The following is a 53,948-nucleotide window of genomic DNA, read 5'->3' on the forward strand; positions in this document are numbered from 1 at the left end:
GCACCTGACCGCGATCACCGCCCTCAAGCAACTGCCGGCGGAGATCGAGGCCATTGCCGCCTCGCTGCGCATCAGCCGGTTCAAGGCCATGTGGCGGGTCAGCCTGCCCATGTGCCTGCCGGCGGTGCTGGACGTGGCCATCTATCTGTTCGTCAACGCCATGACCACGGTGTCGGCGGTGGTGTTCCTGTACGGTCCCGACACCATGCTGGCCTCGGTCGCCGTGCTTAACCTGGACGACAGCGGCGATATCGCCCCGGCGGCGGCCATGGCCATGTTGATCTTTTTCACCGCCCTCGGCGCCAAGCTGCTGCACCTGGCCGCCGGCCGGGGCCTGCTGCGCCTGACGCAAGGCTGGAGACACGCATGACCCAATCCCAACGTCCCTTCTGGCTGCAACAGGCCCTGGAGCGGGAAGCCCCCGCACCCGCCACCCCGCTGCGGCGGCACCTTGAGGCCGATGTGTGTATCGTCGGCGGCGGCTACACCGGCCTGTGGAGCGCCATTCGCCTCAAGCAGGCCGAGCCGGAACTCAACATAGTGGTGCTGGAGCGGGAGCTGTGCGGCAGCGGCGCCTCGGGTCGCAACGGCGGCTGCCTGCTGACCTGGTCCACCAAGTACCCGTCCCTGTGCCGCCGCTACGGCGAACGGGAAGCGGCCCGGCTGGTGCGGGCCTCGGAGCGGGCGGTGCTGGAGATTCGGGACTTCTGCGAGCAACACGGCATCGACGCCGAGCTGCGCATCGACGGCACCTGCTACACCGCCACCAACGGCGCCCAGAGCGGCACCATGGCCCGGCTGGCGGCGGGGCTGGAGCGGCAGGGCCTGAACAGCTGGTCGGCACTGAGCGAAGCCGAACTGCTGGCACTCACCGGCTCCGAGGCCCACCTGGAAGGCCACTTCTCGCCCCTGGCCGGCTCGGTGCAACCGGCCCTGCTGGTGCGCGGCCTGCGCCGGGTGGCGCTGGATCTGGGCGTGGCCGTGTACGAGCACAGCCCCATGACCCGGCTCAGCCGCAGCCGCCCGGCCCGGGTCGACACCGTCGCCGGCAGCGTCACCGCCGGCAAGGTGATACTGGCGCTCAACGCCTGGACTCCCGGCCTGTTCAGGGAGTTCGACCGGCACCTGGTGCTGGTGTCGTCGGACATGGCGATCACCAGCCCGGCCCCGGCCGAGCTCAAGCGCCTCGGCCTCAACCACGGCACCACCGTGGTCGACGGCCGCACCTTCGTGCACTACTACCGCAGCACCCCGGATGGCCGGCTGATGCTGGGCAAGGGCGGCAACCTGTTCGCCTATGGCAACCGGATCGTCGGGGCCTTCGACCGGCCGAGCCGTTATCGCTCCCAGCTGGCGGCGGCGCTGCGGCGCTTCTTTCCCGATCTCCGGGCCGACATCGCCGCCACCTGGACCGGGCCGTCGGACCGCTCCGCCACCGGCCTGCCCTTCTTCGGCCGGCTCGACGGCGACGGCGACATCTACTACGGCCTGGGCTATTCCGGCAACGGCGTGGTGCAGAGCCTGCTCGGCGCCAAAATCCTCACCAGCCTGGTCTTGCGCCGGGACGACGACTGGGCCCGCTGCGGCCTGGCGCAGGGTCCCCAGGGGCGCTTTCCACCGGAGCCGGTACGCTGGCTGGGCGCCATGACGGTACGCAACGCCATACGGCGCAAGGAGGCGGCCGAGGACAGGGGCGACGAGCCCTGGCCCTGGGACAAGTGGCTGGCCCGTTTCGCCGAGGCCGCCGGCAAGGCGGACAAGGGGGGATGAACGTAAAAAGGGATGCGGTCGCATCCCTTTTTTGGTTCGATGATAACGCCCATCGGCATTTTCCGCCGGCTCTTTCCCGGCGGCACCGCTTTACAGGATGATATCCTGCAGCTTCTTGTCCTTGCGCGACAGGATATGGGTCGAGCGGATACGGCGGATGGTGCGGGACTTGCCGCGGATCACCAGGGTTTCGGTGTGGGCGTAATGGCCGTCGCTGCTGATGCCTTCCAGCAGGTCGCCCTTGGTGATGCCGGTGGCGGCGAAGATGACGTTGTCGGTGCGGGCCATCTCTTCCAGCTTCAATATCTTGCCTACCTCGATGCCCATCTGCTTGCAGCGCTCGATCTCCTGCCGGCCCAGCTCCAGGCTCTCTTCGCTCGGGCCCTTCACTTCATAGCGCGGCACCAGCCGGGCCTGCATGTCGCCGTCCAGGGCGCGCACCACGGCGGCGGAAATCACCCCCTCGGGCGCCCCGCCCACGCCGTAGAGCATGTCCACTTCGCTTTCCGGAATGCAGGCCAGGATGGACGCGGCCACGTCGCCGTCGGGAATGGCGAACACCCGCACGCCCAAGCCCTGCATGGTCTTGATCGCCTTGTCGTGGCGCGGCTTGGCCAGGGTGATCACGGTAACGCGGGACAGGGGCTTGTTGAGGGCTTTCGCCACCGCCTTGATGTTCTGCTCGAGGGATTTGTCCAGATCGATGGCCCCCTTGGCGCCGGCGCCGACGATCAGCTTTTCCATGTACATGTCGGGGGCGCGCAGGAAGGCGCCCTTCTCGCCCACCGCCATCACCGCCAGGGCGTTGGACTGGCCCATGGCGGTCATGCGGGTGCCCTCGATGGGGTCCACCGCGATATCCACCTCGTCGCCGCCCAGGCCGACCTGCTCGCCGATATAGAGCATGGGCGCCTCGTCGATCTCGCCCTCGCCGATCACCACCTCGCCGCTGATCTCGATTTCGTTCAGCACATGACGCATGGCCGCCACCGCGGCCGCATCGGCGATGTTCTTGTCGCCCCGGCCCAACCACTTGTAGCCCGCCAGGGCGGCCGCTTCGGTCACCCGGGAAAATTCAATGGCCAATTCACGTCTCATGGAGTTTTCCTAAATAATTCAGATAGTCGCTATTTACCCAGTATCCGCTGGCGGAAGATGCGGTAGACGTCGGGGATCTGCTCCACCCCGGTCACGCATACGTCCAGATCGTGCAGCTTGCCGTCCTTGATGCCGTACACCCAGCCGTGCACCGACAGCGGCTGGCCGCGCTTCCAGGCGTTCTGCACTATGGTGGTGTGGCACAGGTTGGCCACCTGCTCCACCACGTTCAGCTCGCACATGTAGTCTTCCCGCACCTGCTGGTCTGCTATCGCTTCCAGCGCTTCCTGGTGTTTGTAGTAGATGTCCTTGATATTGCGCAGCCAGTTGTCGATGAGCCCCAGTTCCTTGTTCTGCATGGCGGCCAGGACGCCGCCGCAGCCGTAGTGGCCGCAGACGATGATGTGTTTCACCTTGAGCGCTTCGACGGCGTATTGTACCACCGACAGGCAGTTGAAGTCCGTATGCACCACCAGGTTGGCCACGTTGCGGTGCACGAACACGTCGCCGGGCAGCAGGCCGGTCAGCTGGTTGGCGGGCACCCGGCTGTCGGAGCAGCCGATCCACAGGTATTCGGGCGCCTGCTGCAAGGACAACTGCTCGAAGAAGGTGGGATCCTCGGCCTTGATCTTTTCGGCCCATTCCCGGTTGTTGTCGAACAGATGCTTCAGAATTTTCATGGGGGCTATCCTGCTTTCCAATGGTTGATATGCGTACGGAAAAAAGGCCCCGTCCGGGGCCTTTGATCACTGATTTCTTGTCGCTCAGGCATCCATGGCGGCCTTGAGTTTCTTCAACGCGGTTTTTTCCAGTTGGCGGATACGCTCGGCGGAGACCCCGTACTCGTCGGCCAGGCTCTGCAGCGTGGTCTTGTCGTCTTCATCCAGCCAGCGGGCCTGGATGATGCGGCGGCTGCGCTCGTCCAGGCTGTCCAGGGCAGCGCGCAGGCGGCGATTGGCGGTCTGCTCCCAGTTGGCTTCCTCCACCTGGCCGGCCACATCGGAACTCTTGTCTTCCAGGTAGTGCACCGGCGCAAAGCTGGAGTCCTTGTCGTCATCATCCGAGGCCAGGTCGAAGGCCTGATCCTGGGCGCTCATGCGGGATTCCATCTCCAGCACTTCGGCGGGGGACACCCCCAGATCCTGGGCGACGGTGTCCACTTCCTGCTGGTTGAACCAGCCCAGGCGCTTCTTGGACTTGCGCAGGTTGAAGAACAGCTTGCGCTGGGCCTTGGTGGTGGCCACCTTGACCACCCGCCAGTTGCGCAGCACGTATTCGTGGATCTCGGCCTTGATCCAGTGCACGGCGAAGGACACCAGCCGCACGCCCACGGTAGGATCGAAGCGCTTCACCGCCTTCATCAGGCCGATGTTGCCTTCCTGGATCAGGTCGGCCTGGGGCAGGCCGTAACCGGAATAACTCTTGGCGATGTGCACCACAAAGCGCAGATGAGACATGATCAACTGCCGGGCGGCGCTCAGATCGCCGTCGTTCTGCAGCCGTTCGGCCAGGGATTTTTCTTCTTCCGCGCTGAGCACGGGAATGGTGTTTACCGCCTGGATATAGGCCTCCAGGCTGCCCTGGGGGACCAGGGCAAAGTGGCGCTGAAAATCTGTCGTCATCAAACTCGTGTTCATTACATGACTCCGTATCAAACGGCTGCGGTTCGCACCCTGCAATGACCTTGATTGTCTGGTTCCGTACCCACCGGGCTGCGGAAAATTTATTTATCTTATACCAAATGTCAAGCCGGATCGCCCCTCGCTGCGCAAATGAGACCGCAATCGGGGGCAAAAGTTCAACCCGGCTCGATGGCCCTGATATGGCGGCGCACCGAAAAGCCCGAGGCCAGCAGGCTGAGCAGGGTCGCCGTGAGCAGCAGCCACAGGCTTTCCTGCACGCCCAGGCCCAGCAGGTGAAAATCGCTCTGGTAGAGCGCCGCCAGGGCGCTGACCTTGTGACTGAGCCAGAACACCATCACCAGGGTCAGCCACCAGGCCAGCAAACCGCCGATAATGCCATACCACAGGCCGACATACAGGAAGGGCCGCTGGATAAAGCCGTCGGTGGCGCCCACCAGCTTCATCACCTGGATCTCGTGGCGGCAGTTGAGGATGTTGAGCCGCAGGGTATTGCTCACCACCAGCAGTACCCCGGCCAACAGCAGCACCGCCATGCCCACCACCGCCTGACGCAGCAGATCCACGATGCCCGACAGCCGGGCCAGCCAGGCCATATCCAGCCGGGCCGAGGCCACCGCCGGTTCGGCATGCATGTCCGCCAGCAGCAGTTCGGCCGCATCCGGGGCTCGTCCGCTCTCGGACAGGTTGAGGATAAACACCGCCGGCAGCGGGTTGTCTTCAAGCAATGACAGCGCCTCGGCGAAGCCGGCGGCGCCGCTGAAGTCGGCCAGTCCCTGTTCGGGGCTGATATAGGTGACCCTGTCGATCTCCTCCAGCTGGGACAAGCGCTGCTGCAAGTCGGTCAGCTGAGCCTCGGTCACCCCCTGCTGCAGATAGAGGCTGATCTGGGCCTGGCTCTGCCAGGCCCGGCTGACCGATTCGGCGTTCTTCAGCAACACATAGAAGCTGGCCGGCAGCGCCAGGCTGACCCCCAGCACCGCTATGGTCATCAATGAACTCAGGGGAGTGCGCCACAGCTCGCCCAGGCTGGCGAACAGCTGACGCAGATGATCCACCCAGTACATGGCCAGGCGCCGGTGCCAGACCACTTTGTGTCCTTGCTTGCTCATGCGGGCTCCTCCACCTGCATACGGCCGGCATTGAGGGTCAGGGTGCGGTAGCGCAGGGCATTGATCAGGCCGGTGTCGTGGGTGGCGATCAGCACGCTCACCCCCACCCGGTTGAAGGCCTCGAACAGGCGCAGTATTTCCATCGACAGCTCCGGATCCAGGTTGCCGGTGGGCTCGTCCGCCAGCAGCAGCGAGGGCTTGTTGACGATGGCCCGGGCGATGCCCACCCGCTGTTGCTCGCCGCCGGAGAGCATGGGCGGAAAGTAGCGGTCCTTGCCGTGCAGGCCGACCTTGTCCAGGGCCGCCGACACCCGCCGGCGGATGTCCTGATGGCTGTAGCCCTCGATCACCAGCGGCAGGGCCACGTTGTCGAACACGGTGCGGCCGTTGATCAGGTGGTGATCCTGAAAAATCATGCCGATGCGCCGGCGCACATAGGGAATGTCGCCGCGGCGGATGCGGCTCACGTCCTGGCCGTTGAAGAACACCCGGCCGTCGGTGGGCCTTTCCATCACGCTGATCAGCTTGAGCAGGGTACTCTTGCCGGCCCCGGAGTGGCCGGTCAGGTACGCCATCTCACCCTTTTGCAGGTGAAAGCTGACCTTCTGCAGGGCCTGAAAGCCCCCGCTGTATACCTTGCTAACCTGCTCGAAGCGGATCATTTATTCTTCCCGGCTAAAGAGAGCGTCGATAAATTCTTTCGAGTTGAAGGGGCGCAGATCGTCGATCTTCTCGCCCACCCCGATATAGCGGATGGGAATGCCGAACTTGTCGGCCACCGCGAAGATGACCCCGCCCTTGGCGGTGCCGTCCAGCTTGCTCAGGGTGATGCCGGTGATGGGCACGGCCTCGTTGAAGATCTTGGCCTGGCTGAGGGCGTTCTGGCCGGTGCCGGCGTCCAGGGTCAGCATGATCTCGTGGGGAGCGGCGGCGTCCACCTTCTGCATCACCCGCACGATTTTCTTCAGTTCCTCCATCAGGTGCGCCTTGTTCTGCAGGCGACCGGCGGTGTCGGCGATCAGCACGTCTATCTTGCGCGCCTTGGCCGCCTGCACCGCGTCGAAGATCACCGAGGCCGCGTCGGCGCCGGTGTGCTGGGCGATCACCGGTATCCGGTTGCGCTCGCCCCACACCTGCAGCTGCTCCACCGCCGCGGCGCGAAAGGTGTCGCCGGCGGCCAGCATCACCGACTTGCCCTCGGCCTGGAACTGGCGCGCCAGCTTGCCGATGGTGGTGGTCTTGCCCACGCCGTTGACGCCCACCATCAGGATGACGAAGGGCTGGTGCCCGCCGTCGATCTCAAGCGGCTTGTCCACCTTGGCCAGGATCTCGCCCATTTCTTCCTTCAGCAGCTCGTACAGCGCCTCGCCGTCCTTCAACTGGCGACGGCTGGCCTGACGGGTCAGGTTGTCGATGATCGACATGGTGGTTTCCACCCCCAAATCGGCGGTGAGCAGCTGGGTTTCCAGCTCCTCGAACAGCTCGTCGTCGATCTTCTTGCCGCGGAACAGACCGAAAAAGCCGGAGCCCAGGTTCTGCCGGGTCTTGAGCAGGCCCTGCCTGAGGCGGGCAAAAAAGCCCTGTTTGGGCGCCTTGGCCGCTTCGGCCTCGGCGCGGGCGGCGTCCTCGGCCAGCCGGGCCTGCTCCGCCGCTTCCTCCTCGGCCGCCAGCCGGGCTTCTTCTTCCACCGCCTGGCGGGCTTCTTCCTCGGCGCGCGCCGCCGCTTCGGCGGCCAGGCGTGCCTCTTCCTCGGCCTGGGCCTCGGCCGCCAGGCGGGCCTCTTCCGCCGCCTGGGCCTCGGCCGCCAGGCGGGCCTCTTCCGCCGCCTGCGCCTCGGCCGCCAGCCGCGCCTCTTCCGCCGCCTGGGCCTCGGCCGCCAGCCGCGCCTCTTCCGCCGCCTGGGCCTCGGCCGCCAGCCGCGCCTCTTCCGCCGCCTGGGCCTCGGCCGCCAGCCGGGCCTCTTCCGCCGCCTGCGCCTCGGCCGCCAGCCGGGCTTCTTCCGCCGCCTGGGCCTCGGCCGCCAGCCGGGCTTCTTCCGCCGCCTGGGCTTCGGCTGCAAGGCGCTCCTCTTCCGCCTTGCGCTCATCCAGCGCCTCTTCCACTTCCGCCGCGGCACCGGCTTCGGCTTCCGAGGCCATGGCCTGCTGCGCCGCCGCTTTATTTTGCTCTTCTGAGTCCTGCTGTTCTTCTTGTTTCTTGCCAAAGCCCAGCCAGGAGAAAAAACCTTTTTTCGCCATCCTGCTCTTACTCACTTGTGTCGGGGGGAGATTAGTACTGGCCGAGGGTCGGCCCCTTCATTAAAATACCCGCCCCTTAGGGGTGCAAAACCGCCTTATACTAGCATTTTATTGAAAGACGGCGAAACGAGATGGCGAAAGCAAAAACAGGCGGCAAGGCCTCCTCGGGCCCGGGACATATCCGCCTGATCGGCGGCCAGTGGCGGGGACGCAAGCTGCCGGTGCTGGACAGTGAAGGGCTGAGGCCCACCACCGACAGAGTCAAGGAAACCCTGTTCAACTGGCTGATGTTCGATATCCGCGGCTGTCGCTGTCTCGATCTCTTCGCCGGCAGCGGCAGCCTGGGCTTCGAGGCCTTGTCCCGCGGCGGCGCCGAGGTGGTGCTGGTGGAAAAGGATCCCAGGGTGGCCCAGCAACTGCGGCGCAACCTGGCCAGCCTGCCCGGGGCCCGGGGGCAAGTATTCAATACCGATGCCCTCGCCTTCCTGCAATCGGCCGCCACCCCCTTCGATCTGGTGTTTCTGGATCCCCCCTTTCACCAGGATCTGCTGCCCGAAGTCTGCCGCCTGCTCGAGCAGGGCGGCTGGCTGGCCGACGGAGCCAGGCTCTATATCGAACGGGAGCAGGCCGCCGAGGCCCTGCTCCTGCCGGCCAACTGGCGGCGGCTGAAAGGCAAGCAGGCCGGTCAGGTCTGTTATCAACTCTATCAAAGGGAGCAAGTGCAAGAATGAAGGTACTGAATATTCTGATGCGGCTGGTGATGCTGGTGTTCTGGGCCGGCATCGCCTACGCCCTGCTCGGCCCCGGTTTCGAAGAGGCCGGCTCCATGCCGCTGATACTGGGTGGCGTGGTGCTGTTCATGCATCTGCTGCAGATGCTGATGCTCAGGCAGGTCGCCGGCGTCCTCCACCCGACAGCCAAGGACTATATCGAAGTGCTGGTGTTCGGCTCCTTCGCCATGCATCGCCACCGTGCCCGCCTGAAGGCACTGATGGAGCAGCAGCGCTGACGGGCGTTACCCCGGCTTTTCTTCGGCCTCGGGTTCCTGCCCGCACCGCCAGCAGATCTCGAAACTGGCGGCGTTGGGTTCCCCACAGTGCGGGCATCGCCAGGAGCCGCAGCTCCCCCGCCGGTATTGCTCCAGAATAAGCCGGGCCTCTTTCAGGTCTCCCGGGTGGATCAGCAGGGTCACTTCCACCGCGTTCACCGGCAGTTCCCCCAGGGCACCGGACAGGGCCTCCCCCTGCAGCAGCACCGCTATGCCGGCCACTTCCATCGCACCCTTCAGGGTGTGGGCTTCCAGGCTATTGGCGGCCTGATATACCGGTATCCACTCGCTCATGGTGCTCCTCTGGCCAGCACGAATAGAAAAAGGGGGTGACATCATGTCACCCCCTTTTGGGTTGTCGTATGGTTAATCCTTAAACCAAGTTGCTCCCTGCAATCCCTGACATTACCTTATCCTTAAGGTGTTCCTCTTCCCGATCCGTCGGTGTGTCCTAGTCATCCTGACCGCGGTTCATCCTGAGCCGCTCGACTGTCTCCGTCCTGGGAGGTGTCCCTTACCGCATCCTGCGGTGTTCCTTTCGCCTGCCTGGCAGCCCGTCTTCCTGACAGACTTCCTTGCTCCTTGCCCTTCTAACTATAGAGAAGTTTGAGAATCCCTCAAGGCACCAAACTCGCAAAAAAGTTCAACCCACCCATGAAAAAACGCATATCCAATTGATAATAAATTAAAAAATATAACTCCCACCGTGAAAAACCCCTATATAAAAACGTTTTCTCCGGCCCGTTATTGAGAGATCTCTTACAAGACCAGGAGTGAAAGTCGCAACACCTTGCCCTGGTTTAAAAACCGTGGCGTCCGCATAGCTCACCGCTTAGGATAAAACGGTCTAACAAAAGGAGCGATCATGAACAGACTGGAACTGCCATCGGCCCTGGTGGACTGCGATTGGCTGGCGGCCCACCTCTCCCACCCCGATCTGGTGGTGCTGGATGCCAGCTGGCACATGCCGGCCGCCAACCGCAGCGGCGAACAGGAATGGCGCCGGCAACGCCTCCCCGGCGCCCGCTTCTTCGACTTCGATAACCGTATCAAGGATCCTCACAGCTCCTTGCCCCACATGCTGCCGGACGAGGCACTGTTTTCCCAAGCGGCATCAGAGCTGGGCATCGATAACCACCACTGCCTCGTCGTCTATGACAGCAGCGGCATCTTTTCCGCCCCCCGGGTCTGGTGGATGTTCAGGGCCATGGGCCATGAGCGGGTGGCGGTACTGGATGGTGGCCTGCCCGCCTGGCTGGCCGCCGGCCTGCCCCTGGAGCAGGGGGAGCCGCTCCCGGTTGCTGCCGGTCACTTTGTCGCCCACCGGCAAAGTACCTGGATAGCGGACGCCGGCCAGGTCGAAACCGCTTTGCAGGATCAAGGCTATCGGGTACTGGACGCCCGCAGCCGCGAGCGCTTCAGCGGCGAGGCGCCGGACCCGCGCCCAGGGGTGCGCCCGGGCCACATGCCGGGCGCCTGCTGCCTGCCGTTCGGGGAGTTGCTGGAACAGGGCCACCTGCTGCCAGGCTCGGAGCTGGCGCGGAAACTGGCGCCCCTGCTGGCACCGGAGCAGCGGCTGATATGTAGCTGCGGTTCGGGCGTCACCGCCGCCATAGTGGCGCTGGCGGCCCATCTCGCCGGTCATGAGGAGATTGCCGTCTATGACGGTTCCTGGGCGGAATGGGGCGGTTCAAGTGCATTGCCGGTGATCCGGGACAAGCGCCAATAACAGAAAAGCCCGCCATGGAGGCGGGCTGTCGGGAGGGTGCAGGCTGTTACTTCCCGCCGTTGGGCCGGACCGCCACGCCCATCTTCAGGGCCAGCCAGATCACCAGCACCAGGGAAATCATCACCGACAGATAGTTGGAGCCCATCTCCGGGAACTGGGTGCGCAGGAAAGCGGAGTAGCCGAACACCCCCACCAGGAAACTCAGCAGGGTGCACAGCGGGGTATCGCCCTCCATGGGCACGCTCAGGTATTCCTGGTACAGCAGGTAGGCCGCCAGCACCAGCGAAATAATGGGGAAAATGGAAAACGCCAGTTGGCTGACGCTCAGGGTGGCCAGGGTGGCGTTGCCACAGATGCCGACCAGCAGAGCCAACAAGATGGGTTTACGGCGAATTTGCTTACTTCCTGACATGTTCTTCCTTCCTATGTAGGGCCTAGAGCCTCTTTGCCTTGTTATATGCATCCGCGCCCTTGGCAATGATGCGCAGCTGCAGGATCATGCGTTCGGCCAGGGCCTCCCGCTCTTCATCGTTCATGTCCAGCGCCTCGGCCCCGCCGCTGAAGACGATGGTCACCATCGCCTGGGCCTGGGCCTCCGCATGGCGGCGGCTGGTGCGCTGCCGCTCCTCCAGGTAGTCGGTCAGCTCGGCGGTAAAATGCTGGATCTCCCGCGCCACCGCCTGGCGAAACGCCGCCGAGGTGCCGGAGCGTTCCCGCAACAGTAACCGGAACACATCCGGGCTGCTATCGATAAATTCCATGAAGGTCTTTACCGAAATCTGGATCACGCTGCCGCCGTCCGCGATGCGCTGCCGCGCCTGGCGCATCAGCTGGCGCAGGGTCAGGCCGCCTTCGTCGACCAGGGTCAGCCCCAGTTCCTCCATGTCCTTGAAGTGGCGGTAGAAGGAGGTCGGTGCCAGCCCCGCCTCCCGGGCCACCTCGCGCAGGCTCAGGCTGGAAAAGCTGCGTTCGGCGCTCAACTGGCGAAAGGCTGCCTCGATCAGCGACCGTCGGGTCTTTTCTTTTTGTTCTGCGCGAATACCCACGGCACACCAGGGTCTAACTCTTGTAATGGCCGGATCATACCTTTTTGTGTGAACCCGGTCAGCCCCGGTTGGTCAATTTATGATTGACGCTGCCCCGCCTTCACCATGAAAATGGTGTACAGATGTTCGCTCAATGGATGCCAAGATGCGTAAACCCCCTCTGCTATGGACCAATGCCATCCTCTTCGCCGGCACCGGGCTGGCGGCCATGGTACTGGTCCCCTGGTACGGCCTGACTCAGGGCTACGACGGCTGGCAATGGCTGGCCATGCTGCTGCTGTTCAGCTACAGCTGCCTGTCGATCACCGCCGGCTACCACCGCCTGTGGGCCCACAAGGCCTACGACGCCCACCCGTTGTTGCAGTGGCTGTTCGCCCTGGGCGGCGCCCTGTCGCTGCAGAATTCCGCCTTCCGCTGGTGCGCCGATCACCGCCGTCACCATCGTCATGTGGACGACCTGGACAAGGATCCCTACTCCGCCAAACGCGGCCTGTGGTTTTCCCACATGGGCTGGATGCTGCGCGACTACCACCCGGAAGACGACAGCAATATCCCCGACCTCAAGCGCAACCCCATACTGCAATTCCAGCACCGGCATTACCTGGCGCTGACCCTGGCCATGAACGTCGGCCTGCCGGTACTGCTCGGCCTCTGGCACGGGGATCTCTGGGGCATGCTGCTGATGGCCGGTGTGCTGCGCCTCTTCCTCGGCCACCATGTCACCTTCTTCATCAACTCCCTGGCCCACTACTGGGGCCGCCAGCCCTACACCAGCAAGAACACGGCGCGGGACAACGACATCCTGGCGGTGCTGACCTTCGGCGAGGGCTACCACAACTTCCACCATCTGTTCGAGTACGACTATCGCAACGGCATCCGCTGGTGGCACTACGATCCCACCAAGTGGCTGATCCGCACCCTGAGCTGGTTGGGACTGGCGAAACGGCTGCGCACCTGCCCCCAGGAGAAGATAGAGCAGGCCAGGCTGGAGCGCCGGCTGGAAGTGGCCCGCCAGAAGATACTGCGCCGGCAACAGAGCGCCGATACCGAGCAGTGGCTGGCCCTGCTGCACAGCGAATACGAACGTCTGCTGGCCCAGCTCAAGGATTACTACCAGGCCCGCAAGTCCTTGCTGGAGCTGAAGAAAAAGGCAGCACGCTGCAAGTACGAGGAGCTGCGGCTCAAGCTGAGCTGCGACGAGCTGAAGGCCGCCTTCACCACCCAGAAACGCAACTGGCTGAAGCTGACCACCCAGTTTGCCTAAAGCATGAGGCGGGATCTTCCCGCCTTATTTTTTGCTGCAAATTCCAACACCACCACCGTTATTCCCTGCCCAGCCAGCTTCTCTTTGACAAAAACGCTGCAAAACACCATAGTCTTCGCCATTTTTAACCAATATCGACTGTAGCGTTAGCTTTACAGTCCGCAGGAGCAGCAAGACGTGGAAACAAGGGCACAGTTCAGCAGCAAGCTGGGATTCGTCATGGCCGCCGCCGGCTCGGCCATCGGCGTGGGTAATATCTGGGGCTTCCCCACCCAGGCGGCCAGCAACGGCGGCGGCGCCTTCCTGCTGGTCTACCTGCTGTTCATCTTCCTGCTCGGCTATCCCATGCTGGTGGCGGAGATCACCATAGGCCGCCATGGCCAGGCCAGCCCTTTCCGCGCCCTGCAGCAACTCACCGGCAACCCGGCGGGCAAGGCCGTCGCCGGCCTGGTGGGACTGGCGGCGGTGGTGACCGTGAGCCTGATCTTCACCTTCTACGCCATCGTGTCCGGCTGGTTTGTCGCCTATGCGCTGGAGCCCCTCGCCAGGATGGCCGGCGCCGCCGAGGGAGCGGACTGGCTGACCGGCTTTTCCAGCTCCCGCAACCTGGTGTTCACCCTGCTGTTCGCCCTGCTCAGTCTCTACGTGGTCAGCCGCGGCCTGGAAAAGGGCATAGAACAGTGGTCGCGCCGGCTGATGCCGCTGCTGCTGGTGATGCTGGTGCTGCTAACCGGCTACATGCTGCTGCAACCGGGCGCCGGGGTCGGTCTCAAGGCCTACCTGGTACCGGACTTTTCCCGGGTATTCCACGGTGAGGTACTGATCGGCGCCCTGGGTCAGAGCTTTTTCTCCCTGTCGCTGGGCGCGGCGGTGATGATGCTGTATGGCTCCTACCTGAGCCGCCAGGCCAGCATACCGGCCCTCGCCGCCCAGGTGACCCTGCTGGACACCGGCGTGGCTTTTCTCGCGGGCCTGCTGATCCTGCCCGCCATGTATGTGGCCCAACACAACGGTGTGACCATCTTCGGGGCGGACGGCAGCCTGCTCAGCTCCGACACCCTGGTGTTCTCGGTACTGCCGGCGTTGTTCGAGACCATGGGCCAGGCCCGGTACCCGGTGGCCTTCGCCTTCTTCGTGCTGATGATAGTGGCGGCGCTGACCTCCGCCATTTCCATGCTGGAGGCGCCGGTGTCCCTGGCCATGGAGTCCACCGGCCTGTCCCGGCTCAAGGCCACCTGGCTGATGACCGCCCTGTGTACCTTGATAAGCGCGGTGATAGTGTTTAACTTTGGCAGCCTGTTTGGACTGGTGATCACCCTCACCACCCAGTACGCCCAGCCCCTGGTCAGCCTGGGCATCACCCTCTACGCGGGCTGGGTGTGGCAGCGCAGCCAGGTACTGGCCGAGCTGAAGGCCGGCAGCCCCGAACTGGAGCAGGGCCTGTTCTGGAAGATCTGGCCCTGGTACGTGCGGCTGGTCTGCCCGGTGCTGGTGCTGGTGGTGATCATCCAGTCGGTGGGCGGCTGAGGCCGCCCGTGGACGAACTATCCGGAGTGGATTGGTCAGATGAAATCGGCTGAGCTGTTGTATCGCGTGCAATTTGTCAACGCGGGCAAACACTATGAAATCTATGTGCGGGAAGTGACCCAGGGCAGCCTGTTCGGCTTCGTGGAGCTGGCGGACTTCGTGTGGGACACCCGCACCTCGCTGCTGGTGGACCCGGCGGAAGACAAACTGAAAAGCGAGTTTGCCGAGGTGAACCGCACCTATATCCCGCTGCACCAGATACTGCGTATCGACGCGGTGGAGAAACGCGGCGCCGCCCGGCTCACCGAGCTGGGCGACAAGGTCACGCCCTTTCCCACCCCCATCTACACGCCCAAGCCGGGCAACTAAAAGCACCAGGGCCGCAATGCGGCCCTGGTCTTTAGTGGGTCACTTCACCGGTGCCGTTCAGGCCGGCCGCCAGGCGGGTGCCCTGCTCTTCATCCGCCAGGGCCAGCAGGAAGGCATATTCCCGGGCCAGCTCCCGATAGGATTCGAAGCGTCCTGACTTGCCGCCGTGGCCGCTGTCCATGTCGCAGTGCAGCAGCAGCAGGTTGTCGTCCACCTTCATCTCCCTGAGCTTGGCCACCCACTTGGCCGGCTCCCAGTACTGTACCTGGGAGTCGTGCAGGCCGGTGGTCACCAGCATATGGGGGTAGGCCTGGGGCTTGACCTGATCGTAGGGGCTGTAGGACTTCATGTAGTGGTAATAGTCGGGCTCCGCCGGGTTGCCCCACTCGCCGTACTCGCCGGTGGTCAGCGGGATGGATTCATCCAGCATGGTGGTCACCACGTCCACGAAGGGCACGGCGGCCACCACCCCCTTGAACAGATCCGGCTCCATGTTGACCACGGCACCCACCAGCAGGCCGCCAGCGCTGCCGCCGGAAGCGAACACCCGGCTCTTGTCGCCATAGCCCTGCATCACCAGGTCACGGGTCACGTCGATAAAGTCGTGGAAGGTATTCTGCTTGCTGAGCAATCGGCCCTGCTCATACCAGTCGCGGCCCAGCTCTTCGCCGCCGCGCACATGGGCGATGGCGTAAACGAAGCCCCGGTCGAGCAGGCTCAGGCGGGAGCTGCTGAAATCCGGGTCCAGGCTGGCACCGTAGGAGCCGTAGGCATACACCAGCAGCGGATTGCTGCCGTCGCGCTTGAACTTGTCGGCCCGGTACACCAGGGACACCGGCACCCGGGCGCCGTCCCGCGCGGTCACCCACAGCCGCTCGCTGCGGTAATCGTCGGCGTTGAACTGCTCGCCCACATACTGCTGCTTCAACTCACGCCGCTCCAGGGTATCCATGTTGACTTCATAGGTGGTGACCGGGCGGGTCATGGAGGAATAGCCGTAGCGCAGCCAGGGCGTATCGGCCTCGGCGTTGGCGCTCAGCCAGGTCACATAGGCGGGATCGTCGAAGCGGATCTCATGCTCGCGCCCGTCCTGGCGGTGGATCTGGCGCAGGTGCACCAGCCCCTCGCGGCGCTCTTCCAGCACCAGCCAGTCGCGGAACAGGGCAAAGCCCTCGAGCAGCACCTCGTCCCGGGCCGGGATCAGCGGCTGCCACTGGTCGCTGGCCCCCGCCTCCTTCGCCAGGTAAAGGCCGAAGTTGGCACCGTCCTTGTTGGAGCGGAGGTAGAACTGGCCCTGATAGTGATCGAGGTCGTACTCATGGCCGTGCTCCCGGGGCAGGAACACCCGGGCCGGCGTGTCCGGCGCGTTCGCCGGCACCAGGCTGATCTCGCTGGCGTCGGTGTTCCAGGCGCCGATCACGATGTAATCCTCGGAACGGCTCTTGTAGATGCTGGTATAGAAGCTGCTGTCTTTCTCTTCGTACACCAGCACATCTTCGCTTTGGTCGGTGCCCAGGGTATGGCGGTAAACCTGGTAGGGCAGCAGGGTGCTTTCATCCTGCTTCACGTAGAACAGGGTCTTGCCGTCGTTGGCCCACACCAGGTTGCCGGAGGTGTGTTCCAGCACTTCATCATAGAGTTCGCCGGTCTCCAGCGACTTGAAGCGGATCTGATACTGGCGGCGGGACACGAAGTCTTCGGAAAAGGCCAGGATCCGCTGGTCCGGGCTGACCGCCAGCTGCCCCATGCCATAGTAGTTGTGCTCCCCGGCCCGTTCATTGCCGTTCAGCAGTACCTCCACCCGTTCGGGCTGGCCGTCGGGGTAGCGTTCGACAATACCGTATTCCTGGCCCTGCTGGTAACGGGTCTGGTACCAGTAGCCCTTTTTCAGGTAGGGCACACTGTTGTCGTCCTGGCGGATGCGGGCCACCATTTCCTGGAACAGACTTTCCTGCAGTTCGTTCAGCGGGGTAAGCACCTGCTCGCTGTAGCGGTTTTCCTGCTCCAGATAGGACAGTACCTCGGGATCATCCCGTTCGTCGTCCCGCAGCCAGTGGTAGTTGTCCACCCGGACGTCATCGTGGTTGAGCAGGAGGTGAGGAATCTTCTTGGCAACCGGCGGTTTTATTTCCAAATCAGTACCTTTGGCATAGGGTTTGGCACAAGCCACCCATGCTAACATCAAGCAAAGCCTAACCCTATTGCGCACACGCCGCTCCTTCATCTCACTGCACAAAAAACAGACAGATATTAACCGCGGAAGAGGAAGTTAACCAAGGGATTTGGTGAAAATTGCGAAGAAACACGGGCTAAAAGCCCGAATGGAGCCGGATTATCCGGCCCCCGGGAGGAAAGTAACTACTTACGTAGCCAACTGCCGTCGGCCAACTGAACATATTGACCGCCGGGAGTCCGTTCGATATTCAACTGCCCGGCCCGGCTCTGCACCACGGCCAGGCTGGTGCCGGTACGCCGGGCGATGTCCTGGTAGTTTTCCAGCCGCTTGCGATTGATATCGTTCACTATGGCATTGACCTGGGCATTGCTCTGCACCGCGCCCACCAGGCCATTCTGCTGCTCGCCGATCAACCCCTGCTGCTTGGCCTGCTGCAGATCCAACGCCCACACCGACCAGCTCAGGGTTGCCGCCAACATAAAAGCCAACCACCGCATCTCGACCCCCTCAGAACAGCTCTTTCTCTTGTTCAAACAATGCTTCCAGCTCCCGGTCGACCCGGATCCGGATTTCGTGATCCACCTTGACATTCAGGTTGACGGTAATGGGCTTGTCCGGCACCACCACCTCCACCCGGGGTGTACAGGCGGTCAGCAATAACAGGCTGATCACTGCCGCAGCTTTCATCATCTACTCACTCCCCCTGTAACCGTACCGGCAACCGCTCGCTGAGGTCGCGGGCAAAGCGCAGGCTTGCCAGCAACTGTAACAGGTTTTCCTCATGGTGATAATTCAAGTTCACCGGGTGCATCCGCCCCATCACCGGCGCCTGCCCCTGCAGCCGGCTCTCGATCACCGCCTTGCCGTCGGACGCCATGGAGATCTCGGCTTCCAGCCGATCGTAGCGCAGGTCGCTGAGCAGGCCCAGGGTCAGCCCCAGAGACAGGTTGCTCGCCCCCGACGCCAGCAACTCGTCACTGGCCTGGTAGGAAACCCAGCCGTTTTCGCTATGGGCCCGGCCACCGGTCACGCTGAGCCCCCGCGCGAAGGAAAAGGGCAGCCGGCCGTGCAGCTTGCCATTGCCGGTAAGGCCGCTGACCGCGGTGTAACCGAGGATCTGCTCCAACGAGATGTCGCTGAAGTGCAGCTCCCCCCTGGGGGTGGCGGTCAAGGCCATGGGCGAGAGCGCCACCTGGCCGCCGAATGCCCGGGCGGTCAGCCCGGACAGCCAGGGTACGCCCTGCCGCAGCTGCACGGCGCCACTGAGGTCGGTGATGGGCACCCCCACATCCAGCGCCGCCACCGTCAGGCCATTGCTCCCGACCGTATGCAGCTGGCCCTGCCGCCACTGCAGGTTGAGCCCGGCCGCCACCTGCTCGGCCAGCATGTCCCGGTAACTGAGCCGCCCTTCCCGCAGCGCCAGCCCGATGCTGACCGGACGGGAGGGCGCCAGCAAGTCCGGGGCGGCCAGCGATAAGACCAGGTTGCCGGACGCGGCTTCCAATCCCGCCGGCAACGCCAGCCAGCCGGACAGCCATTGCCATAATCCGGTGACGGGCAGGGACTGCTCCGGCACCCTCAGCGCCAGCCCCTGGTCATAGCGCCAATCGCCCCTCAGCCGCAATACCGGACTCAGCTCCAGTGCCAGGCTGCCCCGCCGGCGATCGCCGGCCGAGGTTGCCAGCGTCAGGGCGGCGTCGGGCAGGACCTGCCGCCCCCAGCGTCCCTGCCGCCAGCTCAGCCGTGCCTGCCAGGGACCATCCAGGTACTGGGCCCCCACCGGCCTCAGCTCAAGCTGGCCGAGCTCCAGCTCCTGCCAGCTCAGGCGCGGTATCTGCAAGCGGGAACCGGGTTGCAGCTGCCAGCCCGCTTCGCCTTCGACGGCGGCCAGTTGCAGCCGCCAGTCGCCACTCAGCGGCAGCGGCAAGGCGCCCCCGGCACTCAGCGTCAGTTCCTGCCCGGGTTGCCAGCCGCCGCTCAGGGTCAGGCGCTGGCCCAGCCCGGGGACCAGCACGGCGCCGGGGATCTCGCCCTGCCAGCGCCAGCCCTGCCGCTCCGGCAGCAGCGACAGACTGGCCACGCCGGATTCGGTCTGCCAGAGGATATCCAGGTGCTGTTGCCGATGGCGCAGCTCGGCCGCGCCGGTCGCCACTCCCCGCGGCAGGTAGAGGGTGAGGTCTTCGACCCGGAAATCGATGGGCGGCAGGGTGAGCAGCAGGGAGAGGGCATCGCTCTCGCCTTCGGCACTGCCGCCCCCGCTGCGCGAGCAGGTCAGATCCAGGCTGAGCCGCGCCAACCGGCCCTGCAGCCGTCCCTGCTCCAGCTCCAGCGTCAGTCCCTCGGCTTGCTCGCGCGGGCAGGCCGGCACCTGGGCCCGGGCCAGGCTGGCCCGGGCACTCAGGCCCTCGGGCAGCCACTGGGCCGACAGGGTGCCGGACACCAGCAGCAGGCAGCAAGCCAGCAGTCGTCGCATCCCTCTCGCCTTTAACAGATTCAATCGTTACTCTAATCAAATCAGCTTGCGCGACCCCGCACAACCATTAAGCTGAAGCCAACAGGGGGTAAGCGTCATGGATAAAATCGTTCTCTGGGGCATCATCGCCATCGCCGCCCTGGTGGTGGGCCGGCAACTCTATACCCACTTTCATAACAGCGGCCAGCCCCAGCACAGCCTGAGGGTGGCGGTGGCCCACAAGTACACCAGGGAGTACATGGGCCGTACCAGCAAGGAAAATACCGAGTTGCCGCCGCCCCGGGTAAATTACTATGTCCGCTTCCGCCCCCTGGCGGGCGGGGATGAGCGGGAATTCAGGGTCAGCGAGCATCTCTACGAACAACTGACCAGGGAAAACACCGGCACCCTGGTGTTCCAGGGCAGCCGCTTTATCGCCTTCGAACCGGACGAGATCATCCTGGGTAACGATTGAACACCGCCGTACTCCCCTGCTCGTCGAAGCTCAGCACCTCGTAGGGGGTGCCGGGCATGTCCATGCCCGGCGCGCTCTGGGGCATGCCGGGGATGGTCAGGCCGCGCACCGCCGGCTTTTGCTCCAGCAGTTGCTGCACGTCCGCCGCCGGCACATGGCCCTCGATCACATAGCCGTCGATAAAACCGGTGTGGCAGGACGCCAGCCCGGGTTTGAGCCCCGCCCTGGCCTTGACCGGTGCCAGGTCGTCGGTGTTGACCACCTCGATATCGAAACCGGCCTCCTCCATGTGTTCGATCCAGTGCTGGCAGCAGCCGCAGGACTCGGACTTGTACACCGTCATCGGCGCCGCCAGTACGGGACCGGCCAACAGGGTCATCAGGCCATAACACCATTTGTTCATCGCAGTCACCTCGGTAATTGAATGTGATCAGACCGTATTCTGGCCTCAAGGTTAACAGCCGGGCGCACGGCCCGCTTGATCTTCCTCAGTATTCAGGACGGCGGCAAAGCGGTATGCTGGGACCATTACGCCATCTTATTGTCTTTTTTGGAGTTATTATGTCCTACCTGGCCGTCAAACATGCCCATATGATGTTTGCCCTGATCAGTATCACCCTGTTCATGCTGCGCGCCTGGCTGGCGGTACCTTCCCCCGCCCGCATCAACAACAAGGTGCTGAAGATACTGCCCCATGTCAACGACACCCTGCTGCTGCTGCTGGGCATCTGGCTGGCGGTGCAGATCAAGCAGGTGCCCTTCGGCAACAGCCCCTGGCTCACCGCCAAGCTGATCGGCCTGGTGCTCTATATCGTGGTCGGCACCATCGCCATCAAGCGCGGCAAGACCCGGGGCCAGCGCCTGGGCGCCACCCTGGCGGCCATCGCCATCTTCGCCTATATCTACGGCGCCGCCGTCAGCAAGTCCCCACTCTCCTGGCTGGCGCTGTAGGCACTGAAGCCAGTCAGACTACCGATACCCCTTCGGATGACTTTGTTGTCACTCCCGCGAAGGCGGGAGTCCAGTGCAATATGTCATGGTTCTCCGCCTTCGCGGAGATGACGGCTGTTGAACCTCCGTATCGAAGGGAGAATGGCCAGCTAAAAACAGGCTGCCGGGCTTTGTCAACAGACAGAGGCCGCTATTCCGGCCTCGGCCATCACCGGTTCAGGGCAAGCGCACCGGAAATACCGGAAACTCGCCCAACTGCAGCCAGCGCCACTCGTTCTCCTGGTAGAGGGCGTTGGCGGAACGCGGGTCCAGCATCAGCGCGGCCAGGGGCGCCAGCGGCTGGCTCATGGGCACCAGCAGATCCCCCGGTTGCAGGCTGACCTTGCGCTCTTCTACCCTCACCCTGGCCTGCACCTTCTCCCGTACCCCCGGCCTGGCCTTGGGCTGCGGCAACAATTGCTCGATCACCAGTCGTTCCGCCACCAGTTCCCGCGGCGCCCGCACCGTTTCAAAGGCGATATGATGGCGCGCCAGCCAGTCCGCCATGCGTTGGCGTTCCCGGGTCACCGCATAGGCATCGGCCAGCCGCACCGGCTCCCGGGTGACGATGGCGTCGTGGTTGCGGAAACGGTGCTGTTGCTTGTGGCCGTCGGCGAAGCGCACCAGGGGCAGGGTCACCTCCGGCTCGTCCCGGTTCACATCGAAGCTCACCCCCATCCACAGGGTGCGACCGTCCTCGGTGCCGGACTGCCACTGCTGCCGGGCCCGGCGCGACAGGCTCACCAGCTGTTCACTCTCGTCCGCCACCAGCTCCAGCATGGTCAGCATGCTCAGGTGCTGCTTGCGCACCCGCTCGGCGATGTTGCGCGGCGTGGGATAGCTGCCGTCCTTATTGTCCAGCCGGTTTTCCACCAGGATGGAGATGCGCCCCTGCATGGCCGCATAGTTGCGCAGGTTGGTGATGCCCAGGCCGCCGCGGGCCACCGACTGGTTGATGTCGGTGATCTCGCCCCGGTAGCGCACCGCCGCCAGGTCCGCGTCGGATACCCGCTCGATCAGGGCCGGCAGCAGCCGGTGCTCGGTGTAGTCGCGCAGCGGCCCGTCGATATTGGGGTTGTTGCCCATGTCGAACTGGGCTTCCACATCGGTCATCCAGCCCTGCTCCCTGGTGAGCACCCGCTTCCAGATTCCGGACTCGTGGGCGTCGTACACCACATCCGGGTCGAAGGTATGCAGGGCATCCACCAGCAATCGTGTCTCCCCGGCGTTGAGCGCCACGTAATCGATATTGGTGTTGTCGTCGTTGGCATTATGCCGGGTAGAGAGATCCCGCCCGTCCGGATTGGCCATGGCCACCAGCACCAGGTTAAGCCTGCTCAACAGCACCGGATGCTCTCCGGCCACCAGCTCCCGTGCCAGTTGCTGGATGGCCTCGGCGCTGGAGGGCTCGTTGCCGTGCTGGGAGCCGAAGATCATCACCGTCGGCTTGCCCGCTTCGGCAGCGTACTCCCGCAGGAAGGCGGGCGACTCGGACATCAGCAGCGCCTCTATCGGCCGGCCGCCGGCCGAGGTGCCGAGCGACACCAGCCGCGCCTCGGGCGACAGCGCATCCAGCTCGGCAAGGTAGCGGCCGATGTCGCGACTGTCGGGCAGGGTCAGAAATTTCCCGTTTTCAAAGGGGGTCGGCGGCACGGGCTGGGCCCAGGCCAGGCTGGTGCACAGCAGCAGCAGACTCAATAAAATCTTCATGGCGCTCCGGATAAGATGTCGGTATTTCAAATACTTATAGTCATATGCGCGGAAAAAAGGCAACCGCTATTTAGCGTCAGGATCAGACCGTAAATGGTCGTTTGTAGAAAAACGGCGACAGTTGCCTGCGGAAAGGTTGCGACAGAACTTGTCACATCCTGTACCTAGGATAGAATCATCCCATGCAAGAGGGCATAACCATGAGTAAGAAACTGCTGAGACAATTGACCCTGGCGCGCTGTGTTCCTTATCGTCCGTACAAGCTGACCGCTCGCCAGCTGCAAGAAAAACTGGAAGAAGAAGGCATCCAGGTCAGCCTGCGCACGGTACAGCGGGATCTGGAAGAAATGTCCGGTATGGGCCTGTTCGATCTCACCTCCGATGATCGCAGCAAGCCCCATGGCTGGTGCTTCGAACGTAATGGTTTGAACGATTTCGCCAACTTCATGCCACTGGGTCTGGCCATGGCGCTGAAAACCTGGAACGACCAGGCCGCCGACCTGTTGCCGGCCAGCGTGCTGGCCGAACTCAACCCCATCATCGACAAGGCCACCCAGGTTATCAAGGACAGTCAGAGCGAGCTGGCCAGTCGCTGGATGGAAAACGTGGTGCAGTTGCCCAAGCCGTTCCCGGGCAGCCCGGAAATGCGCCGCGCCACCACCATCCGCGATGCCCTGTGGCGTGGCCGTAAGTTCAGCGCCGAAATAAAGCGGGTGATCAAGGGCCGCACCGTCTGGCTGCGTTATGAACAGGTCAACCCGCTCGGCATCGTCAGCCGCAAGGACGGCCCCATGCTGCTGTGCACGGTGTCGGACATGGATCCCAAGATTTACGGCATTCCCTTCGAACACATCAAAGAAGTGGAACTGACCAGTCGTCCTGTTACCCAACCGCGGGAATTCAGCGTCAACAAGCTGATCCGCGAGAAAGGCTACGAAGAAGAAGCGGAAACCATCCACTTCGTCGGGCGAATTTCCAATCCCAGCCGGGCCATAATGGAAGATTCCATTCCGGGCAATAACCCCAGGTTGACCCGTTACGACAAGCAGAGCATGATGGTCGAAACCGACGTGAAAGATTCGCCCGAGTTTCGCCGCTGGTTGACCGATATGGCGGGAAAAGTCGAAGTACTGGCGCCGGAATCACTGAAAAATCGCTGATTCCTCATCAATATATCGTCCCCGGGGGCTGACTGGTTCAGCCCCTTTGTTTTTTTCACGGAGTAGCGGATGAGCGACCTTTTTTTTGAGCCGGCCGAACCGGATTGCGACGCCATTCATATCAGCGTCATCGGCGTCGGCGGCTGCGGCGGCAATACCGTCAACCTGCTGGCCGAGGCCGCCCTGCCCCAGCACGTGCACATAGTGGCCATGAACACCGACGCCAAGGCCCTGCAGCAGAGCCGGGTAGCGACCCTGCAACTGGGCAAGATCCTGACCCGGGGCCTGGGTGCCGGCGCCGAGGCCGAGGTGGGCCGCCGTGCCGCCGAAGAGAGCCTGGCCGAAATCCGCAGCCAGCTGAAAGGGGCGGATCTGTGTTTTATTACCGCCGGCATGGGCGGCGGCACCGGCACCGGCGCCGCACCCGTGGTGGCCCAGGTGGCCCGCGAGCTGGGCATCATGACGGTGGCCATCGTGACCCGCCCCTTCGGTTTCGAAGGCAAGAAACGCGCCCAGGCGGCGGATCGGGGCCTGCTGGCCCTGGCCGAACAGACCGACGCCCTGCTGGTGCTGCCCAACGACTACCTGCTCAAGGTGCTGGGCTCGCGTACCCCGCTGCTGGCCGCCTTCAGCGAAAGCAGCAAGGTGATCCAGAACGCGGTCAGGGGCCTGGCGGACATCATCGGCCAGACCGGCCTTATCAACATCGACTTCGCCGACGTGCGCACCATCATGCGCCAGCAGGGCAAGGCGGTGATGGGCATCGGCCTGGGGACGGGTGACAACAAGGTGGAAGACGCCACCCTGCAGGCCCTGAACAACCCGCTGCTGGAAAAGGTGGAGCTGGAGCGGGCCCGGGGCGTGCTGCTCAACGTGGTGGCTTCCCCGGACATCGGCCTGGACGATTTCCAGAAGATCGGCGACCGGGTGGCGGAGTGCGTGGGGGAAGACGCCACAGTGGTGTCCGGCATCAGCCTGGATCCCGGCCTCACCGACAGCATCCAGGTCACCATGATCGCCACCGGCATACAAGCTCCCAAGGAGACCATAGCGCCGTCCAAACCCCAGGAGCGGCCCCAGCCGGTGCAGGCGGAATCCGCCCCCCAGGGCCTGGACATACCGGCCTTTCTGCGCCAGCGGCAGCAATAACAGGGGTGATATGAGCCCCTCGCCCGCCAGGGAGATGAAGCCAACGGGTCCTGGCAGGGAGCCCTTAAAACAAAACCCCGTTGTGGGCAACGGGGTTTGTCTTACCGAGCGGCGGCGTACGCCGGATCAGCCGTCCAGGGTGGCAAACAGGCCTTGCTCCAGGCTGCCGCGGGAGACACAGACCGGCTTGATGGAAGGAGCCGGAATACGCTCACCCGAGGCTTCGACAAAGAACAGCTCGGTGTTGCCCTTGACGCTGACGGTGGCCACGCTGTTGTTGCCACTCTGGGTGATGATCAGGTTGACCTGCAGGTTGGGGTTGCCCAGCGCCACTTTGGATCCCATGGTGCCGCAATCCAGCCACGCCAGCCCATCGGCCGATTGTTCGGCGCTGGCGGTCATCAGGCCGGCCCCGCGCTGGCTGTTTTCAATGGTCAGCCCCTGATCGCTGAACCACTTCTCGGCGCGGGCCCATACCAGATCCACCGGGGTCACCATCTCCAGGGTATTGTTGGTTGCCTTGGCAACCGGGGGATAATAACGGTACTGCTCTCCCCCCTTCTCATAACTCTCACTGGCACACCCCACCACCAACAGCGCCATGGCGCCCGCCACTATCTTTTTCATCTTGTTTCTCTCGTCCGTTCACCTGGCCATCGGCCAACCGGCGAGCATTATCGCCGTTGCGACGAACTCTGTCAGCAAAGATGAATCACTCCCGATCTTTCCGAGCGGCAACAGGGGATGGCGCTCACGGCGTCGCTCGAAATGGCAGCCTGCACGCGCCCGGAACCGCCCCGGTGCGGCGGCTGCCGAACATCGAGCAACGGCTCCCGGGCATCTGCCGTCGTGACCCGGCCGGAAAAATTTCGGGCAAGAAAAAGGGCAAGCCATCAGGCTTGCCCGCAATGAAGAATACCAGTTGATTATCCGGGTCACCAACCCGGATAACTGAACTTCGAAAGCAATCTAGGGTCTCGGGCGATATTAAATCGCCAACAGCACCAAAAACCCAGCATCGATTACTCAATGTTTGATATCGCTCGCGTTATTGGCGCCCGCAATGGTCAAAGCGTGAAGGCCCTCACACCGCCAGATCCACCCACACCAGGCGGTGATCCGAGCTGGCGCTCCGCTCCGGCTGCCCCGCCTGGTTCCAGAACAGATCGGCCTGGGCATGAGCCGGCGGCAACCAATAGACCCCGCTGGCGAGGGCCCGCACCCCGTGCCCGGGCAGCACATAATCGAGCCGCAGCCCCTGACTGTGGGTCCAGTGCCGGGGCGAGCCCCGGCGTCCCCCCACCCCTTTAAGGGCGAAACCGCCCCGGGAGCCGGGCCGCAGCCGGCCCAGGGCCACGCTGCGGTTGAGCGCGGGATCGGCCAGCAAAGCCTGGATGGCCCCCCGAAAGCCGTCGCCGTCCAGGGGATCGGCATTCAGATCCCCCAGGATCACGAAGTCGGCGCCGTCGACCAGGCCGCCGCGCCGCCCGGCGTCATCCACCAGGTAGTGCCCCCGCCCCGGGCGGATGTAGTCGTGCCACAGCCGCAGTTCGTCGTGATTGCGGCAGCTGTTGCGCCGCTCGGGACCTTCGTCGATGGGCGGCGCCGGGTGGCAGGCCAGCAGGTGCAGCAGCCGGCCGCCGGGCAGTTCGACCGGCATGTCCAGGTGGTTCTTGGACGACAGCGGCAGCACCCCGAGTGCCGCCGGCGAATAGTAGGACCCGGTTTCGGTTTGCGGCAGCCGGGCGCCGGGCATGTCCCGCCACAGGAAGCGGCGGAAGCTGCGCGCCAGCTCCGGCCGCAGCGGATAGCGGGACAACAGGGCGAAACCGTACTGGCCGTGGAAGGCGCCGAAACCCAGGCCGTCCTCGGGCAGTCGGGGCTCGCCCTCGCCGTGCAGGGGCACCGGCGCCAGCAGGCCGGTGTTGGTGGGCGCCAGATAGGCATAGGGATAGTCGATGCCCCGCTCGCCCGCCGCCAGGTAACGCTTGCAGAACAGCCTAAGGTGGGCATCACTCCGGCCCTCGCCGTCGTGATCGAACTCGTTCAGCAGCACCATATCCGGCCGGATCTGCTGCAGGATGCGGACGATATTGTACAGCTGGGTGCTGCCCGCCCCGGCGATTTCGGCGGCCAGCTGCCCCGGCACCCGGCGATCCAGGGCTACATTGAAGCTGGCGATACGTATTTTTAGCGTGGGTGTCATGAGGGCGACTTGCCTTTATCGCTCAAACTGTCATCATCTCGGCTTTAACAGCTGTTTTTCAGGGAGGAAAACAATGTTTAGCATTTTGGTCGTCACGTCGACGGCGTTGTTCGGTTTGTTGTACCTGCTCCGTCGCCGCCAGGAAAGCTTTTGCATCACCATCAAAGGCATTCATCTTAATGTAAAACGCGGCCGCCCGCCCCAGGCATTGCTGAGCCATTGCCAGCAGCTGGTGCAGGATGCCCGCACCCTCAAAGGCACCATCCGCGGCGTAAAAAGAGGCGGCGGCGTGGTCTTGAGCTGCTCCCGCAGCATTCCCGCCTCCTACCGGCAGGATATCCGCCTGTTCTGGCAAAACCGCCCGCAACCCGAATAGCCTGGGTCATAAAGTGACCATGAGGGACGGCCTGCGCCCTCACGCCGCAGCCCGGCAGTGGAATTTGCCCCTCTCCCCCTTGACCTGAGCATCATTTCCCGCTTTGCTGGAAACTATCGTTCAGTATGAGGCAAAACCATGAAATTGTACCCCCTGTTGCTCTGCGGACTGCTGGCCGCCTGTGCCGGCCAGCAAACCACCGAACAAACCCCTGCGCCGCCATCGACCACCGGCAACAACCAACAGCAGGAACAGGACGTCGTGCCCAAGGGCGAATTCACCCAGATCGATGTCAGCCGCTCCCAGCAGGCGATGGATGCCATTACCGGCGGCAATGCCGACACCATCAACGAGATACTGCAAAGCCCCAACGACTATGCCCCACCGGTGCTGTACCTGATCTCCGCCATCATGTTCGACAACGACTATCAGGACCAGGCCACCTTCTGGTTTTATGCCGCCCAGCTGCGGGCACGCAGCGATGCCAACAAGTCCGGCGACAACACCACCCATGGCGCCGTGACCCAGCTGAACCAGCGCTTCGGCACCAGTATCATCCCCCATGCGTTGAATAATCCGGATCGGCTGGAAGCCATAGTGGCACAGGTCCTGGAGTGGGACAGCCAGCAAAGCCGCAACTACGATCCCCGCTGGATAGCCCTGCAGGGCCAGGATGTGGTGACCGAAACCAAGGTGAATTTTGCCCCCCGTGACAAATGGGAGGAGATAAACGCCCTGACGCGCACCCAATATCGTCAGGGGTTGAGCCAGGCCATGACCGAGCTGCGCCAACGGCAACGCCAGTCGCAATAACGGGCACCCGCTCCGCTCCCCGCATCCCGGTTTTCACCGGGATGTTTTATTTGGGCGCTTCGCCCTGTTCCTGGCCGTCACCCATGACGCGGGCCGCCGCTTGTCATAGACAACCTAGGCAAAGGCTTAAATAACAAACACATCCCAACATATTTTGCAGCATCACCACCGCACAGGAGAACTTATCCATGAACACCCCTCCCCACCGTCCGGTCAAGGTCTGGGACTGGTCCGTCCGGGTCTTCCACTGGAGCCTGCCGGTGCTCTTGTACCTGTTGTGGCACTCCGCCGGCGAAGACCTGGATCGGCACATGCTGTTTGCCCGGCTGATGCTGGGACTCTTGCTGTATCGCATCATCTGGGGCGTTATCGGTACTCCCTACGCCCGTTTCAATCATTTTGTCTATCATCCCGGACACATCCTGGCCTACCTGCGTGCCGCCCTTGGCCCGGAGAAACCCCTCTACCTCAGCCACAACCCCCTGGGCGGCATCATGGTGCTGGCCATGCTGGGCACCCTGCTGTTCCAGGCCACCACCGGCCTGTTCACCACCGACGACATCTTTTACAACGGCCCCCTGTACGACAGCGTTTCCCGCGAGATATCGGACCGGATGACCCGGTGGCACAAGTCCTGGTTCTATGACGGGCTGCTGCTGTTGGTCGGCCTGCACCTGCTGGCCATCGGGCTGTACAAACTGCGGGGAGAGGGTCTGGTGAAGGCGATGATCACCGGCCGCAAGGCGGCGGACGCAGGCCAGGTGTCCGACCTGCGGGAACCCCATCCCCAGGCCTTCCCCTGGCTCCGGTTCGTGCCGGCGGTGGCCCTGGCCTATGGCCTGGTGTGGCTGATTTTCAACGGTCTTTAACCAAGAAGGAGCCTTCCGGCTCCTTTTTATCCTTACTTGCGGTAGTCGTCGTGGCAGCTCTTGCAGCTCTGCATCACCTTGGCCACCGCCGGACGGGCCTGCCCGGCATCGAAACCGGGCTGGCCGGACACCTCGACCAACTCCTGCAGGGCGGTGCCGAAGGTCTGCCCCTTGGCCCTGAAGCCGTCCATGTCATCCCAGGCCTTGGGCAGCAGGTTGCTGCCGGCCACGCCCCTGGTTTCGGGAAAATAGGTTTCCCCCAGCAGGCCGGCCACATTGCCCATGTTCAGGGCGCGCTGATGCAGCACCTCGGCATCGAAATCGATATCCCCCTTGGTCATGGCGCCGATCACCCCCACCTGGGCGCGCATCACCTGGTAGATGGACTGGCGGTACTCCACCGCGTCTTCCGGCTTGAACAGCCTGGACTCGGCGGCGACGGCGGTGGCGAACAGCCCGGTGGCGGCGACAATCAGCGTTTTCTTCAACATTGCGGTGCTCCTTGGAGTGGTTATTGTGACGGGCAACAGCCCGTTCTTGGCTTCGCGTTCAACGATACGGCACGGGGCTGTTCGAATCCACTTCTCGGGTGGCGGGCCAGCCCGGAACGCCCCGGTAATAGTACTGGAATGGCTCCCATTTCTTTCAGCGGAGGGGAACATTTCGCTCTTGTCGCACCTGGAAGAAGCACTGACAGAGGGCGCATCGCCAGCGCGCAATATCATTAGACCACTACCCAAAGCCTGGTAACCGCAGCCTCCCTACGCCGGAAACCCCCTCAATTTCTTTACAAGGCGAATAAAAAAAGGAAAGGCGCCACTGCTCACGGGCCCCGCCGGGTCATGCCATACTATGCCCCTACCCATGAAAACCCCGCCGACATCGGCCCGCCTGCGCCAGGGGATCATTCAGCAACAAAGCCGCCGGCAGACTTGATTGTTTCGACCCTAACCTTTAGTCTTGTTTTTATTGAATGTTCAATCAGCAAAAAAGACCCGGTGGCCCGGCCGCCCTGTGGCCTGATTGAGCATGGTGTAGAGCGTCCTTTCAGACTTTAACTATCGCAACCGGTACCGGCCCCGCGATACTTAAGGCCTGACTTGCGTCTCACATTGTTGCTCGGAGCACGAACGAGGAGGATGGCCGGTACCGCTAAGCCGACCCTCCGCTTCATGGACGAAGCGGCGGAGTGTACAGGGATGTGTTTATAGCGTGTCGGCGTGCGGTACCGGCCAGCCTCCGGATATTCCGACTCTGCCAGCAATGGTGCGCAAGCGGACTGCTCCTTGTGTGGTTCAACCAAAGGAGAAGTACCAGTGTCTGTTATCAATAGGGAAATGCACGGAGGGGTTGAGGCATGACCGCTCTGTTGTCTGCAGGTATCCTGTTCACCTTCGCCGCCATCGCGCTGATCCTGTTCAAGTGGGGCAATATCCGCTGCATCGGCGTCACCCCGGTGCGCACCTTCACCTTTATCGCCATCCTGTTCACCTCGGGGCTGGACGTGGGGCTGATCATGTTCCCGCTCACCGAGTTCGCCGGCTACGCGGATCTCGCCGCCAGCCCGGAATACGGCTTTGCCAACCCGCTGGCCATCGAGTTCGGTTTCTGGGGCTTTCTGATCTGGGGTTTCTACTTCCTCACCTGCTTCTATTTCTGCGTGATCGAGCCCCGGGTCGGCTTTTTCGAGCTGCCGCCGGTCAAGTTCATCAACAACCTGGTGATCATCGGCACCTGCGCCTTCACCGCCTTCCTGTTGCTGAGCAACCTGCCCTGGTACCTGCCCGGCCTGGGCGACGGCGAGACCATAGTGGCCGGCTTCTACCTGATCGTGCTGCTGGTGATCGCCGCCTCGGTCTACTCCAGCACCAGCCTGCGCTACGTGAAGATCCTGAGCCTGGGCACCAGCTGGCTGTTCATCGGCCTGATCGCCCTGATGTGGGGCGGCGCCTTTATCGGCAACGGCGGCATCGGCGAGTTCGCCGGCACCCTGGCGCTGGTGGGCGATTACTTCGGCAACATCCACCGCTTCGTGCTGCCCATCAACGACTACCACGAGTTCTACCTGTTCTGGTGGTTCTCCTGGAGCATCATGATCGGTCAGTTCACCGCCCGTTTCGTCGGCGGCCTGCGCACCTGGCAGTTGCTGGCGGCCATGCTGGCGTTTCCGTCCGTCGCCATCGCCACCTGGTTCGGCGTGCTCTACTACTTCCACGACCACGGCCTGAGCACGGAGGGCTTCTACAACTGGGCCATGGTGGTGGTGGGCATCACCATGGTGGTGAACTCGCTGGATTCATTGATCCGGCTGTACACCGACAATCTCAACCTCAGCGTGGCCCGGCTGGGCAAGACGCGCTATTTCCTCGGCAACCTGGTGGCCCTGTGCGCCCTGACCCTGCTGTTCCGGCTCGACTTCCTGCAGATCCAGTGGGTCGGCGCCCTGGTCATCGGCCTGTTCTTCGCCTGCGGTGGCTACATCGTCCTCAAGCAGCGCGACACCGTGCTGGCCATCGCCGGCTCGCCCAAGGCCAACCGCATCGACTACCGCAAGATAGAGCTGGCCAGCTGAAGCAAAAACGGCACCCGCGGGTGGCGTTGCAGACTGCTGGCAAACCTTCGGATTTTTCTGTCGTCACTCCGTGAAGGCGGAAGCCTGGTGCAAACTGTCATGGACCTCCGCCTTCGCGGAGGTGACGAGCATCAAACCACGACGCAAACAGAGAAATATCCGGATAAACATGGATTTGTTTTCAGGCCGCCTCCGTATCCGGCGGGCCCACCCACATAAAGGGGTTGTGCGCCACCTCCCACAGGTGGCCGTCCGGATCGGCGAAGTAGCCGGAATAACCACCCCAGAACACCGCCTGCCCGGGCTTGATCAGGGTGGCGCCGGCGGCCACCGCCTCGGCCAGCAGGGCATCCACCGCCGCCGGCGAAGAGACGTTGTGGGCCAGGCTGAAACCGGCGAAACCACTGCCCTCCGCGGGCACGCCCGCGTCCTCGGCCAGGGCCTCGCGGCCGTAGAGCCCCAGCCAGCTGCCGTTGAGATTGAAAAAGGCCACCGTGGGCGGCGAGTCCAGCTGCGGCAGGCCGAGCGCCCGGTAAAAGGCCACGGCGCGGGCCAGGTCGCGCACGCCCAGGGTGATCATGCTGATCCTTGGTTGCATAGTGGTTTACCTCCCGGTTATCAGTGTAGCCAAGGCGTCCGAGACCGACAGCAGCCAGAGCAGACCGCCAAGGTTGGTGGCCACCGCCAGCCAGAACCTCAGCCGGAAGGAGCGCTTGCGCGACTTGTGCCTGAGCCGCTGCTGGGCCAGCAGGGCCCCGGGCCAGCCGCCCGCCAGCGCCAGCAGCTGCAGGGTGCTTTCCCGCACCCGCCACTGCTGCTGGCGGGCCGCCGACTTGTCCCAGGCATAGACCCCGTAGGTCACCAGGCTCAGGCCCAGGTAGAGCAACGGCAGCCAGCCGGGCAGCAGCCCCAGCCAGGTCAGCACACTGAGCAGCCCGAAAAACAGCAGCACGAACAGGGTCGCATGGCCGATATGCATGAAGTCAGCCCTCACTGCGGCCGATGACCGCCACCGGCCGGCCCCCATGGCCGGCCTCTAAGTCGATAACGATGCGCACCCTGTCCAACCGCGCCATGTCGCCCCTCGGCCATTGGATCTCTTGATAACACCAAGCCTCTTATTTAGCGCCATAATCGACCGGTGTACAGCCCCGCCGCCGGCCAGGGCCGGCCAGGGCCGGTCAGGTAGCGGTGGCGCAACGGCAAAAGGGTCTTTAGAATGGCCGCCTGCTACAGAGGAGAGCCCACGGATTGGACGCCGCCCGCCATCATCAGCCCGATCACCGCCAGCGCCTTGCCGCCTGGCTGGGCCTGCTGGCGACCCTGCTGCTCTACCTGGCGCCCCTGGCTTCCCAGGCCCTGGCCCGGCACCACAACCTCCATGGCGGCCACCAAGGACACTCCCCTGCCCCGACCCAGCCCACGGCAGCGCACCATGGCGCCCACCAGGGGCACCACCCCGCCCCGACCCAGCCCGCGGCGCCGCACCATGGCGGCCATGGCATGGCCCACGAACTGTGCGGCTACTGCACCCTGTTGGGCCAGTTGCCCTGGCTGGGGCCGGAACGGCACGCCGCCGTGGCGGCGGCCCATCCGGGCCGGGCACAGCCCCCGCTGCCGCCCCCGGCCATCCTCCCTGCTCTTCCCCATCCCCCCTTCCAGGCGCGGGCGCCGCCCGGCTGAGCCGGTCACCATCACCATTGCCGGCCCGCCGGGGCCAGCCCGACAGCCAACACCGCGAGCCGGCCGCCGATGCGTGCCCGGCTCGCGCCCGCGTGCGCCCGAGAAGCAGGCGCGCGCCCAAACAGGAAGACATGATGTCGACAACAACACTCAAAACCACCAAAGGCGCCCTGATCGCCTTGCTCACCCGCCTGCACTTTTACATCGGCCTGCTGGTGGGGCCCTTTATCCTGGTGGCCGCCCTCACCGGGACCCTCTATGTGCTCAGCCCCCAGCTGGAGGCGCGGCTTTACGCCGATCAGCTGACCGCAGAAGCCACCGGCACCCCGCACTCCCTGGCCGAGCAGATCGCCGCCGCCCGGGCCCTGGCCGGGGAGGACGACCGGCTGTTTGCCGTGCGCCCCGCGCCGCAAGCCGGGAGCACCACCCGGGTGATGTTCAGCCGGCCCGGCCTCGGCGAGTCCGAAAGCCACGCCGTGTTTGTCGACCCCGTCACCCTCGCCATCAAGGGCGAGCTCACGGTGTACGGCACCAGCGGCATACTGCCGTTTCGCATCACCCTCGACTACCTGCACCGCAACCTGATGCTGGGGGAGTTTGGCCGCCACTACAGTGAGCTGGCGGCGTCCTGGCTGTGGGTGGCCGCCCTCGGCGGCATGGCGCTCTGGCTGCTGGGCGCCCGCCCAAGCAAGGCGGCCGCAAGCCGCGGCTCCACCATGCGGCTGCGCCGGCTGCACGGCCTGACCGGGCTGTGGATCCTCCTCGGCCTGCTGTTCTTCTCCGCCACCGGCCTGACCTGGTCGAAGTGGGCCGGAGACCGTATCGGCACCCTGCGCACCACCATGGGCTGGGTGACGCCGTCGGTGTCGACGCAGCTGAACACCGCCACCCTGGCCGCGCCCGCCGACGCCCACGCCGGACACCATCACGGCCATGGCCCGGCACCCGCCGCCGGCGCGACCGGGCTGGCCGATCCGGCCCTGTTCGATCGGATACTGGCCACGGCCCGGGCGGCGGGCATCGACGCCGACCTCATCGAGATCCGCCCCGCCGGCAGCGCCGATACCGCCTGGCTGGTGCGCGAAGTGGACCGCGCCTGGCCCACCCAGGTCGACACCCTCGCCATCGATCCCGCCTCGCTGCAGGTGACCAGCCGTGCCGACTTCGCCGAGTTTCCGCTGGTGGCCAAGCTGATCCGCTGGGGCATCGATGCCCACATGGGCATACTGTTCGGCCTGGCCAACCAGCTGCTGCTGGCCGCCTTCGGCGTGGCGCTGTCGTGCATGATAGTGCTGGGCTACCTGATGTGGTGGCGGCGGCGCCCGGCGCCCGGCAGCCTGCAACCCCTGCTGCAAGCCTGGCAACGGCTGGGCCCGGCCGCCCGCGCCGCCAGCCTGGCGCTGGCCGCCACCCTGGGCTGGTGCCTGCCGGTGCTGGGCGCCAGCCTGCTGCTGTTCCTGCTGATCGACCTGCTGCGCTGGCGGCGCGCCCGCCAGGATGCATTCCTGCCGGCCGGCACCGCCGACTGAGCGCCTGGTTGGCGGCATAGTCACGGCATAGCGACGGCGGGCTCCTGGTAGGGCCCGCCGATAAACTGCACCAGGCAGAAACCGTTGCCGAAGGGGTCGCTCAGGGTGACCAGCCGGCCCCAGGAAAAGTGCCGGAGGGGACTTTCCTGACGGGCGCCGGCCGCCCTGGCCCGGCGGACCGCCCGCTCGATGTCGTCCACCACGAAGTCCAGGTGCACCGGAGTCCAGTGCCGCCGGTAGCGGCGGCGCTCGCCCCCGGCCGGGCTGCCGGCCGGCTGCTCAAGCAGGTAGAGGCGGACCCCGGCCCCGTCCAGCTCGGCCACCTGATCCCCGAACAGCCGGCGCGACAACCGCAGCGGCAAGGCCGCCTGGTAGAAGGCGATGGCCAGCTCCAGATCCGCCACGTCGATATTCACCAACACCTTCATGCCCCGTCCCTCATCGGTAGATGGCGCCTTCCTCGGCGTTCCGGCCGGGATCCGGATCCGGCCGGCACGCGACCGCCTCGAGGGCACCGATATAGTCCGCCGGCAGCGCCGCCTCCCGGGCCCCCACCAGCACATGGTGCAGATACCAGCAGTAGGGGCGCAGGCCGGGATCACGGCGGGTGGCGTAGTAGGTAAAGGCGCGCAACCGCCGGCCGCCGGCGTCCTCGACCCACACCCATTTGTCGCCGTACCCTTGCCCCCGCCCTTCCACCTCGTCCAGCCGCGCCTTGCCCCCAGGCGGGAGCGCGAACACCACGCCGTGGACCCCGTCCGCCGGGTTTCCGGTTTCGACGGCGTCGCACTTGCCCGAGCCGTCCCGCCCCACCTTGTGGAAGCAGAGCCGGTGCCCGGCGAGCCGGAAGCGGCCCAGCGGGCGGGCGCCCGGCACCCTGGCGCGCAGCCGCGCCAGCGACATGTTGGAGCCGTAGGCGAAGTAGTGCATGCTGCCTCCTCAGCCGGCCAGCCCGATCGCCGCCTCCCGCTGCCGCTGTTGCTGCTGGAGCCGCCACATATGGGCGTAGCTGCCGCCCTGGGCCAGCAAGGCGGCGTGGGTGCCCTGCTCGATGATGCGGCCGTCCTGCATCACCAGGATATGGTCGGCGTCCACTATGGTGGACAGCCGGTGGGCGATGACCAGGCTGCTCTGGCCGCGGGACACTTCGCGGATGGCCTGCAGAATGCTTTGCTCGGCGCGGCTGTCGAGCGACGAGGTGGCCTCGTCGAACACCAGTATCGGCGGCCGCTTGAGGATGGTGCGGGCGATGGCCACCCGCTGCTTTTCGCCGCCGCTGAGCTTGAGCCCGCGCTCGCCCACCAGGGTGTTGCCCCCTTCCGGCAGTTTGGCGATAAAGCCGTCCAGGTGCGCCAGGCGGATGGCCTCGTTCACCTCTTCCTCGCCGGCGTCGATACGGCCGTAGCGGACGTTGTCGTAGATGGAGGCGTTGAACAGCACCGTGTCCTGCGGCACTATGCCGATGGCCCGGCGCAGCGAGGCCTGGCTGACGGTGCGGATGTCCTGGCCGTCGATCAGGATGGCGCCCCGGTCCACGTCATAGAAGCGGAACAGCAGCTTGACCAGGGTCGACTTGCCCGAGCCGCTGGCCCCCACCACCGCCAGCTTTTGCCGGGGCCGCAGGGTAAAGCTCACCCCGTCCAGTATCTGCCGGTCCGGCCGGTAACCGAAGCCCACCCCGCGGAATTCGATCTCGCCCCGCGACACCCGCAGTTCGGGCGCGCCCGGCGCGTCCTGGATGCCGGGCTCCCGGCGCAGCAGCGCGAACATGCGCTCGATATTGGCGAGCGACCCCTTCATCTCCCGGTAGACGAAGCCCAGAAAGTTGAGCGGCATAAACAGCTGCATCATAAAGGCGTTGATCAGCACGAAGTCGCCCAGGGTCATGCTGCCCTGCACCACATGGTGGCCGGCCAACACCATCATGGCGGTCATCGCCAGGGCGATGATCAGCGCCTGGCCGCCGTTGAGCGCGAACAGGGTCAGCCGGTTCTTGCGCCGGGCCTCTTCCCACTCGGCCAGATCCCGGTCGTAACGCTCGGCCTCGAAGCCCTCGTTGTTGAAGTATTTGACCGTTTCGAAGTTGAGCAGGCTGTCCACCGCCCGGGAGTGGGTTTGCGAGTCAGCCTTGTTGGCGGCGCGCACATAGCCGGTGCGCCAGTCGGTGGCCAGCACCGACCAGGCCACGTACAGCACCACCGCCACCAGGGTGATGAGCGCAAACCAGGCCGGGTAGTTGAGCAGCAACAGCCCCACCACCAGGCCGATTTCCAGCAGGGTGGGCACGATGTTGAACACCATGAAGCGCAGCAGAAAGCCCACCCCGGTCACGCCCCGCTCTATGTCCCGCGACAGGCCGCCGGTGCTGCGGTTGAGGTGAAAGTCCAGCTCCAGCCGGTGCAGGTGGTTGAACACCCCGAGGCCGATGCGGCGCATGGCCCGCTCGGTGACCCGGCCGAACAGGGCGTCGCGGATTTCACCGAACAGCACGTTGGCGAGGCGCGCAGCGCCGTAGGCCAGCAGCAGCCCGAGCGGCAGCACCAGCACCGGGTTGGCGGCGGCGTCCATGGCGTCCACCGCGTATTTGAGCAGAAAGGGCAGGCCCACGCTGGCCAGCTTGGCCGCCACCAGGCAGCCCAGGGCCAGGGCGATGCGGCCCTTGTAGTCCAGCAGGTAGGGCAGCAGGGTGTTGAGGGTGCGGATATTGAACGGGGTTTCGTCCATATCCGGATGCCAGGAGCCGTGTCGCATGATGCCGCCTGTGAAGAGGGAACGGGAATACGTTCATCATAGCCCCTGCACGCCCCGCGGATAACCACCCGGGCCCGCTACTCCGCCGACGGCGGCCCGCCCCGGCCGAAGCGCTCCCGGTATACCGAGGGCGGCAGGCCGACCCGGGCGCGAAAGGCCACCCGAAAGCTCTCCGCCGAGCGGTAGCCGCACAGCTCGGCGATGCGCTCGCTGCCGAGCCCGGTGCTTTCCAGCAGTTCCCGCGCCCGGGCCAGGCGCTCGTGCTGCAGCCAGGCCTTGGGCGCCATGCCGGTGGCCTCGGTAAAGCGGCGCAGAAAGGTGCGCTCGCTCATGGCCGCCCGTTCGGCCAGCTGGCGCACCGCCAGCGGCTGCTCCAGCCGCTCCCGCGCCCACTGCATGACCCGCGACAGGTCGTTGCGCGGGGTGCGGCTGACCGGGGCCGGAATAAACTGGGCCTGGCCGCCGGTGCGCTGGGGCGGCGTGACCAGCCGCCGGGCCACGCTGTTGGCCACCTGGGTGCCGAAGTCCCGCGCCACCAGGTGCAGGCAGGCATCGATGCCCGCCGCGCTGCCGGCCGAGGTGATCAGTTGGCCGGCATCCACGTAGAGCACCTCCGGATCCACCTCGATCAGCGGAAAACGCGCCGCCAGCTCCTGCGCGTAGCGCCAGTGGGTGGTGGCGCGGCGCCCGTCGAGCAGGCCGGCGGCGGCCAGCACGAACACCCCGGAGCAGATGGAAAGAATGCGCGCGCCCCGCCCGTGGGCGAGCCGCAGCGCCTGCACCAGCCCGGCCGGGGGCGGCTCGCTGCGGCTGCGCCAGCCCGGCACTATGATGGTGCGGGCCTCGGCCAGCGATGGCAGGTCCGCCTCCGCCAGCACCCGGATGCCGCCCATGGCCCGCAGCGGGCCCGGCTCCACCGCCACGATGCGGTGCTCGTACCAGGGAAAATCGAACTCCGGGCGCGGCAGCCCGAAGATTTCGACGGCGATGCCGAACTCGAAGGTGCAGAGGCCGTCGTAGGCCAGAATGGCCACCAGGCCGGGGGTTGCATGCATTGGCGGAAAACTACCGGTAGCTGTCTTGTTCGCCACTGTAGCACTCCCGCCGCGCGGGTTACAGTGGCCCGGTATTCACCCCCACAAGGAGCACACTATGCCAAGCCTGGTCAGCACCATTGCCGCCGCCCCCGCCGCCGAGGCCCTGCGCCACTTTAGCCAACGCCTGAGCTTCGAGACCGACTGTTCGGACGTGCACGCCAGCCTGCAGGCGGGCGAGGCCGACTTCATCCTGGTGGACGTGCGCGGCCCCGCCGCCTTCGCCTTGGGCCATGTGCCGGGCGCCGTCAACATTCCCCACCGGCAGCTGAGCGCCGACACCCTGGCGGCCTACCCCCACGACAGCCTGTTCGTGGTGTATTGCGCCGGGCCCCACTGCAACGGCGCCAACCGGGCCGCCGTGCGGCTGGCGAGCCTGGGTTACCCGGTGAAGGAGATGATCGGCGGCCTGCTCGGCTGGCGGGACGAAGGCTTCGCCCTGACCAAACCCGGCCAGGGCGACACCGACCCGGGCTGCGCCTGTTAAACGCCGGACGCGACGCAGCACCGGTAAGTGGCCGCTGCCGCCCCGGCCTGGCGCATCAGGCCGCCGGCGGTAAGGGCCAGGGCCGGGCGCATGGGCACGCCGGCGTCGCCCAGACGCCGGGCCACCCAGGTGTTGCAGGTATAAAAGAGGTGGTAGCGCTCGCCGGACTCGAAAAAACCGCCGTTGCCGTAGAGCCCCGCCCCCGCATACCGCGGACGGCCCTCGCCGTTGCGCGCGAAGGAGGCCGCCACCCGGTCCAGCAGCCGCTCCAGCCCGGCCGGCGACACCCGCAGTTCGACCCGCTCCAGCTCGGTAAAATACCGCTCTACCGGCCCGGACAGGGGCACCAGATGCACCACGCTGGCCGTGGGCCAGAGCAGGGCCCGCAGCGCCAGGCCGGAGCCCGCGCCCTCGGTCTGGTAAAAGACCCGGTCGCCCCAGCCCACCTCGTACAACAAGGCCCCGGGGAAATACTCCTCCAGCCCCGGCAGCCGCCGCTCCAGCCCCGCCGCCGGCACCACCAGCCCGACATGCAGGCCATGGTTGACCAGGTAAAGGGGCACACCCTGTTCCAGCGACGCCGGCAACGGCCGCCCCCCGCCGGCCGCACCGCAACCGGCGCAGAGCAGGCAAAGCAACAAGGCAAACCAGGGGTGCATACAAGACTCCCTTAAGGTGGGCTGTTATTGAGTATTGCAGATATACGGATGCCAAACGGGCCCCGAAGGGCCCGCTTGGAGGGATGGTTAACGCCGCATTCACCGGCTTGTTCCGATGCAGTTGTTTGTTAGGCATAAACTCTCACTTCACTACAGCCATGCCAGGATTAATATTATTGTAGATTTTCATTTTTTCACCTGATTCTAGTTCTACTTCAGCTTCTAAGTTAAAGCTTTTCCATGCATCAATTTTAATTTGAAAATTTTCATCTCTATTTGTTGTAACTACAGGTCCTGATCCGAACTGGTCCCGTGGAAGCGCCCATTTAACTGATATTGCACGTTCAGGAAGTTTGCTTTCATCTATTTGAAGCATTATTTTATAGTCTGGCTGTAAAATTCCTTTATCTGCTAACCAAGCCTTTAGGCCACTTTGATCTTGAGTGGCTTGATAAATCAATACATCATCCTGTGGAACGGCGACCGCTAAATCGTCTTTACTCTGTGTCCAGTCATCAGGGCGGGAGCACACTTTGCTGTAAATTTAACCAAAGAATAATTGAGCCCGATAATCGTCGTTCCAACTGGCTCGCTTCAGCTTGTTGCGCTGACTCGGTGAACCACATTCGCTCTGCTTGAGGATGTTCATCACGAACCGCCGGAACAGCGCCATGTTTTCGACTGCGTCACCAGTGGCAATCCGGGAGGCATCTTCATTGAACACCACATCCAGAACGTAATGCTGACTGTTTTCTATCCGCCAATGCTGACGGATGTAGTGCCCCAACAGCTTATGCTTGGGCGACATGGAGCTGACATAGTAAGAGGTATCCACCGTCCCTTTGCCATCGATGGTGCGGTGCCGTTCCACGGCGATGATACTGCGGATAGTCGGCCATTTTTCTGCTAGCTCTGCAGGTAGTTTTGCTTTTAATTGAAAGACATAGCGCTCTTCCTTGCGACCATGACCGGTTTCCTTGTGCTCAACGACCACTTTCTCTTTGCGGGCGTCGAAGACCGTCTGGAACTGAGACTGGACGGCTTTGCGTAGCGTGGGCTGATTGTGTTTAACCTGCACCACGACATGGGCTTTTTTGTCCTGGATTTTTTCCAGGGTCTCCCGCTGACAGTGCAGCGCATCCAGGGTCACCACGGCGCCGTTGAGGTTGAGCATATCCAGCATGTCCCGAACCGTCGCGATTTCTCCCTTCTTGGACGGGGTGGCTTTTTGACTCAACACCAGGCCGTTTTCGGTATCGTAAGCCGTGACCAGCTGCACCGCCTGAGCGGCGTTGTTGCGGTAGGAGCCGCGCAACACCTTGCCGTCGAAGGCAATAATGGGCTTGCCGTGATGGGTGCGATGTTCATTGACCCAGTTCAGCAAGGCCTCCAGCAAGGATTCAATCACTATGCAGCGGAGAATGCGTGCAATGGTATGCCGACGCGGAATGCCATGAGTAAAGGGGCGGTACCGACGCAACCAGTCGGCTTTGGCATCGCCATAGGTTTCAATGTCTTGCCAACCTTCAGCACCGGCCATGATGGCGCTGATAACCAGGAACATGACGTCCACCAGGTCATGCTTTTGGTTGATATCTGAACGGGTTTCTTCAACAAGGGTAAGGTGTTCTATCAGGGTCATGGTCAGGCTCCTTCGGCAAGAGGTGCTGATTAGATCACAGACGATCCACCCGTTCAAATTTCATTAACAAAGTATGATCCCGCCCTGGTCCAGTCATAGAATAATGGTTTTTTCTGTTTTAACGCTGGCAAATCATCACCAAGTGATTCGGCATAAACGCTATTTATTAAATTTAACTCTAAAGTTAGCCCTCCCTTTTCTTTATCTAATACAGCATGTGTCCCAGTTGCCATAGCGAAAATTATTATTGCATTAAGTAAATAGTAGAAACCCTTACTAAACACCCCAATGCTTCCATCAGTAAACTCTTTGCTGTGAAATACAACTCCAGTAAAAATTAAGCTAAATAATAACAACGAAAGAGGCAATGATAAATCGAACATTGAAAACGCCGCTCCAGAAGCTGTTGCAACCACCGCTGCCATTCCCCCAGGAGTCAACATTGATTTAGGATTGATAAATTCCTCTACTTTTATAGTCATTTTTCTATTCTCCCTTGATGTGTTTATGTGCCTAACGCCGCCAGCAGGGGAAGACAAAGTACGCAGCGGTTTAGCTGTTTGATGCTGCATGGCTTTGTTAGGCTAATCTTGCTCCAGAAACTGACCATCCTCTTGCCCTTTTTTATTTAGTTGGGCTAATGCGATTTTTATAGAGGGCGGAAAACTAAAATTTATCGTCTGATTTCCGATAAAACATTGGCCACTCGCTAGCATTTGGAGTTCGCTAGAACTAATTGGGTCGATAGGATTGCGCAATACTCCCGCCACCGAAGATATAGCCCAATTACACAAGACAAAAGCATTAGTTGTAGATGGAGGATCTATGCATTGTTTGTTGGCAACTCCATTTGATACAGAGCATACTGCTAGCTGGTGTGGCTCACATATAGCTTGCCCGCCTGGAGGTAAGTCACATTGGCAAATATTTCTGACTGGCATACCTATCACCCTTCTATAACTTTAATAGTATAGACCCCATCGTTTTGTAGAATAGTGTAGCTAAATGTACCATCAATATAATGCTTTAATTGATTAAGTGCCTGATTAATATCTTCTGCATTTATATCCATTTGAGGTAACTTGAAATCTAGTTGCTCTTGACTAAAAGAACTAAAAGTAATGGGTGAGTTTTGGGATTTCCCTATCGCCTTAGCACACTGTTCGAAAGTCCACCCAGCCGGAAAGCTCATTTTAATATTAGGAGGTGCATTATCATCTGGTCGATGCCCATACGTAAGCCAAAGAATAAAAAACACAGCAAACCCAGCAGTCCCAGATAAAGTTAGCTTAGTTCCATCCGCCATTCCTTTTGAATAGGATATTAGGGCTTCCCCCGCAAAAAATATTCCCGCGACACCGCCACAAAAAGACGTCAGAAACCTCAAAGTTTTATACTGCGTTGCGCTAGAGGTGTCCTTTATAAAAAATGTTATCATAAGAAAAACGATCAGTAGTGCTGTAAATCCTACAGCTATCCACAATTGAGGAGTCATATAAAATTTCTCTTCATTACACTAATCCAGGCACCTTTTCTGCAATCTTAATTGCAACAACTCCGAGTTCTTCAATACGTTTTTTTAATTGAGCCTGAGCGAGATTAACTCTTGACGCCTCTTTTACAATGGTTATTAGTGCGTCATAAGTTTCAATATCAGTAGTCCACGGAGTGATAGCATCAATTTCTGACTTTGATAGTCCCATCAAAGCCTGAAGCTCATTTTTGTATTTACCATCAAATGCCTCTCTGTTCTCAATCATTTTTCGACGCATTCTTTCTTTGAACTCTTCTGGGGTCATGTCTTCACCTCATTAAATTGGAAGTTATCTTACGATTTTAACAAGCTCTTCAAACTTAGCAATGATTTCTTCTAAATCACTATCATTTTCTTTTGCTTCATAAGTTATCCCTGCAATTTCATCAGATATATTTACTACATCTACTCCTACTTTTGTTCTGAGATCTTTAAGGTCCAATTTTTCAAGTATTTCATTTTGAGCATCATGGACCTTTACAATTGATGCCAAATGACCAGTAACTATTGAATTTGCGTAATGAATTTTCTCATATGATTCATTAATACCGTTAAGAACTGATTTGTATTGTTCGTTAATAGGGGACAGTTTTGTCTTTCGATAACTATCTACTTCCTCATGGATTATAAGATGAAAATATTGTAACTTTTGGTATGCATCTTTCTGTTTTTTACCGGTAACATCTTCCATGCTAGCTGCTTCAATTGAAGTAAGCATGTCTTTTTTTATTGCATCATCAGATAGCGCTCTCTGAATTTGATATGGTAAATAAACATTATCTACGAATTGATTCACATTTTTTATGAGCCCTTCGTAATAAATTTTGACAAGCGCTGTATGTGACTTCCGCATTTCAGCTAAATCTCGACCAACCGTTGCCGATAACTCCACAGCTTCTTTCGGTACTTGCGCGCAGCCGGTTACTAAGGTCAACATTGATACCATGATAACTTGCAGAAGCTTCATACTACCCCCATTTTGAATAGTTATTTAAATTTTCCAAGCTGGCTGTATGGAATATGATTCCGGATTCTCCGGCCTAACGCTATGCTAAGGGGTGAGCAACGCAATACCGAGGCTGCCGCATACCATCTTAATCACAAAAACCAACGCATAGTAAAAATGCCAGCGTCAACTAGCGCCTTGTTGGGCCGACTATGCATGAACCCAAAAACTAAAGCCTGAAAATTTCTCGGATGTCCACCAGATACTGCCACCGTAACGAAAATTGGTTGCGCCTGCATTACTTTGCAACGGACACGTTACAACGCCATTTTTTCGGACGGCATTGCGTCCGATAGTTTCAGGTACAACAGCACATATGTGACCAGGACGATTAAGCTCTTTGCGTCGCGCAGACATGATGCAAACGGAACCTGAGTTAGCTTCATTTTGAAGTTCAGTTAAATCGACAACGCGCCGCCAGCCAAAATCATTCCCGTATTCAGAAATCCAGTTGTAGAGACTATTTGCATTAAGCTCTAAAATCGTTTGGTCATAGACCGGAACAACATTTTCGCCTTTTTGCAATTTTGATATCGCTTTGCTTGTCCACCACACCCTTGGCAGATAAACATTCGCCAAATAGCAGTAATCGTACGCGTAAATATTGCAATACGTCTCTCCGCTCTTTGGCTTGTAGCGTGCGCTATCTTCAACCCTAAGCCAGTCAATGATGCTGCGAAGTTCCGCAGCCTTTTCAAGATTTTTTGATGTGCGTTGCGGCTGTTCTGATTCATTTAGTGGGAATGCGCGTCCACTAGGCGATGCTCTTTGAATAAGCCGATTGGTAGACATGTGAACCGCCCCTATTTTTTTCGTGCTTGAGGGGGCAACGAAGTCATTGGCTGCAGTTAGGTAGGAGCTATTTACGAAACCAGTGACCGACAAGCCGTTAATAACAGCGGAGACACGCCACCACTCTGGATCGGATGCAACCTCTAATTTTTCAACGGATTGCCCGTGATGAAGAACTGCGATTTTGGTGGAAGGAGCAACAACCGGCTGTGACCTCAAGTTCAAAGACGTTGATTCTACTCGGTATTTGGCCATTTCATTCTCCTGCTGAAATTAGATTCTTCAAGGCCCAACGCCGCCAACAGCAGCCTAGCGTAGTGATGGTCCATGCGATGTTGATTGGCCTTGTTATGTGCCAAGCCATTCATGCACTAGCTCTGAGAATTTTGGGTGGATCAAGTAACCGATGGAAGAATGTGGGTTTGACTTTCCATTTCTGACATTGAGGTTGTAGATCGGATAGATGTCCTTGAGACCACCACCAAGTATGCCGAGTTTTAACATCTCCTTGTAGTCATTTCGGATCTTGCTGTCATGCGAAATGTAATCGTCTTCGGCCGCGATGTTGCACCAACGCTTGATATTGGTCGGATACTTCCGAAAGCCCTTGTTGGAGCTTCCTTTGAGACGTGCTCTCACATTCTCATCCCCAAGCGGCGATCCGAGCGTAACGAACAAGTCGACTTTTTTAGACGCACCGTATTCTTGTCTGTATTCGCCATAGTGCGAAAACTTCCATAAGTTATCGAAGCTGATCATTGTTCCCAAGCTATGGGACACCAGTAGCAAATCATCCTCGTTATCGAAGGCCGATCGGAGCACAGGCGTCAATCGATTGCGGACATCACTTCCGAAATATGATTCTTCATTCCAATAATGAGCCATGTCAGGCGCCACAGATGTGATTAGTGACTCCGCCAAATGCAACTTACCAAGAGCCGCGGAGAAGGTGTCAGCCAACGCTTCCTTTAGAAATCCGGCTCTCGATACTCTCTTGTAAGTAGACTTACTGAACTGTGACTTCGAATACGACTTAAGTGTTTCTAAGGCATCGTACCTGCTCTTCGGATCCTCTTCAGGAACATCTAGGAACGCATTCGACAAATCACCATAGTAAACAAAATCTTTGGCAACTCCATCGAATAGCTTCCTACCTTTCACACCAAAATCTCGCTCCAGTCCATGAGCAACTGCCTTAAACCAAAGATCCCTGAGTGCCTGCTTAGATGGCTTTTGCGCTCTTCCGTGGATAAAGATGATTTTTTTCGCCATTTTCTCCTCCCGTGGCAAGGTTAATTTGGCACATAACAATTATATATTGACCCGGATCACCTCCACGCATCGGACCAAATCGCTAAACATTTATAGCCAGATCATAAACATAAAACTGATATTTCTTACATCCAATGCCTGCCAATACCGGAGTAAAACAAGCCGGCTCGATTGCCTCTTTGGCTGCCGGCTATCTGCCTGATATAGAAAAGATCTTTATCGAGAGGTTGGGATTATCGGGAGGTCCGATAAGGGTTATCTCGCCTATTGCGGCTTAGGGGCGTGAATAAGGTCTAAACAAGATGCCACTTGAGTCTGCAAAAGTACGCTACCGCCCGCCGCTGTTATCAGGTCCAAGCGTATCCCTGCCATACCCAGTTGAGCCAAGTATTGTCGCCATGCGACCAAAAATCAATTGCAATTATGGTATTTTCATGAGCCGAAATTTCACTCAACAAGCCCCGGCTGAGGCCTGGGCCGCCTTGGTGTAAGCTGGTGGTTCTGAACTTGGGGGAGAAATACGATGGAGCGGGTGCCGGTTAACAGTATTTATCGCCTGGTGCTGGACGGCGCCGGGGGCATGCGGCCGCTGGCGGCGGGGGCCGGGCTGCCGGCGGACGGGCCCGCCTGGGTGCACCTGGACTACGGCGATCCCGAGTCCGCCCGCTGGCTGAGGCAGAGCCCCCTGCTGGACGAGGCCGTCCGCGAGGCGCTGCTGGGCCAGAGCAGCCGGCCCAAGCTGGTGCGCCAGGGCGACAACCTGCTGCTGATCCTGCGCGGCATCAACCACAACCGGGGCCACAGGCCGGAAGAGATGGTGGCCCTGCGTATCTACATCACGCCTTCGCTCATCATCAGCAGCCGGCGCCGGCCGCTGCTGTCGGAGCAGGACCTGTTCGCCCGGCTCGAGCGCCGCGGCGGCCCGGTCAACCCGGGCGACTGGCTGGTGGAGATGTGCGACGCCCTCACCGACCGGGCCGGCGAGTTCGTGGAAGAGCTGCACGATCAGATCCTGGAGCTGGAAGAAGCGGTGCTGGAGCGCAAGCTGCCGGGCAACGGCCGGCTGGGGCGCATCCGCAAGCAATTGATCCTGATCCGCCGCTACCTGTCGCCGCAGCGGGATCTGGTGGCCCGGCTGGCCAACGAGAAGATCGGCTGGCTGGACGAGGACGACCGCCGCCGCCTGCAGGACATCGCCGACCGGCTGCGCCGCTGGCTGGACGATCTGGATGCGGGCGTGGCCCGCACCGCCGTGCTGGCCGACGAGATCAGCAACCTGATGACCGAGGCCACCAACCGCCGCGCCTACCAGATCTCGGTGATGGCGCTGTTGTTCCTGCCCGCCACCTTTCTCACCGGCCTGTTCGGCATCAACCTGGGCGGTATGCCGGGCGCCGATCATCCCCTCGCCTTCTGGGTTTTCTGCCTGATCATCCTGCTGCTGGGGGTGGCGCTGGGAGTCTGGCTCAAGCTGCGCCGCTGGTGGTAGCTACAGGCCGAACACCAGCAGCAGGCCGAACAGCGCCAGCAGCCAGGCGCTGATGGCCAGTTCGTCGCAGGCGTGGTTGAAAAAGCGGCGCTTGAGGGCGATGGCCTGATCCAGCTCCCGCCCCAGCTGCCGGTATTCGGTTTGCAGCCGTTCCAGGCGGGCCGGGTCGTCGCCGTGCAGCAGGGCGTCCAGCTCGGCCTCCAGCGGCGGGGCGGGCGCCGACGCCGGCGGGCGAAAACTCAGCAGGGCGTGGCCCCAGCCGCAGGCCAGGGTAAAAAAGGCCAGCAGGCACAGCGCCAGGGCTATCCAGCCCAGGGGCCCGGCCGGGTGGAACAGCAGGGCGGCGTTGAAGGCGGTGAGCAAGCCCAGGGCCACCAGCAGCAGGCTGAACAGGGTCAGCAAGCGGCCGCCTCCGCCTTCCAGCCGGCGCAGCTCCCGCCCCTGTTCGGCCAGGTGTGCGCCGAGATGGCCGATGGTCGCCTGGCTTGCGTTCATGCCTCCTCCCCTGGCGTTGTCATGATCCACCTGCCCTGAGGATAGTGAAGAATACGCCCGCCCGGATCCCGGGCGGCGGCGGGCAACGAAAAAGGGCCGGCGCGGATGCGGCCGGCCCTTGGCCCGGGATACTCAGTAGGTGGAGCGCTGAATGGCTTCGCCGCCCGCTTCGATGTCCTGCCCGGCGCCACGCATGGTGTTGCAGCCGGACAACAGTGACAGGGTAAGCAGCGAAAGCAGAACCAGGGCGGGGGTGCGTTTTTTCATGGGGTTTCTCCTTGCCAAGCATTTGGGGAGTGCTTTTGCAGTCTAGCAGCTCCCTCTCCGTTTGGCCCCCTAGCCCAGGGTCAGCACCCGGTCCGCCACCTTGTTCACCAGCGCCGCCTCGTGGCTCACCAGCAGCAGGGCGCAGCCCCGCTCCCGGGCCAGATCGGTCAGCAGCCGGATGGTCTGCTGCTGGGTCACCAGATCCAGCCGCGAGGTGGGCTCGTCGGCAAACAGCAGCACCGGCTCCAGCAGCAGGATGCGCAAAATCGCCAGCCGCTGCAGCTCGCCACCCGACACCTCCCGGGGCGAGCGCGCCAGCAGGTCGGGCGAGAGCCCCAGCCGGGGCAGCAGCCGTTCCACCTCGGCCCAGTCCTTTTGGTGCAGCTGCACCACATCCTTCAGGCTCTGGCCCAGGCTACACCAGGGCGCAAAGGCGGCGGGCGGATCCTGGTAAAGCTTCTGGTAGCGGGTGCGGGCCAGGGCGGGGTCGCGCCACACCGAGCCGGCGTCCGGCTCCAGCAACCCTAAGCAAATGCTGCCCAGGGTGCTCTTGCCGCAGCCACTGGGGCCCACCACCCCCATGATTTCGCCGGCGTTCAGTTCGAACGAGATGTCCCGGAACAGGGCGCGGCCGCCCCGCTCCTTGGCCAGCCCGTCCACCTTCAGCACGGTGGCACCCGCGTTCAGGGGCGCCAGTGCCGGCCAGGCATCGGGCTCGGCGGCCAGCAGGGCCCGGCCGTAGTCGCTGGCGGGCGCCTTCAGCACCTGCTCCGCCGGGCCGGACTCCAGCACCTCGCCGCCCCGCACTATCATCACCTCGCCGCCCAGCTGGCGGGCCACGGCGATGTCGTGGGTGATGGTCAGCAGGCCGCCGCCCGCCTCCGCCACCTGTTTGAGCAGGCCGGTCACCTGGTCGCGGCTGCCCGCGTCCAGGCCCTTGGTGGGCTCGTCGGCAATCACGATATCGGCGCCGCCGGTGCCGGCGGCGGCAAAGGCCAGCCGCTGCATCATGCCGCCCGAGAGCTGGCCGGGCAGCCGGTGCAGGGCGTGGCCCAGGCCGAGCCGGGTCAGATCCTGCGTGGCCTGGCTACGGGCCCGGGCCCAGTCGGCACCCGCCACATGGCGGTAGCCTTCGGCCACCTGCTCCACCGCCTTCATGGTCGGGTCCAGCGCCAGCCAGGGCTCCTGAGGCAGCATGGCGAGCTCGCGGCCCCACAGCTTGCGCCGGGCGGCGGCGGGCAGGCCGCTGAGCTCTTGGCCCCGCAGCCAGATCCGGCCCCGGGCCTGCAATGCCGCCGGCAGGTTGCCCATAATGGCCTGGGCGATCAGGCTCTTGCCGGAGCCGGTTTCCCCCAGCAGGGTCAGCGGCCGGCCGGCCCTGAGGGTGAACGACAGCGGCCGCACTATGCCGGGCACCGCCAGTTGTTCCGCTTTCAGCAGTTCGGTCATGGTTTGCGGCCTCCCGCCAGCAGGTTAAGGGCCAGCACCAGCAGGAACACCGCCGCTATGGGTTGCAGCAGCACCCAGGGTGCCTCGTGGTAATAGGGCAGCAGCTCGGTCATCATCAGGCCCAGCTCGGCGGTGGGCGGGCGCAGCCCCACGCTGACAAAGCCCAGGGCGGCGATGGCCAGGATGGCGGTGGCGGCACCGAAGGCGCCCAGGGTCAGCACCACCGGCGCCAGCGCCGGCCACAGGTGGCGGCGCACTATGTAGCCGGGGCCGAAGCCGAGCAGGCGCGAGGCCTCGATTTGCGGCGAGGCCATCAGGCTGCGGGTGGTCAGGCGCACCACCCGGAAGTATTCGATCCACAGCACCAGGGCGATGCCCACGTACAGGGTCCAGAAGTTGCCCGGCGCTATGGCCACCAGCAGCAACACCAGCAGCAGGCCGGGCAGGGCCAGCAGGGTGTCGGCCAGCACGCCCAGGGCCCGGTCCAGCCAGCCGCCGCGCCAGCCGGCGAGCACGCCCAGCAGCACGCCGGGCACGGCGGCGGTCAGCACCCCGAGCAGGGACAGGCCGAGGGAAAGCCGCACCGCCGCACTCATGCGCGCCAGCATGCTGCGGCCCAGGTGATCGGTGCCGAAGGGTTCGGCCAGGCTGGGCGCGGCCAGGATTTGACTGTAATTTTGCCGGGCCGGATCCAGCTCGGTCAGCAGCGGCAGGCCGAGGCCGAACAGGGCCAGCGCCAGCAGCAGGGCGGCGCCCAGGCGCTGGCGGGCGCTCAGAAAGCGGCGGCCGGCGGCGGGGACCGGGGCGGCCAGGGTCGCGGTTTGGGTCATGCCTCCCTCCTTCTCGGGTCGATACGGTGGCACAGCAGGTCCACCAGGGCGTTGAGCAGCACGAACATCAGCCCCAGCACCAGGGCGGTGCCCTGGATCATGGGGACGTCCCGCGCCACTATGGCGTGCACCAGGGCGTGGCCGATGCCAGGCCAGGCGAACAGGGTTTCCACCACCACCACGCCTTCGATCAGGTACACCAGCTGCATGGCCTGGTGGGCCAGCACCGGCACCGCCACGTTGCGCAGGCCGTGGCGCAGGAACACCCGGCCCTCGCCCAGGCCCTTGGTGCGGCCGAAGGCGTAATAGGCGGAGCCGGCCACCCCCTGCATGGCGTTGCGGCTCACCCGGCAGGCCACGGCGGCCAGCCCCAGGGCCAGGGTCAGCGCCGGCAGCAGGGTGTGGGCCGCGCTGCCGTGGCCGGCGGCGGGCAGCCAGCCCAGCTGCACCGCCAGCAACATCACCAGCAGGATGCCGATCACGAACTGGGGCAGGGCCCGCAGCACGGTCGCCAGCAGCAGGGTCAGCCGGTCGAGCCGGCCGCCGGGCCTGAGCCCGGCCAGGATGCCGAGCGGCGGGCCCAGCAGCAGCGACAGCCCCACGGCGGCCACGGCCAGCTTGAAGGAATGGCCCAACTGATGGCGCAGTTCGTCCATCACCGCCTCGCCGCTCACCAGGGAATGGCCCAGATCCAGCCGCAGCAGATCCCACAGCCAGTGGCCCAGGGCCTGCCAGGCGGGCAGATCCAGGCCCAGCTCGGCGCGCACCGCAGCGGCGGCCGCCGCGTTCACATAGTCGTAGCCGTAGCGGCCGGCGGCGATGCGAAAGGCCATGTCCCCGGGCAGGGCGTGGGTGAGGATATAGGTCAGTACCCCCACCATCAGCGCCACCAGGGCGGCCTGCATCAGCCGGTAGCTCAATACCGGTATCACTGGGCCCACCTCATCTCGCTCACCCGATAGCTGCGCTCGAAGGGATCTATGCTGAAGCCCTCCACCTTGCCGGAGACGGCGGCGGTTTGCTGGTACCAGGCCACCGGGATCACCGGCAGTTGTTCATGCAGTATGCCGGCGGCCTCCAGCCGCAGCCCGGCCACGGTCTCGCCGTCGGTTTGTGCCAGCAGTTGTTGCAAAATCTCGCCCAGACGCGGGGAATGCCAGTTCATGGCGCCCCAGTCGCCGCCTTCCGAGCCGAAGTCCTGCAGCAGGGTGCCGAGGGGATCCGGCACCAGGGCGAAGTTGCGCGCCATCAGCCCCAGTTGCAGGCTGCCGTCCCGGTGGCCGGCGGGGATCTCGCTGGAGTTGGTCACGTTGACCGTCAGCTCCACGCCCAGTTCCCGCAGCTGATCCTGCATGGCGGTGGCCAGCAGCGGCAGCTCCGGCCGATCGGCGAAGGTGGTCAGGGTCAGCCTGAAGGGTTCGCCGTTGCGGCTGAGCATGCCCTTGTCGTCCGCCTGCCAGCCCAGGCCGGCCAGCAGGATCCTGGCCTGCTCCAGATCCCGCTCGGCGCCGGCCACCTCGCTCAGGTGCCAGTCGGTCAAAGAAGGCGGAAACAGCTGGCCGGCCGCCGCCTCGGGGTTGCGCAGCAGGGCCACGGCCATGCCGGTGCGGTCCAGCGCCAGGCTCAGGGCCCGCCGCGCCTCGGGCTCGGCCAGGAAGGGGTGGCCGGCGTTCACCTTGAGGGTCACGGTGCGGGGGATGGGCTCGGAATGCACACTCAGCCGGTTGCTGCGCTGCAGCCTGGCCTGGCTGGCCGGATCCAGGGTGAAGACGATATCGGCGTCGCCGCTTTCCGCCATCAGCGCCCGGGTCTCGCCCCGGCCGGCGGCCAGGTAACTGATCTGTTCGATGGCGGGCGCCTCGCCCCAGTAATCGTTGAAGGCGGCGGCGGTCAGCCTTTGCGGTATCTGCAACTGCTCGATACGGTAGGGGCCGGTGCCGATCACCTGGGTGGCCTCGCCCGTCTCGTTGTAGGAGGCGGGCGCCAGTATCTGGGCGGAGCTGTGGGCCAGCAGCGCCGGCAGCGGCGCGAAGGGGCTGTTCAGGCGGATCTGCAGCTCGTCGCCCTCGGCGGTAATGGCCGCTATCGGCGCCTCGGTCAGCATGCCGGGCTTGGCCAGGGCCAGTTGCAGCGCCCTGGCCGCCACCTCGGCGGTAAGCGGGCTGCCGTCGTGGAAACGCACGCCCGGCCGCAGGGCGAAGCGCCAGCTCAGCTGGTCGTCGGACACCGTCCAGCTCTCGGCCAGGCCGGCTTTGGGGTGGCCCTGGTTGTCCACCTCCACCAGGGTTTCGCCGATCTGCAGCCGGGTATAGACATAGCCGGCCTTGGCGGGGTCGGTGCTGCCGATTTCCCAGGGTGCGACGATGTCGAGCACACCCTCGGTGGCATGGGTGGAAGCGGCAACGGCCAGCAGGCCGGCACCGAGGAAGGAAGATCGCAGTGGCATCATGGGGGCTACCTGAACAATGGATACGAATGAGAACAAATCATTTAGTTATAATATAACATCACAATTCATCCCCATCGTCACCCCGTTGCAAGCATTTTTTATCCGCCAGGGTCTTTGTGGCTGTAACCTTAAACCAGGTTCAAGGCAACAGACTGCTGACCAGGCTTCGTCGTTCTCTGCAGTCACTCCCGCGAAGGCGGGAGTCCGATGCAATCTGTTATGGATCTCCGCCTTCGCGGAGATGACGGGAGTTGAGCGGTAGGTGACGGGAGTTAAGCGGTAGATGACGGGAGTTAAGCGGTAGATAACGGCGGTTGAACAGCGGTGATAAAGGGCAATATCTGGCAAAAAAGCAGGTAATGGACTGAGTCATCAAGCTGAAGCCGGGTTCAAGACTAATCAATCCATCAGGGAGAGAACCAATGAAGAAATTGCTTGGCGGCCTGTGCGGCCTGCTGCTGTGCCAGACGGCCAGCGCGGCCCAGCCGGACACCGCCGCCCTGTTCGAACACCAGCTGCCCCGGCTGCACTCGAACGAGACGGTGGACATGCGCCAGTTCGCCGGCCAGCCGCTGCTGGTGGTGAACACCGCCAGCTTCTGCGGCTTTACCGGCCAGTTCGAGGGGCTGGAGGCGCTGCACCGGCGTTACAGGGAGCAGGGACTCAGGGTGGTGGGTTTTCCGTCCCACGATTTCCGCCAGGAGGCCGACGATCAGGCCAAGACGGCGGAAG

At 62.8% G+C, this 53,948-nt stretch carries 60 protein-coding genes (2 of these 60 cut by a window edge); 21 read left to right on the forward strand and 39 right to left on the reverse strand.

Annotated features, from left to right (window positions below; translation table 11 throughout):
- Positions 1-370, forward strand: partial view of a putative 2-aminoethylphosphonate ABC transporter permease subunit gene (locus ACT7DK_RS19070; protein WP_445401944.1) — the end only. Its footprint begins 1,307 nt before the window's first position; only the last 370 of its 1,677 coding nucleotides appear in the window; its start codon lies off the left edge, out of view; it ends in the stop codon at positions 368-370.
- Entirely contained in the window at positions 367-1,770 is a 1,404-nt protein-coding gene (locus ACT7DK_RS19075; RefSeq protein ID WP_445401946.1) for an FAD-dependent oxidoreductase, read from the forward strand. Before ACT7DK_RS19070 ends, ACT7DK_RS19075 begins: the two co-directional genes overlap by 4 nt.
- Before the next feature lie 90 nt (positions 1,771-1,860).
- Here the strand turns inward: ACT7DK_RS19075 and glpX are convergent, their stop codons facing one another.
- The 6 genes from glpX to ftsY form a co-directional block, all read right to left on the reverse strand.
- Complete coding sequence (glpX, locus tag ACT7DK_RS19080) at positions 1,861-2,868, reverse strand: class II fructose-bisphosphatase (protein ID WP_445401948.1); 1,008 nt, start codon at positions 2,866-2,868, stop codon at positions 1,861-1,863.
- Positions 2,869-2,897: 29 nt separating this feature from the next.
- Positions 2,898-3,548, reverse strand: a complete 651-nt coding sequence (gene can, locus ACT7DK_RS19085) for a carbonate dehydratase (protein ID WP_096780157.1) — start codon at positions 3,546-3,548, stop codon at positions 2,898-2,900.
- 84 nt (positions 3,549-3,632) lie between these two features.
- On the reverse strand, positions 3,633-4,490 hold the full coding sequence (gene rpoH, locus ACT7DK_RS19090) for an RNA polymerase sigma factor RpoH (RefSeq protein ID WP_445402412.1): 858 nt from the start codon (positions 4,488-4,490) through the stop codon (positions 3,633-3,635).
- 176 nt (positions 4,491-4,666) lie between these two features.
- Positions 4,667-5,620, reverse strand: a complete 954-nt coding sequence (ftsX, locus tag ACT7DK_RS19095; RefSeq protein WP_094041165.1) for a permease-like cell division protein FtsX — start codon at positions 5,618-5,620, stop codon at positions 4,667-4,669.
- Positions 5,617-6,282: a cell division ATP-binding protein FtsE gene (ftsE, locus tag ACT7DK_RS19100; protein WP_094041166.1), complete on the reverse strand. Its 666-nt coding sequence runs from the start codon at positions 6,280-6,282 to the stop codon at positions 5,617-5,619. The genes ftsX and ftsE overlap by 4 nt, the downstream gene beginning before the upstream one ends.
- Positions 6,283-7,857, reverse strand: a complete 1,575-nt coding sequence (gene ftsY / locus ACT7DK_RS19105) for a signal recognition particle-docking protein FtsY (RefSeq protein WP_445401951.1) — start codon at positions 7,855-7,857, stop codon at positions 6,283-6,285. It abuts the gene before it with no gap.
- A gap of 131 nt (positions 7,858-7,988) precedes the next feature.
- Here ftsY and rsmD point away from each other — a divergent pair, with 131 nt between their 5' ends.
- Together rsmD and ACT7DK_RS19115 are read left to right on the forward strand one after the other, a co-directional pair.
- Positions 7,989-8,588 carry a 16S rRNA (guanine(966)-N(2))-methyltransferase RsmD gene (gene rsmD / locus ACT7DK_RS19110; protein WP_445401953.1) on the forward strand — a complete coding sequence of 200 codons (600 nt, stop codon included), beginning with the start codon at positions 7,989-7,991 and terminating at the stop codon, positions 8,586-8,588.
- Positions 8,585-8,866, forward strand: coding sequence for a DUF1145 domain-containing protein (locus ACT7DK_RS19115; RefSeq protein WP_445401955.1), 282 nt, complete (start codon positions 8,585-8,587; stop codon positions 8,864-8,866). Before rsmD ends, ACT7DK_RS19115 begins: the two co-directional genes overlap by 4 nt.
- Positions 8,867-8,872: 6 nt before the next feature.
- Here ACT7DK_RS19115 and ACT7DK_RS19120 read toward each other — a convergent pair whose 3' ends face one another.
- Complete coding sequence (locus ACT7DK_RS19120; RefSeq protein WP_445401957.1) at positions 8,873-9,199, reverse strand: putative signal transducing protein; 327 nt, start codon at positions 9,197-9,199, stop codon at positions 8,873-8,875.
- Between the two features lie 571 nt (positions 9,200-9,770).
- Here ACT7DK_RS19120 and ACT7DK_RS19125 point away from each other — a divergent pair.
- Positions 9,771-10,634 (forward strand): sulfurtransferase, encoded by an 864-nt coding sequence (locus ACT7DK_RS19125; RefSeq protein ID WP_445401959.1) that lies wholly within the window; start codon positions 9,771-9,773, stop codon positions 10,632-10,634.
- 46 nt (positions 10,635-10,680) lie between these two features.
- On the opposite strand, the gene ACT7DK_RS19130 is transcribed toward ACT7DK_RS19125, so the two are convergent.
- Both ACT7DK_RS19130 and fabR read right to left on the reverse strand, forming a co-directional pair.
- Positions 10,681-11,046 carry a YijD family membrane protein gene (locus ACT7DK_RS19130; RefSeq protein ID WP_445401961.1) on the reverse strand — a complete coding sequence of 122 codons (366 nt, stop codon included), beginning with the start codon at positions 11,044-11,046 and terminating at the stop codon, positions 10,681-10,683.
- A 22-nt stretch (positions 11,047-11,068) separates the two neighbouring features.
- Positions 11,069-11,680: an HTH-type transcriptional repressor FabR gene (gene fabR / locus ACT7DK_RS19135; protein WP_445401963.1), complete on the reverse strand. Its 612-nt coding sequence runs from the start codon at positions 11,678-11,680 to the stop codon at positions 11,069-11,071.
- Between the two features lie 145 nt (positions 11,681-11,825).
- Between fabR and ACT7DK_RS19140 the strand changes: the two genes are divergently transcribed.
- The 3 genes from ACT7DK_RS19140 to ACT7DK_RS19150 all read left to right on the forward strand — a co-directional run bounded on the left by ACT7DK_RS19140 (position 11,826) and on the right by ACT7DK_RS19150 (position 14,840).
- Positions 11,826-12,944, forward strand: a complete 1,119-nt coding sequence (locus ACT7DK_RS19140; RefSeq protein WP_445401965.1) for an acyl-CoA desaturase — start codon at positions 11,826-11,828, stop codon at positions 12,942-12,944.
- Positions 12,945-13,121: 177 nt separating this feature from the next.
- The gene (locus tag ACT7DK_RS19145) at positions 13,122-14,471 is read left to right on the forward strand and encodes a sodium-dependent transporter (protein WP_445401967.1); all 1,350 of its coding nucleotides are present in this window, start codon (positions 13,122-13,124) and stop codon (positions 14,469-14,471) included.
- Between the two features lie 39 nt (positions 14,472-14,510).
- Positions 14,511-14,840, forward strand: a complete 330-nt coding sequence (locus ACT7DK_RS19150) for a DUF1820 family protein (RefSeq protein WP_445401969.1) — start codon at positions 14,511-14,513, stop codon at positions 14,838-14,840.
- A 31-nt stretch (positions 14,841-14,871) separates the two neighbouring features.
- Here ACT7DK_RS19150 and ACT7DK_RS19155 read toward each other — a convergent pair whose 3' ends face one another.
- From ACT7DK_RS19155 to ACT7DK_RS19170, 4 genes are all read right to left on the reverse strand, one after another.
- On the reverse strand, positions 14,872-17,022 hold the full coding sequence (locus ACT7DK_RS19155; RefSeq protein ID WP_445402414.1) for a S9 family peptidase: 2,151 nt from the start codon (positions 17,020-17,022) through the stop codon (positions 14,872-14,874).
- A 176-nt stretch (positions 17,023-17,198) separates the two neighbouring features.
- A complete protein-coding gene (locus ACT7DK_RS19160; RefSeq protein ID WP_445401971.1) occupies positions 17,199-17,495 on the reverse strand; it encodes a YdbL family protein in 297 nt (98 codons plus the stop codon).
- Between the two features lie 28 nt (positions 17,496-17,523).
- Positions 17,524-17,706, reverse strand: a complete 183-nt coding sequence (locus tag ACT7DK_RS19165; protein WP_445401973.1) for a YnbE family lipoprotein — start codon at positions 17,704-17,706, stop codon at positions 17,524-17,526.
- Between the two features lie 4 nt (positions 17,707-17,710).
- Positions 17,711-19,489, reverse strand: a complete 1,779-nt coding sequence (locus ACT7DK_RS19170; RefSeq protein ID WP_445401975.1) for an intermembrane phospholipid transport protein YdbH family protein — start codon at positions 19,487-19,489, stop codon at positions 17,711-17,713.
- Between the two features lie 97 nt (positions 19,490-19,586).
- Here ACT7DK_RS19170 and ACT7DK_RS19175 point away from each other — a divergent pair, with 97 nt between their 5' ends.
- Positions 19,587-19,943, forward strand: coding sequence for a DUF2500 domain-containing protein (locus ACT7DK_RS19175; RefSeq protein WP_445401977.1), 357 nt, complete (start codon positions 19,587-19,589; stop codon positions 19,941-19,943).
- Here the strand turns inward: ACT7DK_RS19175 and ACT7DK_RS19180 are convergent.
- Positions 19,924-20,346: a DUF411 domain-containing protein gene (locus tag ACT7DK_RS19180; protein WP_445401979.1), complete on the reverse strand. Its 423-nt coding sequence runs from the start codon at positions 20,344-20,346 to the stop codon at positions 19,924-19,926. The genes ACT7DK_RS19175 and ACT7DK_RS19180 overlap by 20 nt on opposite strands.
- 158 nt (positions 20,347-20,504) lie before the next feature.
- On the opposite strand from ACT7DK_RS19180, the gene ACT7DK_RS19185 reads away from it, so the two are divergent.
- The gene (locus tag ACT7DK_RS19185; RefSeq protein WP_445401981.1) at positions 20,505-20,894 is read left to right on the forward strand and encodes a SirB2 family protein; all 390 of its coding nucleotides are present in this window, start codon (positions 20,505-20,507) and stop codon (positions 20,892-20,894) included.
- Between the two features lie 216 nt (positions 20,895-21,110).
- On the opposite strand, the gene ACT7DK_RS19190 is transcribed toward ACT7DK_RS19185, so the two are convergent.
- Positions 21,111-22,643 carry a M14 family zinc carboxypeptidase gene (locus ACT7DK_RS19190; RefSeq protein ID WP_445401983.1) on the reverse strand — a complete coding sequence of 511 codons (1,533 nt, stop codon included), beginning with the start codon at positions 22,641-22,643 and terminating at the stop codon, positions 21,111-21,113.
- A gap of 200 nt (positions 22,644-22,843) precedes the next feature.
- Here ACT7DK_RS19190 and ACT7DK_RS19195 point away from each other — a divergent pair, with 200 nt between their 5' ends.
- Positions 22,844-23,803, forward strand: a complete 960-nt coding sequence (locus ACT7DK_RS19195) for a helix-turn-helix transcriptional regulator (RefSeq protein ID WP_445401985.1) — start codon at positions 22,844-22,846, stop codon at positions 23,801-23,803.
- 69 nt (positions 23,804-23,872) lie between these two features.
- A complete protein-coding gene (ftsZ, locus tag ACT7DK_RS19200; protein WP_445401987.1) occupies positions 23,873-24,952 on the forward strand; it encodes a cell division protein FtsZ in 1,080 nt (359 codons plus the stop codon).
- A gap of 126 nt (positions 24,953-25,078) precedes the next feature.
- Here ftsZ and ACT7DK_RS19205 read toward each other — a convergent pair whose 3' ends face one another.
- Complete coding sequence (locus ACT7DK_RS19205; protein WP_445401989.1) at positions 25,079-25,579, reverse strand: hypothetical protein; 501 nt, start codon at positions 25,577-25,579, stop codon at positions 25,079-25,081.
- 457 nt (positions 25,580-26,036) lie between these two features.
- A complete protein-coding gene (locus ACT7DK_RS19210; protein ID WP_445401991.1) occupies positions 26,037-27,158 on the reverse strand; it encodes an endonuclease/exonuclease/phosphatase family protein in 1,122 nt (373 codons plus the stop codon).
- Between the two features lie 73 nt (positions 27,159-27,231).
- Between ACT7DK_RS19210 and ACT7DK_RS19215 the strand changes: the two genes are divergently transcribed.
- From ACT7DK_RS19215 to ACT7DK_RS19225, 3 genes are all read left to right on the forward strand, one after another.
- A complete protein-coding gene (locus tag ACT7DK_RS19215) occupies positions 27,232-27,534 on the forward strand; it encodes a DUF3634 family protein (RefSeq protein ID WP_445401993.1) in 303 nt (100 codons plus the stop codon).
- Between the two features lie 138 nt (positions 27,535-27,672).
- Positions 27,673-28,347, forward strand: a complete 675-nt coding sequence (locus ACT7DK_RS19220; protein WP_445401995.1) for a hypothetical protein — start codon at positions 27,673-27,675, stop codon at positions 28,345-28,347.
- Between the two features lie 188 nt (positions 28,348-28,535).
- A complete protein-coding gene (locus tag ACT7DK_RS19225; RefSeq protein WP_445401997.1) occupies positions 28,536-29,216 on the forward strand; it encodes a cytochrome b/b6 domain-containing protein in 681 nt (226 codons plus the stop codon).
- Between the two features lie 32 nt (positions 29,217-29,248).
- Here the strand turns inward: ACT7DK_RS19225 and ACT7DK_RS19230 are convergent, their stop codons facing one another.
- Complete coding sequence (locus ACT7DK_RS19230; RefSeq protein ID WP_445401999.1) at positions 29,249-29,707, reverse strand: c-type cytochrome; 459 nt, start codon at positions 29,705-29,707, stop codon at positions 29,249-29,251.
- Positions 29,708-30,573: 866 nt separating this feature from the next.
- Here ACT7DK_RS19230 and ACT7DK_RS19235 point away from each other — a divergent pair.
- Positions 30,574-31,788, forward strand: coding sequence for a BCCT family transporter (locus ACT7DK_RS19235; RefSeq protein WP_445402001.1), 1,215 nt, complete (start codon positions 30,574-30,576; stop codon positions 31,786-31,788).
- 181 nt (positions 31,789-31,969) lie between these two features.
- On the opposite strand, the gene ACT7DK_RS19240 is transcribed toward ACT7DK_RS19235, so the two are convergent.
- Entirely contained in the window at positions 31,970-32,386 is a 417-nt protein-coding gene (locus tag ACT7DK_RS19240; RefSeq protein ID WP_445402003.1) for a VOC family protein, read from the reverse strand.
- Between the two features lie 6 nt (positions 32,387-32,392).
- Positions 32,393-32,767, reverse strand: coding sequence for a DUF1294 domain-containing protein (locus ACT7DK_RS19245; RefSeq protein WP_445402005.1), 375 nt, complete (start codon positions 32,765-32,767; stop codon positions 32,393-32,395).
- Positions 32,768-33,039: 272 nt separating this feature from the next.
- Here ACT7DK_RS19245 and ACT7DK_RS19250 point away from each other — a divergent pair, with 272 nt between their 5' ends.
- Together ACT7DK_RS19250 and ACT7DK_RS19255 are read left to right on the forward strand one after the other, a co-directional pair.
- Positions 33,040-33,471, forward strand: a complete 432-nt coding sequence (locus tag ACT7DK_RS19250; RefSeq protein WP_445402007.1) for a DUF2946 family protein — start codon at positions 33,040-33,042, stop codon at positions 33,469-33,471.
- A gap of 134 nt (positions 33,472-33,605) precedes the next feature.
- Positions 33,606-35,000, forward strand: a complete 1,395-nt coding sequence (locus ACT7DK_RS19255; RefSeq protein ID WP_445402008.1) for a PepSY-associated TM helix domain-containing protein — start codon at positions 33,606-33,608, stop codon at positions 34,998-35,000.
- A 20-nt stretch (positions 35,001-35,020) separates the two neighbouring features.
- Here ACT7DK_RS19255 and ACT7DK_RS19260 read toward each other — a convergent pair whose 3' ends face one another.
- The 4 genes from ACT7DK_RS19260 to ftrA form a co-directional block, all read right to left on the reverse strand.
- Positions 35,021-35,428, reverse strand: coding sequence for a VOC family protein (locus ACT7DK_RS19260; RefSeq protein WP_445402010.1), 408 nt, complete (start codon positions 35,426-35,428; stop codon positions 35,021-35,023).
- A 10-nt stretch (positions 35,429-35,438) separates the two neighbouring features.
- The gene (locus ACT7DK_RS19265; RefSeq protein ID WP_445402012.1) at positions 35,439-35,930 is read right to left on the reverse strand and encodes a gamma-glutamylcyclotransferase family protein; all 492 of its coding nucleotides are present in this window, start codon (positions 35,928-35,930) and stop codon (positions 35,439-35,441) included.
- Positions 35,931-35,939: 9 nt separating this feature from the next.
- The gene (locus ACT7DK_RS19270; RefSeq protein ID WP_445402014.1) at positions 35,940-37,724 is read right to left on the reverse strand and encodes an ABCB family ABC transporter ATP-binding protein/permease; all 1,785 of its coding nucleotides are present in this window, start codon (positions 37,722-37,724) and stop codon (positions 35,940-35,942) included.
- Between the two features lie 104 nt (positions 37,725-37,828).
- Positions 37,829-38,806 carry a transcriptional regulator FtrA gene (gene ftrA / locus ACT7DK_RS19275; protein ID WP_445402016.1) on the reverse strand — a complete coding sequence of 326 codons (978 nt, stop codon included), beginning with the start codon at positions 38,804-38,806 and terminating at the stop codon, positions 37,829-37,831.
- A 97-nt stretch (positions 38,807-38,903) separates the two neighbouring features.
- Here ftrA and ACT7DK_RS19280 point away from each other — a divergent pair, with 97 nt between their 5' ends.
- The gene (locus ACT7DK_RS19280; RefSeq protein WP_445402018.1) at positions 38,904-39,332 is read left to right on the forward strand and encodes a rhodanese-like domain-containing protein; all 429 of its coding nucleotides are present in this window, start codon (positions 38,904-38,906) and stop codon (positions 39,330-39,332) included.
- Here ACT7DK_RS19280 and ACT7DK_RS19285 read toward each other — a convergent pair.
- The 9 genes from ACT7DK_RS19285 to ACT7DK_RS19325 form a co-directional block, all read right to left on the reverse strand.
- The gene (locus tag ACT7DK_RS19285; protein ID WP_445402020.1) at positions 39,329-39,991 is read right to left on the reverse strand and encodes a DUF2459 domain-containing protein; all 663 of its coding nucleotides are present in this window, start codon (positions 39,989-39,991) and stop codon (positions 39,329-39,331) included. The genes ACT7DK_RS19280 and ACT7DK_RS19285 overlap by 4 nt on opposite strands.
- Positions 39,992-40,133: 142 nt before the next feature.
- On the reverse strand, positions 40,134-40,451 hold the full coding sequence (locus ACT7DK_RS19290; RefSeq protein WP_445402022.1) for a pYEATS domain-containing protein: 318 nt from the start codon (positions 40,449-40,451) through the stop codon (positions 40,134-40,136).
- A gap of 84 nt (positions 40,452-40,535) precedes the next feature.
- On the reverse strand, positions 40,536-41,633 hold the full coding sequence (locus ACT7DK_RS19295) for an ISAs1 family transposase (RefSeq protein ID WP_445398281.1): 1,098 nt from the start codon (positions 41,631-41,633) through the stop codon (positions 40,536-40,538).
- 53 nt (positions 41,634-41,686) lie between these two features.
- Complete coding sequence (locus ACT7DK_RS19300) at positions 41,687-42,115, reverse strand: hypothetical protein (RefSeq protein WP_445402024.1); 429 nt, start codon at positions 42,113-42,115, stop codon at positions 41,687-41,689.
- 464 nt (positions 42,116-42,579) lie between these two features.
- Positions 42,580-43,128, reverse strand: coding sequence for a hypothetical protein (locus ACT7DK_RS19305; protein ID WP_445402026.1), 549 nt, complete (start codon positions 43,126-43,128; stop codon positions 42,580-42,582).
- 16 nt (positions 43,129-43,144) lie between these two features.
- Positions 43,145-43,432, reverse strand: a complete 288-nt coding sequence (locus tag ACT7DK_RS19310) for a hypothetical protein (protein WP_445402028.1) — start codon at positions 43,430-43,432, stop codon at positions 43,145-43,147.
- A 24-nt stretch (positions 43,433-43,456) separates the two neighbouring features.
- On the reverse strand, positions 43,457-44,134 hold the full coding sequence (locus ACT7DK_RS19315) for a hypothetical protein (protein WP_445402030.1): 678 nt from the start codon (positions 44,132-44,134) through the stop codon (positions 43,457-43,459).
- 189 nt (positions 44,135-44,323) lie between these two features.
- Positions 44,324-45,220, reverse strand: a complete 897-nt coding sequence (locus ACT7DK_RS19320; protein WP_445402032.1) for a hypothetical protein — start codon at positions 45,218-45,220, stop codon at positions 44,324-44,326.
- A gap of 93 nt (positions 45,221-45,313) precedes the next feature.
- A complete protein-coding gene (locus tag ACT7DK_RS19325) occupies positions 45,314-46,237 on the reverse strand; it encodes a hypothetical protein (RefSeq protein ID WP_445402034.1) in 924 nt (307 codons plus the stop codon).
- Between the two features lie 523 nt (positions 46,238-46,760).
- Here ACT7DK_RS19325 and zntB point away from each other — a divergent pair.
- Positions 46,761-47,726, forward strand: coding sequence for a zinc transporter ZntB (gene zntB / locus ACT7DK_RS19330; RefSeq protein WP_445402036.1), 966 nt, complete (start codon positions 46,761-46,763; stop codon positions 47,724-47,726).
- Here zntB and ACT7DK_RS19335 read toward each other — a convergent pair whose 3' ends face one another.
- The 6 genes from ACT7DK_RS19335 to ACT7DK_RS19360 form a co-directional block, all read right to left on the reverse strand.
- The gene (locus ACT7DK_RS19335; protein WP_445402038.1) at positions 47,727-48,221 is read right to left on the reverse strand and encodes a hypothetical protein; all 495 of its coding nucleotides are present in this window, start codon (positions 48,219-48,221) and stop codon (positions 47,727-47,729) included.
- A gap of 132 nt (positions 48,222-48,353) precedes the next feature.
- On the reverse strand, positions 48,354-48,488 hold the full coding sequence (locus tag ACT7DK_RS19340) for an entericidin A/B family lipoprotein (protein WP_445402040.1): 135 nt from the start codon (positions 48,486-48,488) through the stop codon (positions 48,354-48,356).
- Positions 48,489-48,557: 69 nt separating this feature from the next.
- Positions 48,558-49,937, reverse strand: a complete 1,380-nt coding sequence (locus ACT7DK_RS19345; protein WP_445402042.1) for an ABC transporter ATP-binding protein — start codon at positions 49,935-49,937, stop codon at positions 48,558-48,560.
- Positions 49,934-50,767 (reverse strand): ABC transporter permease, encoded by an 834-nt coding sequence (locus tag ACT7DK_RS19350; RefSeq protein ID WP_445402044.1) that lies wholly within the window; start codon positions 50,765-50,767, stop codon positions 49,934-49,936. Before ACT7DK_RS19350 ends, ACT7DK_RS19345 begins: the two co-directional genes overlap by 4 nt.
- Complete coding sequence (locus ACT7DK_RS19355) at positions 50,764-51,699, reverse strand: ABC transporter permease (protein ID WP_445402046.1); 936 nt, start codon at positions 51,697-51,699, stop codon at positions 50,764-50,766. Before ACT7DK_RS19355 ends, ACT7DK_RS19350 begins: the two co-directional genes overlap by 4 nt.
- Complete coding sequence (locus tag ACT7DK_RS19360) at positions 51,696-53,216, reverse strand: ABC transporter substrate-binding protein (RefSeq protein ID WP_445402048.1); 1,521 nt, start codon at positions 53,214-53,216, stop codon at positions 51,696-51,698. Before ACT7DK_RS19360 ends, ACT7DK_RS19355 begins: the two co-directional genes overlap by 4 nt.
- Before the next feature lie 422 nt (positions 53,217-53,638).
- On the opposite strand from ACT7DK_RS19360, the gene ACT7DK_RS19365 reads away from it, so the two are divergent.
- Positions 53,639-53,948 carry the 5' portion of a glutathione peroxidase gene (locus ACT7DK_RS19365; protein WP_445402050.1) on the forward strand. 230 nt of this gene lie beyond the right edge of the window, so only the first 310 of its 540 coding nucleotides appear in the window; its start codon is at positions 53,639-53,641; the stop codon falls past the right edge of the window.

This window comes from Zobellella sp. An-6 (genome assembly GCF_052487945.1).

Coding starts and splice junctions, on each gene's coding strand:
- ACT7DK_RS19220 (WP_445401995.1), top strand. CDS start 27,673: ATGAAATTGTACCCCCTGTTGCTCTGCGGACTGCTGGCCGCCTGTGCC.
- ACT7DK_RS19280 (WP_445402018.1), top strand. CDS start 38,904: ATGCCAAGCCTGGTCAGCACCATTGCCGCCGCCCCCGCCGCCGAGGCC.
- ACT7DK_RS19255 (WP_445402008.1), top strand. CDS start 33,606: ATGTCGACAACAACACTCAAAACCACCAAAGGCGCCCTGATCGCCTTG.
- ACT7DK_RS19245 (WP_445402005.1), bottom strand. CDS start 32,767: ATGCATATCGGCCATGCGACCCTGTTCGTGCTGCTGTTTTTCGGGCTG.
- ACT7DK_RS19115 (WP_445401955.1), top strand. CDS start 8,585: ATGAAGGTACTGAATATTCTGATGCGGCTGGTGATGCTGGTGTTCTGG.
- ftsZ (WP_445401987.1), top strand. CDS start 23,873: ATGAGCGACCTTTTTTTTGAGCCGGCCGAACCGGATTGCGACGCCATT.
- ftsE (WP_094041166.1), bottom strand. CDS start 6,282: ATGATCCGCTTCGAGCAGGTTAGCAAGGTATACAGCGGGGGCTTTCAG.
- ACT7DK_RS19295 (WP_445398281.1), bottom strand. CDS start 41,633: ATGACCCTGATAGAACACCTTACCCTTGTTGAAGAAACCCGTTCAGAT.
- ACT7DK_RS19075 (WP_445401946.1), top strand. CDS start 367: ATGACCCAATCCCAACGTCCCTTCTGGCTGCAACAGGCCCTGGAGCGG.
- ACT7DK_RS19170 (WP_445401975.1), bottom strand. CDS start 19,489: ATGCGACGACTGCTGGCTTGCTGCCTGCTGCTGGTGTCCGGCACCCTG.
- ftrA (WP_445402016.1), bottom strand. CDS start 38,806: ATGCATGCAACCCCCGGCCTGGTGGCCATTCTGGCCTACGACGGCCTC.
- ACT7DK_RS19305 (WP_445402026.1), bottom strand. CDS start 43,128: ATGACTCCTCAATTGTGGATAGCTGTAGGATTTACAGCACTACTGATC.
- ACT7DK_RS19195 (WP_445401985.1), top strand. CDS start 22,844: ATGAGTAAGAAACTGCTGAGACAATTGACCCTGGCGCGCTGTGTTCCT.
- ACT7DK_RS19185 (WP_445401981.1), top strand. CDS start 20,505: ATGTCCTACCTGGCCGTCAAACATGCCCATATGATGTTTGCCCTGATC.
- ACT7DK_RS19160 (WP_445401971.1), bottom strand. CDS start 17,495: ATGTTGGCGGCAACCCTGAGCTGGTCGGTGTGGGCGTTGGATCTGCAG.
- rsmD (WP_445401953.1), top strand. CDS start 7,989: ATGGCGAAAGCAAAAACAGGCGGCAAGGCCTCCTCGGGCCCGGGACAT.
- ACT7DK_RS19260 (WP_445402010.1), bottom strand. CDS start 35,428: ATGAAGGTGTTGGTGAATATCGACGTGGCGGATCTGGAGCTGGCCATC.
- ACT7DK_RS19190 (WP_445401983.1), bottom strand. CDS start 22,643: ATGAAGATTTTATTGAGTCTGCTGCTGCTGTGCACCAGCCTGGCCTGG.
- glpX (WP_445401948.1), bottom strand. CDS start 2,868: ATGAGACGTGAATTGGCCATTGAATTTTCCCGGGTGACCGAAGCGGCC.
- ACT7DK_RS19235 (WP_445402001.1), top strand. CDS start 30,574: ATGACCGCTCTGTTGTCTGCAGGTATCCTGTTCACCTTCGCCGCCATC.
- ACT7DK_RS19345 (WP_445402042.1), bottom strand. CDS start 49,937: ATGACCGAACTGCTGAAAGCGGAACAACTGGCGGTGCCCGGCATAGTG.
- ACT7DK_RS19205 (WP_445401989.1), bottom strand. CDS start 25,579: ATGAAAAAGATAGTGGCGGGCGCCATGGCGCTGTTGGTGGTGGGGTGT.
- ACT7DK_RS19210 (WP_445401991.1), bottom strand. CDS start 27,158: ATGACACCCACGCTAAAAATACGTATCGCCAGCTTCAATGTAGCCCTG.
- ACT7DK_RS19270 (WP_445402014.1), bottom strand. CDS start 37,724: ATGGACGAAACCCCGTTCAATATCCGCACCCTCAACACCCTGCTGCCC.
- ACT7DK_RS19165 (WP_445401973.1), bottom strand. CDS start 17,706: ATGATGAAAGCTGCGGCAGTGATCAGCCTGTTATTGCTGACCGCCTGT.
- ACT7DK_RS19155 (WP_445402414.1), bottom strand. CDS start 17,022: ATGTTAGCATGGGTGGCTTGTGCCAAACCCTATGCCAAAGGTACTGAT.
- ACT7DK_RS19225 (WP_445401997.1), top strand. CDS start 28,536: ATGAACACCCCTCCCCACCGTCCGGTCAAGGTCTGGGACTGGTCCGTC.
- ACT7DK_RS19215 (WP_445401993.1), top strand. CDS start 27,232: ATGTTTAGCATTTTGGTCGTCACGTCGACGGCGTTGTTCGGTTTGTTG.
- rpoH (WP_445402412.1), bottom strand. CDS start 4,490: ATGACGACAGATTTTCAGCGCCACTTTGCCCTGGTCCCCCAGGGCAGC.
- ACT7DK_RS19320 (WP_445402032.1), bottom strand. CDS start 45,220: ATGGCCAAATACCGAGTAGAATCAACGTCTTTGAACTTGAGGTCACAG.
- ACT7DK_RS19350 (WP_445402044.1), bottom strand. CDS start 50,767: ATGACCCAAACCGCGACCCTGGCCGCCCCGGTCCCCGCCGCCGGCCGC.
- ACT7DK_RS19140 (WP_445401965.1), top strand. CDS start 11,826: ATGCGTAAACCCCCTCTGCTATGGACCAATGCCATCCTCTTCGCCGGC.
- ACT7DK_RS19120 (WP_445401957.1), bottom strand. CDS start 9,199: ATGAGCGAGTGGATACCGGTATATCAGGCCGCCAATAGCCTGGAAGCC.
- ACT7DK_RS19285 (WP_445402020.1), bottom strand. CDS start 39,991: ATGCACCCCTGGTTTGCCTTGTTGCTTTGCCTGCTCTGCGCCGGTTGC.
- ACT7DK_RS19340 (WP_445402040.1), bottom strand. CDS start 48,488: ATGAAAAAACGCACCCCCGCCCTGGTTCTGCTTTCGCTGCTTACCCTG.
- ACT7DK_RS19265 (WP_445402012.1), bottom strand. CDS start 35,930: ATGCACTACTTCGCCTACGGCTCCAACATGTCGCTGGCGCGGCTGCGC.
- ACT7DK_RS19125 (WP_445401959.1), top strand. CDS start 9,771: ATGAACAGACTGGAACTGCCATCGGCCCTGGTGGACTGCGATTGGCTG.
- can (WP_096780157.1), bottom strand. CDS start 3,548: ATGAAAATTCTGAAGCATCTGTTCGACAACAACCGGGAATGGGCCGAA.
- ACT7DK_RS19180 (WP_445401979.1), bottom strand. CDS start 20,346: ATGAACAAATGGTGTTATGGCCTGATGACCCTGTTGGCCGGTCCCGTA.
- zntB (WP_445402036.1), top strand. CDS start 46,761: ATGGAGCGGGTGCCGGTTAACAGTATTTATCGCCTGGTGCTGGACGGC.
- ACT7DK_RS19240 (WP_445402003.1), bottom strand. CDS start 32,386: ATGCAACCAAGGATCAGCATGATCACCCTGGGCGTGCGCGACCTGGCC.
- ACT7DK_RS19335 (WP_445402038.1), bottom strand. CDS start 48,221: ATGAACGCAAGCCAGGCGACCATCGGCCATCTCGGCGCACACCTGGCC.
- ACT7DK_RS19130 (WP_445401961.1), bottom strand. CDS start 11,046: ATGTCAGGAAGTAAGCAAATTCGCCGTAAACCCATCTTGTTGGCTCTG.
- ACT7DK_RS19310 (WP_445402028.1), bottom strand. CDS start 43,432: ATGACCCCAGAAGAGTTCAAAGAAAGAATGCGTCGAAAAATGATTGAG.
- ACT7DK_RS19315 (WP_445402030.1), bottom strand. CDS start 44,134: ATGAAGCTTCTGCAAGTTATCATGGTATCAATGTTGACCTTAGTAACC.
- ACT7DK_RS19175 (WP_445401977.1), top strand. CDS start 19,587: ATGGATAAAATCGTTCTCTGGGGCATCATCGCCATCGCCGCCCTGGTG.
- ACT7DK_RS19360 (WP_445402048.1), bottom strand. CDS start 53,216: ATGATGCCACTGCGATCTTCCTTCCTCGGTGCCGGCCTGCTGGCCGTT.
- ACT7DK_RS19300 (WP_445402024.1), bottom strand. CDS start 42,115: ATGACTATAAAAGTAGAGGAATTTATCAATCCTAAATCAATGTTGACT.
- ftsX (WP_094041165.1), bottom strand. CDS start 5,620: ATGAGCAAGCAAGGACACAAAGTGGTCTGGCACCGGCGCCTGGCCATG.
- ftsY (WP_445401951.1), bottom strand. CDS start 7,857: ATGGCGAAAAAAGGTTTTTTCTCCTGGCTGGGCTTTGGCAAGAAACAA.
- ACT7DK_RS19150 (WP_445401969.1), top strand. CDS start 14,511: ATGAAATCGGCTGAGCTGTTGTATCGCGTGCAATTTGTCAACGCGGGC.
- ACT7DK_RS19325 (WP_445402034.1), bottom strand. CDS start 46,237: ATGGCGAAAAAAATCATCTTTATCCACGGAAGAGCGCAAAAGCCATCT.
- ACT7DK_RS19230 (WP_445401999.1), bottom strand. CDS start 29,707: ATGTTGAAGAAAACGCTGATTGTCGCCGCCACCGGGCTGTTCGCCACC.